Genomic DNA, 57,671 nt, shown 5'->3' on the forward strand with positions numbered 1-57,671 from the left:
GTTTTTATCCCTTCTTCTTATGTCCATTTTTTAGGAACCCTTCTTCTTATTATGTCCACTTTATGGGGTATATTTTAAGCTTCGCCTTCAACAAGGCCTACGTCTTTGCCTTCAGCGAAGCCGATGTCCTTGCCTTCAGCAATACCCTCACGCCGTTCGTCCAACAAACGAGCTTCCATAAGCATATATTCTCGCCTCACTTTCGTATCGAGTTTCAAGTAACTGATTTCGTCATCAATCTGTCTGGTGAAATCAGTGGTTACAATGTGATTGTTGACATAATCATAAAAGCTTTTAAGATCCTTAGAGATGTCGCCATGCGTACCCTTAGTGTTCAAAAGCATCGTGGTTGCTTCGTCGGGAAGCTCCAACTCCAAATTTTCCAGGCAACGCTTTTTAAAGGTATAAACGTAATTGCCTTTTTCAAAGAAATCAAAAATACAGATGAAGATGATGTAGGTCGGCGGCAACAGGTCATAAGGCTGGCCCGCTTGCAGCAAATCAAAATCAAGCAGCGCCTGATAATAGCGCGAGCGTTTGGGCAGAACGTAAGTATCCGTATCGGAATTTTTAATGTTCTTTACCTGCATCTCCAAATTATAATGCGTATTTTTGTCGTCTGCTACGATGATATCCAGGCGGATACCGTGGCTTGTGTAGTTAGGATCGATAGTTTTTTCTGCTTCAATGTAGTTGATGTCCGCAATCTCAATCTGCAGTAGCTCTTCCAGCAGATGCTTGCAGATACGCTTGCGCGACATAACCTTCTTGAAGATAAAGTCACTTTGGATTGTCAGGTTTGCAAATTTTGTTGCCAGGTCTTGCATGGTTTCTCTCCTTTCATTTTAACACAGATGTTATAAAAAATACATAAGCAGCACAAAAACAAAAAAAGAGTAGTACCCTGGCGATAAAAAAATCGTCAGTTTGTACTACTCTTAGAATGTACCAGATAATTATAAATGGCCTTGCTTAAGCTTCTGCAGAAAAGTTTAGATCTGCAGGATATACTGCTTATTTTCTTGTCCGTAGGTAAGGTAGCTGGAAGCGTAATGTTACCTGCAGTTTTGGAAGAACATGCTTTAAGTTTACTTGAAGAGGAGAGAAAAGTCAAGGGAGGAGAGTGGAGATTTCACCGTACGCCACTCCAAACTTACGGAAGCAGAGGTGCGTGAGCTGGCCTCCAAGCTGACAGCGTAATAACTTCTTCCATAATATTATAAATTTCACCCGTTCTTCACAGCAGCTCGTGCCTTGCACTTCGCTGCTGTTTTTTTATGCGCCAAAATCTGCTATAATATATAGTGTATAGTTAGCTTTAGTGCAAGGAGCATTACAGCCTGCGCGGAATAAATTCCGCCCCGGACTGCAACGCTTATTTGCTAAGCAATAAGGAGTGATACACATGGAGATAAAATCTGTCGCACTTTTGGGAGCAGGAGCCGTTGGCTCTTATATAATCTGGGGACTGAGCAAGCTCCCCGATATCAGATTCGGCATTATCGCCGAAGGCAGCCGTGCTGCGCGTTTGCGTGACGAGGGCTGCACCATCAACAACGTTACCTACCATCCGCAGGTATGGAGCCCGCAGGAAGCGAAGGGCGTAGACCTGTTGATTGTCGCTTTGAAATACGGCGCTCTGCCCGGCGCGTTGGCAAGCATTCGCGAGGCAGTAGGCCCCCATACTACTGTCATGAGCCTGATGAACGGTGTGGACAGCGAGGAGATTATTGCCGGTGCTATCGACCGCAAGCAGATTCTGCCTGCTCTGATTAAGATTGCGTCGCGTCACGAGGGCAACGGCGTGCGCTTCAACCCGGAAAAGACTATCGGTATTGTTTTCGGCGAAGCGCAGGCACCGTTTGAGAGTGAGCGTGTGCTGGCGATTGAAGCACTTATGCACAGTGCCGATATCCATATCCGTCATACGGATTGCATTAATGAAGAAATCTGGTGCAAGTTCCGCCTGAACGTCTGCAACAATCTGCCGCAGGCTGTGATTGGCGCAGGTCTTGGCTGCTACCGGGACAGCGAGCATATGCGTGCGATTAAGGAGGGCCTGCGCCGTGAGCTGGAGGCCATCGCCGCCGCTAAGGGCATTGATATGAGCAAATGTCCCGCAAGCTCCGGCCGTGGCAGCGCCGTTCCGCCATCTGTGCGCTATTCTACGCTGCAGGATTTGGACGCAGGCAGACACACTGAGATTGATATGTTCTCCGGTGCTCTGATGGCGATGGGCAAGGAGCTGGGAATTCCCACGCCCTACAACGAATATACCTATCATATTATCAAAGCGTTAGAGGAAAAGAACGATGGCCTGTTCGATTACACCGGCCAGAACAAAGAAACTACCTTCTCAAACTAAGTGCGCATAAAAGGAGGCTTTTGCAGATGAAGAATTTGCTGACGATTGCCGGCAGTGATTCCAGCGGCGGCGCAGGAATCCAGGCCGATTTAAAGACCTTTGCCGCTCATGGCACCTTCGGTATGAGCGTCATTACCGCCGTTACGGCACAAAACACCTGTGGTGTTACCGCAGTGCAGAATATTGACTGTGATATTGTCGAAGCGCAGATTGCTGCTGTTTTTGATGATATCCGTGTGGACGCGGTGAAAATAGGTATGGTATCGCAGCCGGAGATTATCCGCACGATTGCCGCCTGCCTGCGCCGTTATCAGCCGCGCATTATCGTGGTGGATCCGGTGATGATTTCCAAAAGCGGTTATCCGCTGCTGGCACCGGAGGCCTGCGAAACGCTGATTAAGGAGCTGCTGCCGTTGGCTACGCTGGTTACGCCCAACCTGCCGGAAGCAGAGGCGATTACCGGCATGCAGGTTACAGAAAAGGCGCAGATGCGTGCCGTAGCAGAAAAGATTATCTCCCTGGGCGCGAAGGCAGTGCTGGTAAAAGGCGGTCACCTGAACGATACGGCAGATGACCTGCTCTTTGATGGCAGCATGGAAACATGGTTCCCCGGCAAGCGCATTGCTACGAAGAATACCCACGGCACAGGCTGCACACTGTCGAGCAGTCTGGCGGCAAATCTGGCCAAGGGGCTGGAGCTGACGGAGGCAGTACGCGCCTCCAAGGCCTACGTTACCGAAGCCATCGAGCATGGCATCGAACTGGGCAGCGGCTGCGGTCCGACGCATCATTTTGTTGATTTATACAGAAAGGCTGGTATCTTAGACTAATGGATTTAAAAAATACTTTTGGCGAGCTGGTTGACAAGCTGCGTAAGGCAAGACCTGTCATCCACGAAATTACTAATTATGTTACGGCGGAAAGCTGTGCAGATGCTGCGCTGGCAGCAGGCGCTTCTCCGGTGATGGCCGATGAGCCGGAGGAGGTTATTGAAATTACCGCCGGTGCCGACGCACTGGTGCTGAATCTTGGTACGCTGAGCTTCAATAAGCAGATTGCTATGGAGCGTGCGGCGCAGGCTGCCAAAGCCAAGGGCATCCCCGTAGTGCTGGACCCTGTGGGTGTAATGGCTTCTACCGTACGCTTGAACTTCGCGCTGAAGCTGCTGAACGCAGGCTATATTGACATCGTGCGTGGCAACCACAGCGAATGCCAGGCGCTGCTGTTGGGTGCAACCGGCGGCCGTGGCGTAGACAACATGGAGCAGGGAACCGAAGAAGGCGAAGCACTGCGCACCGCTAAGGACGCTGCTGCCAAATTCGGCTGCGTATTTGCTGTCACCGGCCCGATTGACAACATCAGCAACGGCAAGCAGGCTGTTGTGCTGAACAACGGTCACCCGCTGCTGCAGGATATCACCGGCAGCGGCTGCATGACTACTACCTTAGTTGCCTGCTGCGCTGCTATCACCAAGGATATGCTTGTTGCGGCAGCACTGGGCGTGGTAATCATGGGCCAGAGCGCCGAGCTGGCAGCCAACTTTCTCGAGAAGAAGGATGGCCCCGGCATGTTCAAGGTGCGCCTGATTGACGCCATTTATCATGTAACTACGAAGTGGAATCTGGTGAACCTGAAGCCGGAGGAAAAGGTGTCCTGATGAAAGCACAGCCTGATTACAGTATTTATCTGGTTACGGATGATGGCTGCCTGCAGGGAAGGGCGCTTATTGACTGCGTGCGTGAGGCGCTCGAGGGCGGTGTGACACTGGTGCAGTACCGTGCCAAGACAGCATCCAGCGCGGAGATGTATAATGAAGCGCTGCAGCTGAAGGCACTGTGCGACAGCTTTAACGTGCCGCTGATTATCAACGACCGTCTGGATATCGCCATGGCGGTAGGCGCAGCAGGCGTACACCTAGGGCAGGACGACCTTCCCTGCGCTGCGGCACGCAGGATTTTAGGCGAGGAATACCTCATCGGCGTTTCTGCGCACAATCCGGCGGAGGCTAGAGCGGCGCTGCAGAGCGGTGCGGATTACCTTGGCTGCGGCGCTGTCTTCGGCACTGCTACCAAGGCAGACGTCAAAAAGCTGGGTACGGAAGGCTTAGCGGCTATCTGCAGGGAGAAGGAACGGCCTTACTCCGGACGGAATCTTCTGGCAGCTATCTGCTGGAAGAAGGGACTGCCTGTTGTCGGCATCGGCGGCGTAACTGCGGACAATTACCGCGAGGTGCGCGCGGCAGGCGCTGACGGCGCAGCCATAGTCAGCGGCATACTGGCGCAGCCAGATATTCGCACTACGGTAAGAGCGATTGCCAAGGTAAGCGAAGAGTTTGCCAAATAATAAACGTTATAATAACGTTCCTTTTCAATAAAATTATGGTCATCTTTTAGGGTGGCCATTTTTGCATTAAAGCTGATTTTCCGAATTATTTTTAGCTAAAACTGAAAAATGTTCACCAATTTACCTAGATTTATCGCTATCCATATTGGATAAAACGCCGAAGTGTGTTAAAATAGATACATAAATAGCAAGTATTCACCTCGAAAAAATTACATTGGAGGCCGTGTATATGAGTAACATTAGAAGACTTTTTGTAGAAAAGAAGGATGCCTTTGCTGTCGAAGCACATGGCTTGCTGGCAGACCTGCGCAACAACCTCGGTATGAGCAATCTTACCGGTATGCGTATCGTTAACCGCTATGACGTGATGGGCCTGAGCGATGAAGAATTCGCTATGGCTAAACAGCTGGTGCTGTCCGAGCCGCCTGTCGACAATGTCGTAGAAGAAGAGCTGCCGCTGGCTGCAGGCGAGGCTGCCTTTGCCGTAGAGCTGCTGCCCGGTCAATATGACCAGCGCGAGGATTTTGCCGAACAATGTATCCAGCTGATTACCCAGAAGGAGCGCCCGATGGTTGCTGCCGCTAAGGTATATGTGCTGGAAGGCGAGCTGACTGCGGAAGAAGTTGAAAAAATCAAGGCTTACTGCATCAACCCGATTGAAGCGCGTGAGGCTGAGCAGGCTAAGCCTGAAACCCTCATCAGCACCTGCGAGGAGCCGGAAAAGGTTAAATCCGTTACTGGTTTCCTGACCATATCCAAGGAAGAAGCGGAAGCACTGCGCCAATCCATGGGCCTGGCTATGAGCCTGGACGATCTGCTGTGGTGCCAGAAATACTTCAACGAAGAGCACCGCGAGCCGACTATTACCGAAATCCGTGTGCTGGATACCTACTGGTCCGACCACTGCCGTCATACCACCTTCATGACGCAGATTGAGGATGTAGATATCGTTCCCGGCACCTTTACCCAGCCTGTTCAAGAGGCTTATGACAAATACATGGCTGCCCGTGACGAGGTTTACGGTGAAGACACCGAGCGTCCGGTAACATTGATGGACATTGCCGTAATCGGCATGAAGAAGCTGCGCAAGGAAGGCAAGCTGGCTGACCTTGACCAGTCCGAAGAAATCAACGCCTGCTCTATCGTTGTGCCTATCGAAATCGACGGCAAAACCGAAGAGTGGCTGGTAATGTTCAAAAACGAAACCCATAACCATCCGACCGAAATCGAACCGTTCGGCGGCGCTGCAACCTGCCTCGGCGGTGCAATCCGCGATCCGCTGTCCGGCCGTTCCTATGTATATCAGGCTATGCGTGTAACCGGCAGTGCCGACCCGCGCACCCCAATCAGCGAAACCCTGCCCGGCAAGCTGCCTCAGCGCAAGATTACCATTGGTGCAGCTGCAGGCTATAGCTCCTACGGCAACCAGATTGGTCTGGCAACCGGCCATGTACAGGAATACTACCATGATAAATTTGTTGCGAAGCGTATGGAAATTGGCGGCGTAATCGGCGCTGCTCCCCGTAGCGCAGTTCGCCGTGAGCGTCCCGCTGCCGGCGATATCGTAGTGCTGCTGGGCGGCAAAACCGGTCGTGACGGCTGCGGCGGTGCAACCGGTTCCTCCAAGGAGCACACCGTTGACTCCCTCATGAGCTGTGGCGCAGAGGTACAGAAGGGCAATCCTCCGACCGAACGCAAAATCCAACGTCTGTTCCGCAACCCTGCCGTAACCGCAATGATCAAACGCTGCAACGACTTCGGTGCAGGCGGTGTATCCGTTGCTATCGGCGAGCTGACCGACGGTCTTGTTATTGACCTCGACAAGGTTCCCAAGAAATACGAAGGCCTAGACGGCACCGAGCTGGCTATCTCCGAATCTCAGGAGCGTATGGCTGTTGTTATCGCTGCCGCTGACCGCGATGCCTTCATCAAATATGCTGACGAAGAAAACCTGGAAGCAACTGTTGTTGCTGACGTTACCGAAGAACCGCGCCTGGTTATGTTCTGGCGTGGCGATAAAATTGTTGACCTGTCCCGCGCTTTCCTCGATACCAACGGCGTTGCACAGCACACCAATATCGTAGTAAGCGAAGAAGAAGAGGAGAATGTATTCGAGCAGGTTCCTGCCGAAGTAACCTCCGCTGTTGACCTGGAGGCTGCATGGCTGGCTAACCTCGGCCGTCTGAATGTCTGCAGCGAAAAGGGCCTGTCCGAGCGCTTTGACAGCACCATCGGCCGTGGCACCGTAATGATGCCGTTCGGCGGCAAAACCCAGCTCACTCCGAGCGAGGGCATGGTAGGCCGCATCCCCGTGCTGCACGGCAACACCACCGCAGCCAGCGTAATGGCCTGCGGCTACAACCCGAACGTTGCCTGCTGGAGCCCGTTCCACGGCGCTATGTACGCTGTAACCGAATCCGTAGTTCGCGCCGTAGCATTGGGTGCTGATCCCGCTAAGCTGCGCCTGACTCTGCAGGAGTACTTTCCGAAGCTGCATGATGCCAACAGCTGGGGCCAGCCGTTCAGCGCACTGCTGGGTGCCTTCACCGCACTTGATGCTCTGGACCTGCCGGCAATCGGCGGCAAGGACAGCATGAGCGGTACCTTCATGGACAAAACCGTTCCGCCGACACTCGTTTCCTTCGCTGTAGGCGTAATCGACGGCAATAAGGCTGTATCTGCCGACTTCAAGGCAGCAGGCGACAAGGTAATCTTCCTGTCCTGCCCGCGCAATAGTGCCGAAGTACTGGACTTTGCAGCCCTGAAGGAAAACCTGACCGCTGTACACAAGGCTATGGAAGCAGGCAAAATCGCTGCTGCTGCCGCTGTTAAAGAGGGTGGCGTAGCTGCACTGGTAACCACCATGAGCCTGGGCAACGAGCTTGGCTTTGAATTCATCAAACCGTTCCACGATACCGACAGCCTCTTCACTCTGCAGCCCGGTGGCATGGTTCTCGAGCTAGCAGCCGGCGTAGAACCGGAAGAGCTGTTCGAAGGTCTGGATTACATGCTGCTCGGCCACACCACTGCCGAAGCAGGCATCACCATCAACGACACCAAGATTGACGCTGCGAAAGCCTTTGCCGCATACCGCGAGCCGCTGCTGGGCATCTTCCCGGACGGCACTCCGAAGGCAGAAGAGCCTGCTGACATCGCAATGCCGCTGTACAAGAGCGAGCTGACTCTCACCGCTCCGGTGAATATCGCTAAACCGCGCGTATTCATCCCCGTATTCCCCGGCAACAACTGCGAATACGACAGCGCCCGTGCTTTTGAAGCTGCAGGTGCCGAAGCTAACACCTTCATCGTGCGCAACCTTACCGCTGCTGCTATCGAAGAATCCGTAGAAGCAATGGTTAAATATATCAACAACTCCCAGATCGTTATGATCCCCGGTGGCTTCAGCGCCGGTGACGAGCCTGACGGCAGCGGCAAATTCATCGCTACCATGTTCCGCAACCCGCGCATCAAGGAAGCAATCAGCGACCTGCTCGAAAACCGCGATGGCCTGATGCTGGGTATCTGCAACGGCTTCCAGGCATTGATTAAGCTCGGCCTCGTTCCGTACGGCGATATCCGCGACATGACCAGCGATGCACCGACACTGACCTTCAACAACATCGGCCGCCATATTTCCCAGATTGTTACCACCAGAGTTGTTTCCAACAAATCTCCGTGGTTCAGCCTGTGCGAGCCCGGCGAAGAGCATGCAGTTGCCGTATCTCACGGCGAAGGCCGCTTCTACGCTCCGGAAAGCACCATCAAAGAGCTGTTCGCTAACGGCCAGGTTGCTACCCAGTATGTAAACGCTCAGGGCGTACCGACCATGAACACTCCGTTCAACCCGAACGGCAGCCTGTATGCTATCGAAGGCATCACCAGCCCCGACGGACGTATCCTCGGCAAGATGGGCCACAGCGAGCGCTTTGCTCCGGGCCTGTTCCGCAACATTGCGGGCGACAAGGATCAGAAGATTTTCCTGTCCGGCGTAAGCTACTTCAAATAAGCTGAGGCTTAATAACGACACAATAAAACGCTCTGCTGATTGCAAGGTTGGCAGAGCGTTTCTGTATGTTTATATGTATATTTTGGCTATCCTCAGAAACCGTACAAAACTGTACAAACCGTACAAACGCAGGCAGGGCAAGGCTTTGCGTGTGTACGGTTTTTGTTATGGTGTACGGTTCAGACGATTTTCAGTTCTTTTACAAGAGCGTCCTGCAGCAGGCTGCTGAAATTAATATTGGCATCTAGAGCGCGCTTGTTGAGCCACGCAGGAATGGTCAGCGTTTTTTTAACGGATTTTGTGTTTTTGGCTAAGTCAATTTTTGACTGAATCAAGGAAGTATAGGTATTAGGTTCGGTCAATTTGATGTTTTGGGGAGCAGAAGCCTGAGGAAGCTTGTCGCCGTCCTCCAGCAGTCCCAGCAAAAAGCATTCCATAGCTTCCGCCGCATTGGCCAGCAGCTCCTCCTGCGTATCGCCTTGCGTAAAGCAGCCCGGAAGGTCGGGGAATTCCGCCCACAGGCCGTCGTCATCTACATGAATTATTGCGGGATATATAACGAGCATGATGTAGGGCCTCCTTTTATAATTTAATGCCTGTTCTTTTTAGGATAGCCATAAGCAAGCCTATTTTCATATCCTTACCATGAACAGGAATAACCTCAACCTGATTGCCTTTCTTTAAACGATGGTGACTTCCTTTTACGTTAGTCAGTTCCCAACCATTTTTCAATAAGAGGTTGAGCAGGGCTTTGTCTTTCATTGTAACCATAGAGAACCTCCCTGTACTTTAATTATAGCACGTATACACGTACTCAACAAGTTGTCTATAAACAAAAGAGACCTCTCGTACTACAACGAAAGGTCTTACCTTAGGCGACAACAATATTTAATTCGGATACAGTTTAGCATGGTAAAGAAAATAAGTCAAGTGATAAAGAAGATGAAATAATGATGCGGTATATGCAGGGAAATTTATATTCATAGCGAATAATTAAAATGTAAAGCTTATACAATAATTGTAAATGAAAAAAAGAAATATAGAGAGGAAAGTATAAGATGAAAAAGATTTTAGCTTTAGGATTAGGACTTTCTTTAATTATGTCCCTAGGCACTGCTAATGCTTCAGATGTTGCACAAAAGGGTGATACGGATATTTTCTTTAATCATTGATATCCTTGATCCCTTAACAAGCCGTAATGAGCCTGTAAAGTACCAATTCTAAGCAACTTCATAAAAATATGAAAAAAAATGCCACACATCCTTAATACTTTGTGAAGTATGGTATTTTAAAAGGACATGCACATGGAAAAATGGCAGATATATTTATATCTTTTCTTTGTAGTCGCAATATTGCACGCATTTTACGATAAACGTACCAAACTGGCAGTAGGGGCATGTGTCTTCTTCGCTATTGTTGTAGGTGCAATTAAATATGCAACATATGGTTTATATTCAGGATTACTAGCTTTTGTTTTGCTGCTTGCTCCTGCTGCTGTTGGTGCATCTATGCAAAAATCCGGGGTACTAAAGAAAGTATTAGATGAAAGTGATGATAAGACTGAGGATGCTCCACCTGTCCCTCTTGCTTCAGCGGATGAAGATTTCCAGAATACTGCACAGGAAAGCGTTAATCCGGAAAGCATGGTCAATTACCTGGATGATAATGGCCAACAGGTTGCAAATACATATAAACAATGCGAGCCAGAGGAAAAAACAGACGATGAAGCGGAAGCTGGCAAGAAAATAATAATCTGTATAGTTATGTTTTTTCTGCTTGTCCTGCAAGATGTAAGGTTGTACGCCATTTGCGTAGCATACTTTCTGTTGATTTTTAAACGCAGAAATTACTTTATGGATAAAAGGATATTATGGCCCCAAAGTCTCCATCTTGTAAAGACATTTTATTACAATATACTGCTGATATTCAGAATCTGGTTTTACAGCATGATGCTTTTGATTGCATCTATACTAGTAACAAATAAGCTTTGGTGGCAACCTGATTATACTTTTGCTTTTTATGCTTTCGCAATTGCTTTTCCGTTCTTTTTCGGGTTCTTGATTGTTGATATCTGCGATTTACATGATCTGTGGGCAGTCCGTTATCGGGCAAACACTATAAACAATAGAACTGATAAGCAGAGAAGCAACATAGATTATTACAGAAACCATCCAGATTATGAAAATTATCTGGTGCCTGCAGGATTAATTCTTCTTTTATTTTTGCTTGATTGTCCGTATTTAGCTTTAGCTATGGTATTAGTTGGTATACTTATCTTAGTGCAATATACTTTATGGACATCTTCAAAGCAGGCGAGGGAAGAATAAAATATATAACACTTAATAACGACACAATAAAACGCTCTGCTGACCGCAAAGTTGGCAGAGCGTTTCAATATTAAGCTATGAAGGGATAGTCAGCGTCTTATTATAGTCTTTTTGAATTTATTAATCCCTTATAGGTTAAGTAGCGCTGCCAATCAGGACAACTAAAAATAACTTGCTTTAAGAAAGAAAAACGCGATTCGTCTGCATTTATAATCCAATATAAAGTATCTACAGCAATGTTAGAAGACAAATCCAACGGCCAGCCATGATGTCCCGTGCCAATACATGGAATGGCTATTGTTTCACAACGATAGTATTCTGCTGCTTGTAGAATAGAGGCATAGCACTGACTAAATTTTTCTATGTTTCTATCATTCTTTATATAATACTTGGGAGTGAGAACATGAAAAATATATTTTGCCGGCAAATTAAATCCTGGTGTTGCAATACATTCACCATCAACAAGACCATCAGCGCATTCTAAATACTTATCCAATTCTGCTTCCCCGGCACTTTCATATATTGATTTACAAATGCCAGAGCCTTTAATTAAATGTTGATTAGCTGAATTGACAACAGCATCGCATTTTATCTCAGTAATATTGCTTTTGATAACCAAGTATTCCAATACGACCAACTCCTTATAAAAATATAAAAGAAAAGTTTAAAAAACTATCAAATTTATCTGTTTACAAACTCATTTTAACACGTATATACGTATATAACAAGTAATATCGCAGCAATTATGCTATAATATACATATAATAAATGAGTGGAGGCGTATACAATGCTGGGTGCAATTATCGGCGATATTGTCGGTTCACGTTTTGAATGGGATAATTATAAAGCGAAGGATTTTGAGTTTTTTACTAATGACTGCTTTTTCACAGATGACAGCGTAATGTCTTTGGCGTTATGTGAGGCGCTTTTGGAGAGCAAGCCTGATTTCAGTGATTTGCGCGAGCAGGCTGTAGCAAAAATGCGTGACTTTGGTGACGCATATCCTGATGCCGGTTATGGCAGAACTTTTTCCTGCTGGCTTTATTTTGGCGACCCACAGCCTTATAACAGCTATGGCAATGGTTCGGCAATGCGCGTTAGCGGTGTTGTCTATGCTGCGAATACCATGGAACAGGTCAAACAGCTTTCGCTGATGGTGACGGATGTAACGCACAACCATCCAGAGGGCATTAAGGGAGCGGAGGCAACTGCTGTGGCAGCCTTTATGGCCAAGCAGGGTGCAGATATGCAAGCCATCAGGGATTATATTGATGCTAACTATTATCCTATGGACTTCACGCTCGATGGCATCCGCGATTCCTATATGTTCAACGAAACCTGCCAGAATACCGTACCGCAGGCATTGATGGCCTTTTTCGAGTCAACAAGCTATGAGGATGCAATCCGTAATGCTATTTCTATCGGCGGCGACAGCGACACGCTGGCAGCAATCACCGGTGCGGTAGCAGAATGCTACTACGGCATACCGCAAAAACTACGGGAGCAGGGCATGAGCTATCTGGACGAAAGACTGCTTGGTGTATTGCGCGCTTTTGAAGAAAAGTATACGCCGAAGGTTGCGGAACTGTAAGAACATGCTGATGATTAATATATTATGGAGGTTTCCAAGCGACTGATTTTCAAAAACAAGGAATCCTATAAGCTTCTGGCAGAATGAGTATTTTCTGATAAAAGTAAAGATAATTAGTCAGAACATCAACTCTGATGCAAAATAAAACCGTACAAACGCAGGCAGGGCAAGGCTTTGCGCGTGTACGGTTTTTGTTATGTGTCGAAAAGTGTTAATTTCCCCAAAATATTCGTGTAAAAATACGTGAAAAAAAGAGCTTTTTTTACACTAAACTACACGAATAGTCAAAAACGCCTTTAAAACGCTAAAATGAGAGGCGGTTTTAGAATACACAAGAGCGTTATCATATGCTAGGAGAATTTGCCAAAACCACTCCCACAGGAGTATAATATACTTAAAAGACGAAAGAGGTGAGCCTTATGCTGCGCAAGCTATATCATGGTTCCAAAGATATTATCCAAAAGCCTGTCTATGGCTACGGTAAAAAATATAACGATTACGGCCTCGGCTTTTACTGCACCGAGGATATCAATATGGCGAAGGAATGGGCAGCAACGGCCAACCAGAACGGCTACGCCAACTGCTATGAGTTGGACTGCAGCGATTTGAAGATTCTGGATCTGAACGCAGAGCAGTTCTGCATCCTGCATTGGCTGACGATTTTGCTACAGAACAGGGAATTCGACACGCCCTCAGGTCTTGCGTATGAAGCGAAGGCTTATCTTCTGGAAAACTTTAAGGTCGATTACTCTGCCTATGACGCTATAATCGGTTATCGTGCGGATGACAGCTATTTTTCCTTTGCACAGGATTTCATCAACGGTACGATATCTTATCGCCAACTGAACAATGCCATGCATCTGGGCAAGCTGGGGCAGCAATTCGTGCTGAAGAGCCGTAAAGCCTTCTCTCTGATCAAGTTTACAGGCTACGAGTTGGCAGAGCACACAGAATGGTTCGATAAGAAGAATAAGCGTGACAAGAGCGCCCGTCGTGAGTATTTCAGCACGGAACGCAACAGGCGCCAACGTGGTGATATTTATATTACGCAGATTATGGACGAGGAGATGAAAAGCGATGATGCACGCCTACGATAAGCTATATCTTGATAAAGCGCGCACAGTTCTTGCCCGTATGCTGGATTTCGCTGTCTACGATTTGCATTATGACATCAGCGAATTCTTTGAGCTTTTTCTCGCTTCCGGTATCGCCAGACGCTTCGAGCAGGGTGATTTCACTATCCTTGCCGGCATGTCGGGTGTGGAGCTTGCCTATACAGTTTTGGAGAACGTGGGACTGGCGCAGGAGCGCATTAAGCCTGATTATCCGGTCAACCGCAGTGAGGAATACTGGACAGGCTGGGCGCTGGCTTATTACCAGTGGCAGACGGCGCTGAGCTTTGCGGAGATTAACCGTTATGTACCTATTAAAACTGTGCAGAGCCTCTACAATCCTTATCACGAGATGGATATCCGCCAGTTTACGGAGAAGATGACGGAGCTTTATAAAGAGGCGAAGAAGGATACGAACCTGAAGCTGTTGCGTGTAAAGGCAGAGCTGACGCAAAGGGAGCTGGCGGAGCTGGCAGAGGTTCCGCTGCGCACTGTTCAGCAGTATGAGCAGCGACAGAAGAATATTAACCGCGCGCAGGCAGAAACGCTTGCCAGAATAGCTAAACAGCTTTATTGTAATATCGAGGATTTGTTGGAGAAGGTCTAAAGAGCTTAATACAAAAACCGTACACACGCAGGGTTTTACACTTTGCGCATGTACGGTTTTCTTTATAATATTATATTAATCAGCTTAGTACGGCAAGCCCTTGCTACCGGAGATGGGGCGGCTCCAGCCTGGATGCGGACCGGTGACGTTGAGGATATCAACCAGAGCGGTATTTTGATTTAACACCTCAAAGTCGAATAAATCATATTTTTCATAAAGCTTTTCATCGCCAGTAGCACTGTCGACAACGATGATGGAGAGGGGTTTAGCACCGAAGCTGCCGGAAAGCTTTACCTTGACGCCTGTGCAGATGATGCCGGTATCTAAATCATGAGTGGCGATTTCCTTCCAGCCATAACCGGATTTTTCAACCGGGTGGGCCATTGCGGTAGCGTTGATGCTAAGGCTGATATAGTCGCGATTTGGCGTATATTCATCAAGTTCGTGCGTATGTGTTGCGTATACGTGATAGAAGCGATAATAATTGGGATTTTGGTTGGCATATTTTACCAGATGATTCATAATGAGCGAATCGGTAGGGGAGAATTTGTCTTTGAGGATAGCGTAATAACCCATATCAAGCACTTCAGCAGCAAAGGCAGCGACGCTGAAGCAGGCAGCAATTACGCATGAGAGCATGAGCGTGATAAGTTTTTTCATAAAATAAAATCATCCTTTCGATAAAATTCAAGAAGTATAGCAAGCCTTCCTATTTAGCATTATACTACTTTGGTTGAACAATGCAAGCAGAAAGTTTCAATTATAGTTGTATACATAGATTAAAATAGCTTAATACCGTACACCTGCAAAAAAACCGTACAGCCCCAAAGCCTTATGCAGCAAGGGGTTGTACGGTTTGTACGCTTTTGTACGGTTTTTTGTGAGCGCCTAGCCCTTATAGAAAAAATAGCTGATGACTGCTACCTGCAGGAAAAAGATGAGCGGTACGCCGAAGATGAACTTGAAGTGCAGCGTTTTGTGGCGGAAAAGCTGCATGGCGATAAATGCACCCGCGCTGCCACCGAGCGCTGCCAAAAGCAGCAGCCAGATCTCCGGCACACGCCAGCTATGCAGCCTGGCGAAGGCCTTATCCGCGCCATAGGCGGCAAATGCAACGCAGTTGATGAAAATCAGGTAATAATATAAAAAGCTGTGCATGGTTCATACCCTCACTTTCTCCAGGTTAGCTGCTGACGCTTTACTCCAGCAGCTTGGCGATATCCGGCAGGGGAGCGACGCTGCGCTTTAAAATGCCGTGCATATAGGCAATGGCGATGCCGTAGTTGGTCATGGGCACGCTCTGCGCCGCCGCGCGTTCGCTGCGGTTTTGCATTTCGCGCTCGTTGAGCATGCAGCCACCGCAATGCACTACGAGCTTATACTGTGACAGGTCAGCGGGGAACTCCGTGCCGCTGCTGAAGCAGAATTCAGGCTCCGCTTTGGTGAAGCTGCGAATCCAGCCAGGAAGCTTTACTGTGCCGATGTCCTGACATTGGCGGTGGTGGGTGCAGCCCTCGCTGATGAGTATCTTATCGCCATCCTGCACTGTATCGAGCACGCGCACAGCCTCGACAGCTGTGCTGAGCGTGCCCTTGTAACGCGCCATGAGGATGGAGAAGGAGGTGAGCGGAACGGTGGGCGGCACAATTTTGCTGACTGCGCCGAAGGCCTGACTGTCGGTTACGACGAGCTTAGGCGGGAAGGCGAGGCGTGCCAGTGCTTCCGCCAGCTCGCTTTCCTGTACGGTTACAGCAATGCCCTTGTTGTCGAGCACATTGCGCAGTACCTGCTGCTGCGGCAGGATGAGCCTGCCCTTGGGGGCGGCGCTGTCAATCGGCGTTACGAGCACTACGATGTCGCAGGGCTTGATCAGATCGCCAAGCAGCTGGCGTTCTACCTCACGTGGGCGCAGGGCGGCGATGGCCTCCTTCAGCTCGTTGATGTTACGGTTGGCAAGGGCGCTGACGAGGAAGCATTGCTTGGTGAGCTTCATGGCCTCCATAGTGAGCAGTGCCTGGCGCATTTCGTCCAGCAGCTCCACTTTGTTCAATACAAGGATAGAGGGGAGTTTTTTCGCCTGCAGCTGCTGCCACAGCGCTTTATCCGCCTCGCTGAGTCCTACGCTGGCATCTACTACGAGCAGAGCGATGTCGCACTTACCGAGCACCTGCTGTGCCTTGGCGATGCGCTGTGCACCCAGTTCGCCTTCATCGTCGAGGCCGGGGGTGTCGATAATCATTACGGGGCCGAGGGGCAAAAGCTCCATAGCCTTATATACAGGGTCGGTAGTGGTGCCCTTTTGTTCGCTGACAATGGCAAGCTCCTGACTGGTGATGGCGTTGATCAGGCTGGATTTGCCGGCGTTACGCTTACCGAAGATGCCGATGTGGATACGTTCGGCAGCGGGAGTTGTATTTAATGACATGGTGGGTTCTCCTTTACATATATAAGAAAAAATATACCATAATGAGGACTATATTTCGGAGAATACAGTGTCCTTACGGTCAGTAAAAATTACGGCCACTCATTTCGTGTGGAACCAAGACGAAGCGGCGCAAAACTCGCGCTATGCTGACAAATACTACTATACAAATCAGGCGTAGCGCTCAGACATTGCGCCCCTTCTGTGATTCCAGACACTCACTCGCTGTAATTTTTATTCCCTTCACGACACTATATTCTCTTTTAATTATACGAAATTGTTTTAAATACCACAATAAGCACTATATTTCGGAGAACACAGTGTCCTTACGGTCAGTAAAAATTACGGTCACTCATTTCGTGTGGAACCAAGACGAAGCGGCGCAAAACTCGCGCTATGCTGACAAATGCTACTATAAAAATTAGGCGTAGCGCTCAGACATTGCGCCCCTTCTGTGGTTCCAGACACTCACTCGCTGTAATTTTTATTCCTTTCACGACACTATATTCTCCTATTTTTACGTTGTAGTTCTAGCTAGATTTTTAAATAACTTTTGGTTCAACATGGTGTAAGCTTGGCTTCGGATAGCAAAAAAGGCTGCAGTACTTTCGCACTGCAACCTCATTGTTGCAAATTATTTCACAAGCTCCATTTTGGGATTAGGATTGTATTTACGGCCAGCCTTAGCGCAATCCTTACCGTCAACCTTAACGATATCCGCAGTGTAGTTGATATTGCCGTCGAAGAAGGAAGAGCCTACTGCATAGGTATCAACAGGCACGCCCATTTCCTCAAAGGCTGCTACGCGTTCAGCGTCAAAGCCGCCGGAAACGATAATCTTAACGTGGTTGAAGCCTTCGGCATCCAGCGCACGGCGAACGTTGCAAACCAGCTCCTTGCAAACACCGGTCGGCTTAAAGGTACCGATCTGAGTCCACAGGCTCTTGTCAACCATGCTGCCGGAGGTATCCAGACGCACACCTGCAAGCTTTTTGCCCAGCTTGCGGGCAACAGCCAGAGAAGTATTTACGCAGTCGTTGTCAAAGTCAACCAAAGCGATACGTGCGATAGACGGGTCAACATATTTATCGAATGCTTCAGTAGCAGCAACAGTGTCACCCTTATAGGAAGCAATGAGTGCGTGGGGGATAGTACCCAGACCCTTGCCGCCTGCTGCCAGCGCGTTAGCGTCGGTAGAGAAGCCGTGGATGCCGCCCACCAAAGCTGCATAGCCATCGGATTCCTGAGTCTGGTAAATATCATAACGTGCAGGGAAGAAAAGCACTGGCTTGCCGTTGGCAGCCTTCACTACGCGGCGAACATTGGTAGCAATGCGGCTCTGGCGTGCCAGAATACCCAGATACAGTGTTTCCAGATGCGCAAAGTCAGCATAATCGCCTTCGATAGTCATAACGGTTTCCCACTCGTCAACCTCTTCACCGTCACGCAGGGAACGAATCTCGATAGTTTCCGGATGGAAAGCGCATTGACGGATCAGAGCAATGACCTCGTCGGTACCGCAAACAACAACATGGTCACGGGCGAACACCTGCATCAGCACACGCGGATGGTAATTATCACCATTCAAAATCTCTTCGGAACGCATAAAATATGCGTCAGTATAATAACCTTGTTTAATTTTTTCTACAGGAAAGCTAAAGCTTTCAACAGGTCTTCTTGTAGTCATTTGATGAGCCTCCCAAAAATTTCTCACGAATTTTACGCTTTGCGAGAACATTAACTATTGATTGTAGTTAAAAATATGATACAATATAAAGGCTATGATAGCAAGTCTTTTCGCAAAAAAAATTCCGTTGAGCTATATTTCAGACACAATATAGATGGTGATACATATGCATGAAACACGAAAAAAATATACCGTGCTCCTGCTTTCAGCACCCATAGGCTCGGGACACAGGCTGGCAGCCGAAGCGCTGGAGCAGGCCTTCGCCGACCGTCCGGAGGTTGAGGTCATCCACGGCAATATCTTCAACTTCTTCCCACAGTTTCTGGGCAAGGCCTTTCTCGGCACCTACCTGTGGATTTTAAAATGCTGCCCCTGGCTTTATAAGCTGGCCTACAGCTGGGGCAACAAGCAGGGTGGCTCCCTGTGGCTGCGTGAGCTTTTAAACCGCCTCCTGGCACGCTTAGGCGGCAGCTACCTGCGCAGCGTACAGCCCGATGCGGTAATCGCTACGCACGCTACACCCGCAGGCATCATCGGCTATTACAAAAAGCAGCATCCCAAGCTTTGGCTTGGCGCCGTAGTGACCGACTTTACAATTCACCGCTGGTGGGTTTGCGACGGCGTGGATACCTATTTTATCGCCGACGAGCTGCTGCGCGACAAGCTCACTACTACTGCTGATATCCAGGCTACCGGCATTCCTGTGCGCCAGCAGTTTATGATTAAGCACGATAAGCAGAAATGCCGCGAGTTCTTCGGCTGGGACGAAAACGAACGCGTTTGCCTGCTGATGGGCGGGGGTGAGGGCCTGCTGCCGATGGCCGAGATAATCACGGCACTACAGCGCGCCGCTCTGAAAAACCTGCGCGTTGTTGCCGTCACCGGCCACAATGAGGCGCTGGCAGCACAGCTGCAGGCCAAATACGGTGCTACTGCCGAAATCTACGGCTTCCGCGAGGACGTGCCGCAGCTTATGGCAGGCGCTGATATGATTATCACCAAGGCCGGCGGCTTAACCTCTTCCGAGGTGCTGGCGAGCGGGTTGGACCTTTTAATCTACAAGCCGCTGCCGGGGCAGGAGGAGGGCAACGCCACCTTCCTGCAGCAGTATTGCGGCGCTCTGGTGGCACGTTCTACCGACGAGCTGGTGCAGCATATCAAAAGCAGCACGGCCAACACGCGCGAGGCTGCAGCGTGCAGCGAGCATGCACATCCTTTGGCGGCACAGCAGATTGTAGACTACGTAATGCAAAGACTGCAAAATAAAAATTAATCAACAGCGGACTCCTTCACCCGAGGGAGTCCTTTTTGCTGTGTGGCGCGGTTTTGCGCACTTTGGGCAACATCGTTCCAATAGTTTTGCTTGATAATTTCTTCTATTGTATAATTAATTTACTTGACCAATACGAATTTCATCATTATAATGTAAGAAAATCGCATATTATGAAGGCTGTGGCATGAAGTTCCGCTCTGACTGCATAATCATGTATGGAAAACAGGAGGAGTGTGACCTTATGGATACCTTATATCTTGCTGCAATCTGCGCTACTGTCCCCGGGCTGGGACGCAGCAGAATCCCTGAATTAATCAAAGCTTTGGGCAGTGCCCGCGCTGTTTTTGAGGCTGATGCTGCCACGCTTACAGCGACAGGACTTTGCACGCCGAAGGCGATTCACAATTTTCTTGGCAACCGTGATGCACGCATGCCGCAGAAGATTGATTACTTCTGCCGTCATCGTGGCGTGGAGTTACTTGCGTATACGGACGCCAGCTATCCGCAGAGCCTGCAGAACCTGAGTGACAAGCCCTTGGTGCTCTACGTCAAAGGAAGGCTGCCCGAGGCGCCCTACGCCTTGGCGATAGTCGGTTCACGTCGCTGCACGGAATACGGTGTGCGTGCTGCCGCCTACTTTGCGCAGGCGATGACGCGCGAGGGCATACCAATCATCAGCGGCGGTGCCAAGGGCATTGATACGGCGGCGCACGAGGCCTGCCTGCAGGCCGGAGGGACGACGGTAGCAGTGCTTGGCTGTGGGCTGGATATTGCCTATCCGCCGGAAAACGCCAGACTGTTCGCCCGCATTGCCGAACGCGGTGCGCTTGTGTCGGAATATCCGCCGGGAGTTCCGCCCATAGCGGCCAACTTTCCTGCGCGCAACCGCATCATCGTCGGTCTGTCGCAGGCTGTACTGGTAGCAGAGGCAGGCAAGCGCAGCGGCGCTGTAATTACGGCGAACATTGCTGCCGATGAGGGACGTGAGGTATATTGCGTGCCGGGGAATATTTTCGATGGCAGCAGCATTGGCTGTCACGAGCTTATCCGCACCGGTGCCAAGCTGGTTGATATGCCACAGGATATTTTAGACGATAAAAAGAGCTGGCAGCAGGCTATGAACCGCCGCATAACCCAGCCAAATATTTTTGACTGTGCACCGCAGGAGCCAAAGCCTGCACCCGCACCGGTCACAACCGAATTAGGAGCGAAGCTGCTGGCACTTTTGCAGGCAGGAGCGCTTTCTTTAGAAAAGCTGACGGAGCAGAGCGGAGCTGCTTTTGCTGCCGTAAGCATGGAGCTACTTGACCTGCAGGCCGCCGGACTGGTGGCTACGGACCAGGCACAGCGTTACTACCGAAAGTAGGAGGAACATAAATGGCAAAGACTCTGGTTATCGTGGAATCACCTACGAAATCCAAGACTATCGAAAAATTTTTAGGTAAAAACTATACCGTAAAGGCTTCAATGGGACATCTGCGCGACCTGCCGAAGAGCACCCTGGGTGTAACCTTTCTGCCGGACGAGGAGCATGCAAACGAATTTGAGCCGAAATATATCAATATCCGCGGCAAGGGCGATTTAATCAAATCCTTGAAGGCTGAAGCCAAAAAAGCCGATAAAGTCTTACTGGCAACTGACCCTGACCGCGAGGGTGAAGCAATCAGCTGGCATCTGGCATTTATTCTGGGCATAGACCCGACATCTGCCTGTCGCATTGAATTTCATGAGATTACCGCTGCCGCTGTCAAAGACGCTATCAAGCATCCGCGCTGCATTGACATGGATATGGTTGATGCACAGCAGGCACGCCGCATTCTGGACCGCATCGTAGGCTATCAGCTGAGCCCGCTGCTCTGGCGTAAAATCCGCAAGGGCCTCAGCGCCGGCCGCGTACAGTCCGTTGCAACCAAAATTGTTGCTGACCGCGATCGTGAAATTGAAGACTTTGTGCCGGTAGAATACTGGACATTGCGCGCCAAGCTGCGTGAAAACAGCAAAGCACCGCTGTTTGAAGTGGAAGCAGTAAAATATAAGGGCAAAAAGCTGGAGCTGCACAATGAGCAGGAAGCAAGAGCAGCGGAGGAAGCACTGTCCAAGGCCGATTACATCGTGAGCGACGCAGTGAAGAAGGAACGCAAGCGTCACCCCGTACCGCCGTTTACCACCTCAAGCATGCAGCAGGAGGCCAACAAAAAGCTCAACTTCAGCGCCAAAAAGACCATGATGCTGGCACAGCAGCTTTATGAAGGCGTATCCTTAGGCAAAACCTCCGTCGGTCTGATTACCTATATGAGAACCGACTCCGTGCGTCTGGCAGAGGTTGCTGTTGCCGAAATCCGCGACTATATCAAGCAAAACTTCGGCAGCGAATTCTGTCCGGCGAAGGAAAACCATTACAGCACCAAAAAGAACGCACAGGACGCGCATGAGGCAATTCGTCCGACCAGCGTCATGCGTACCCCGGCCGAGATGCAGGAGTACCTTACCAGCGACCAGCTGAAGCTGTATACCCTCATCTGGAACCGCGTTGTTGCCAGCCAGATGACGGACGCTGTTTATGACGTTACCACATTGACGATTGATGCTGCTGACTACCAGCTGCGCGCAACAGGCTCCGTACTGAAATTCCCGGGCTTCTTGCAGCTGCACAGCAAATATGATGATAAAGAAAAGGACGCTAAGGTTCCTTATATTGAGCCTGGCACAAAGATCGTCCTTTACAAGCTTCTGCCCGCAGAGCAGCACTTCACTGAGCCTCCTGCGCACTTTACGGAAGCAACGCTCATCAAGGAGCTGGAGGAGAAGGGCATCGGCCGCCCCAGCACTTTTGCCCCGACCATCGTTACCCTGCTTACCCGCGGTTACGTGGTAAAAGAGGCCAAAAAGCTGCTCGTTACCGAGCTTGGCATTATGACCGTGGATATGCTCACCGAATACTTCAAGGGACTCATCAACATCGGCTTCACCGCCCAGATGGAGGAAAAGCTGGATGAGGTTGCCGAAAAGAAGCACACCAAGGACGAGGTCCTCAGCGAATTCTACGGTCCCTTCAAAAAGGATCTGGACCACGCAGGCGTGGCAATTCCTATCGTCGAAATCCCGCTCGAGGTATCCGACGTACCCTGCGACAAATGCAACGACGGTACGATGATGGTTATCCGTGAGGGACGCTTCGGCAAGTTCCTGGCTTGCCCTAACTTCCCCAAATGCCGCAATACCAAGCCTATCCTGCACCCGATTGGTGTAAAATGTCCCAAGTGCGGTGCCGATATCCTCGAACGCAAGAGCAAAACCGGCAAGTTATTCTATGGCTGTGAAAAGTATCCTGAGTGCGATTACACCACCTGGGACAAGCCGCTTAACGAAACCTGCCCGGACTGCGGTGCTATGATGGTAGAGCACGTGGAACGCAACGGCAGCAAGCGCAAGTTCTGCAGCAACCCGGAATGCTCCAAGGCAAGGCCGGTATATGCCTCTAAAAACGCAGCAGCAAAGACTTCGGAAGCTAAAACAACCGCAACCAAAACCGCCGCAGCCAAGAAAACTACGGCGGCTAAAAAGACTACCGCTAAGAAAACTGCAACTACCAAAACTGCTGCGAAGAAAACCACTACCGCAAAGAAAGCTACCGCTAAAAAAGCTACTACTGCAAAGAAAACTACTACAACTAAGAAAGGCAGCAAGGAATAAATGACTATCTCTCCTGTACACGTAATCGGTGCGGGCCTGGCAGGCTGCGAAGCCGTTACCCAGCTGACGCGCCACGGTATCCATGTAATCCTGCACGAAATGCGTCCTGTAAAAAGTGACGAAGCACATAAAACCGCATATTTTGCCGAGCTTGTCTGCAGCAACTCCCTGCGCGCAGGCAACATTGAAAACGCTGTCGGCCTGCTCAAGGAGGAAATGCGCCGTTTAGGATCCCTCATCATGCAAAAGGCTGACGAGCATCAGGTGCCTGCCGGTGGTGCTCTGGCTGTTGACCGCGACGGCTTTGCCGCTGCCGTAACCGAGGCAGTTAAGGCTAATCCGCTCGTTACCGTCATCCACGAAGAGGTGACCGACCTGGAAAGCCTGGAAGGTACTGTTATCGTAGCCAGCGGTCCGCTGACCAGCGCTGCGCTTTTTGACGATATCAAAAAGCTGCTGCAGGCTGAATACCTGCACTTCTTTGACGCGGCAGCACCGATTGTTACCGCTGATTCCCTGGACTATGACAAGGTTTACCGTGCGTCCCGCTACGACAAGGGCGGCGCCGACTACCTCAACTGCCCCTTTTACACGAAGGAGGAATACGTTGCCTTCTGGGAAGCTCTCTGCAATGCGGAAAGCGCTCCCGTAAAAGATTTTGAGCATGATGTATTTGAAGCCTGCATGCCTATCGAGGAAATGGCTGCAAGAGGCGAGGACACCATGCGCTTCGGCCCGCTGAAGCCTGTAGGCCTCATTGACCCGCGCAACGGCAAGGAGGCGTATGCAGTAGTGCAGCTGCGCCAGGATAACGCTGCAGCGTCTCTCTACAACCTGGTAGGCTTCCAGACGCATCTCAAATGGCCGGAGCAAAGACGTGTTTTCGGCATGATTCCCGGTCTGGAGAACGCAGAGTTCGTGCGTTTCGGCGTAATGCACAAAAACACCTATCTGAATTCGCCGCAGCTTTTGGATAAGCACTTCAACCTGCGCAGCAATAAGCGTTTCTATTTTGCCGGACAGATGACAGGCGTAGAAGGCTACGTCGAGTCAGCAGCCTCCGGCCTGATGGCCGGTTTAGCTGCTGCGAGAGCAGTACTGGGCCTGCCTGAGGTAGAATTCCCCGAGGTAACTGCGCACGGAGCGCTGGCCAACTACATCAGCAATCCGACGATTGAAAACTTCCAGCCGATGAACATCAACTTCGGCCTCATTCCGCCGCTCACTGTACGCATCCGCAAGAAGAGAGAAAAGAACGCACAGATTGCAGCACGTGCTTTGGAAGCACTGGATGGCTTTCTGACGACGCTTAAGGACTAAACAGGTATAACAATTCGTCTGTTGTTTCTTGCAAAAAATCAGCAAAAGCCAAAAATATTTTTCAACAAAGACAATATGTGTCCTCCTGCTATGATAAAATCTGCTTATAGCCGGTGGCAAAACGTTTGCTTAAGAGAATAAACGTGCTATAATAAGCTTAAAGAGATTTTCTTACAGCAACCGCTTTGCAAAGTTCATGGCAGGGAGGAACTAATCATGACAGATTTACGTATCGCTAAGGATCGTTTGCTCTATATGTATTCGCGCCTTGTAGACGGCAAAATGCTCTACAAGAAGGAAGAGGCCCAACGCTTCGGCTGCTCCTTACGCTCAATTCAGCGCGACATAGAAGACCTGCGGTCCTTTTTGCATGAGCAGAATGAAGCTACAGGCCTGGTGCAGGACCTGGTATATAACCAAAAGCTGGGCGCTTACCAATTGGTACCGCCTTCACGCAATCTGCTGTCTAACGAGGAGGTTTTCGCCACGCTCAAAATACTGCTGGAAAGCAGGGCATTCACCAAAAAGGAGCTTTACCCGATTATCGATAAGCTGATTGACTGCTGTATCCCCAAAACGGAGCAGCAGCGTGTGAGCGAGCTGATAGGCAACGAAAAGCTGCTATACGTAGAGCCACAGCATCAGGACAAGTTCCTCAAGAAGATGTGGGAGCTGAGCGGCGCTGTACGCGAGCAGCAGGAGGTAACGATTGCCTACCGCCGTACTGATGGCGTGCAGGTGCAACGCACTGTGCAGCCTGTAGGCATCATGTTCTCCGAATTCTATTTCTATCTGATCGCCTTCATTGCCCCCAAGGACAAGAAAAAGGTGAAGTTTGAGATTGAAAACGATCCCTTCCCGACAATTTACCGCATCGACAGAATCAAAGGCTTTACGATTACGGACAAGCATTTTGCTGTACCGTATGCCCAACGCTTTGAAGAGGGCGAGTTCCGTAAGCGCATCCAGTTTATGTATGGTGGTCATCTGCAGCGACTGCGCTTTTACTTCAAAGGCAGCTGCTACGAATACATTTTAGACCGACTGCCAACCGCTAAGGTTGTGCAGGAGGATGAAAAGGGTACGCTGATTGAAGCAGAGGTTTTCGGCAAGGGCATTGATATCTGGCTCAAAAGTCAGGGCGAGCTGATTGAGGTTGTGTCCCGACAGGAGCTGGCAGTAAATTGAGCTGAAAAAAATCCCATAAAGCACCAAAAAATTTCTTATTTCATCTAGAAAACTTTTCAGGATAGTCAATCTTTGGCTATCCTATTTTTTATAATTAGCTTATGGTAAGCAAGATAAAAAATAAACACTGAGGCAGCAACACGTTTTCAGGCAACGGTTGCAGCAGCAATCCAGGCGTTACCAACCCCTTGCGATGGTAATGCCGGCGAAAGAAGGTGCAAGAAGCAGAACCCGCACCTTTTTTTCCATGAAGAACCGCCTTGAATAATGTAAGCTATAATCAGTAAGATGAAGAGGAGTGGATGATATATGTATTGCGAAAAGTATGTAGAAATGGGCAGAAAAATACGTTATTACAGAATCATGCAGGAGCTGGGGCAGGGGATGCTCGCAGAGCAGATAGGCATTACTCCGCAGTATTTGAGCAAAATCGAGCACGGCAGCGCGCGCCCGAGTATGGACCTGGTATTCCGCATTGCCGACAAGCTGCAGGTAAAGGTGTCGCACCTGCTGGAAGCTTGCTGATAACTTAATCAGGGCATGGATTTTTCTTCCTTTTTGTGGTACAATACCCATGTAATTGCTTCTGCTCGAAGCAGTTAACAGCGTGACTGCCAAAAGGCAGCATACATGTAAGGAGGAAAACTTAATATGAATGAGCAAAACACCGTTTTAAACATCATTGGCAAGGTGAGCGGATTACTGTCCAAGTATATCGCAGTCGTGATCTTGATTACCTCAGCGATAGCCTTCACACATCCGCAGGAATTCATGTGGATTCCGCAGTACACGGCCCTCTTCCTGGGTACGGCAATGTTTGGCATGGGCCTGACCATCAAGCGTGAGGACTTTCAAATCGTCTTTTCCCGACCTAAGGAGGTTATTTCCGGCTGTATCCTGCAATACACTATTATGCCCCTGGCAGCCTATCTGTTGGCTGTAGTGATGAATCTTGATACTGATATCGCTCTGGGCGTTATCCTCGTAGGCTGCTGCCCCGGCGGTACTGCCAGCAACGTTATTGCCTACATCGCTAAGGGCGACGTTCCCTTATCCGTGGGCATGACCATTACTTCGACCTTGATTGCACCGCTGGTAACACCTGTGCTGGTGTACCTGCTGGCTGGCTCCTGGGTAGAGGTAAGCTTTATGGCTATGGTGCTTTCCGTAGTAAAGATTGTGCTGCTGCCTGTGCTTGCAGGTATCATCTTAAACAGCCTTTTCCACGATACCATTGTCAAGCTGGGCGGTATTCTACCGCTGGTTTCCGTTGTAGCGATTGTAACTATTATCGACGGTATCGTTGCTGTCAACGCTGCTAAGCTGATGAGCTGCGGTCTGATCGTTATGCTGGCTGTTGTCCTGCACAATGGCATCGGTATGGCTCTGGGCCTGGGCATGGCGCGTCTGATGAAGGTATCCTACGCTAAGGAAACATCTATCGCTATTGAAGTTGCAATGCAGAACAGTGGTCTGGCGCTTGCACTGGCAACTGCAAACTTCGCCGCTAACCCGCTGGCTACGCTTCCGGGAGCAATTTTCAGCGTATGGCATAACGTTTCCGGTTCTATTTTCGCCAGCTGCCGCATCAAAGAAGTAGAGGAGAAGCAAAAGCTGGACATTAAGGAACATGCAATAGCAAAATAAGCATAAACACTAAAGGCACTACTGCAGCGCAGTAGTGCCTCTTAATTTTTGCCGTAGAGCAGGGGAGAAAGCCTGCTCCTTATTTTTTATTCTTCTCATCTAAACCGAAGAGCATTGCCATAGGCTGCTCCGGCGCTTCCTTAACAGGCGCGCCTGTGCTGAAGCCCGGCATTTCTGCCTTGGTCAGCTCAATTTTGCCGTATTGGCGCTCATAATCATCAATAACCCATTTCAAAATCTGTTCGATTTCCTTATTTACTGAACGACCATTTATCTTTGCCAAATGCTTCATCTTATTCATAATAATAGGATGAATGCGCAATGTAAAGCGTGCCTCTTCCATGAATACTCCCTCCGTATACTGATAATTCTACTAATTATTATAGGCAAGAAATGCATATTTGGCAAGGAGATAATCTTTTTTAGCAACAGCTAACTCTTTTTACAAGATTTTCAGACAATAGCTTGGCAAATATGCTATAATGAATACTATAGTGTAAATTTTAGGAGGCAACAATGACTTTAGCAATAAATGCCGTATACCACGGCTTTAAGGTTTTACAAGCACAATTTGTAGATGAAATCAGCTCCCAGGCATATATCATGGAGCATATCAAGAGCGGCGCACGCCTTTTGTACCTTGCTAACGATGACGATAACAAGGTTTTTTCTATTTCCTTCAGAACTCCGCCTGCAGATGATACAGGTGTGGCACATATTCTGGAGCATTCCTCTCTCTGCGGCTCCCGCAAATATCCCTTAAAGGAGCCCTTCGTAGACCTCGTCAAGGGTTCTCTGAACACCTTTTTGAACGCTATGACCTTCCCGGATAAGACCATGTATCCTGTTGCCAGCCGCAACGATAAGGACTTCCATAACCTGATGGACGTCTATCTGGACGCTGTGTTCTATCCTTCCTTCTACCAAAACAAATACACCCTGCGTCAGGAGGGCTGGCACTATAATCTGGACAGTCTCGACGGCGAGCTGAGCTACAACGGCGTTGTTTATAACGAAATGAAGGGCGTATATTCTTCGCCGGACGCATATCTGGAGAACGAAGCCATGAAGGCTCTGTTCCCCGATAACTGCTACCGCTTTGAATCCGGCGGCTATCCGGACGCTATTCCGCAGCTGACTCAGGAAAAATTCGAGCAGTTCCACAAAACCTATTACAGCCCGGAAAACAGCTATATCTATTTATACGGCGATATGGATATCGACGCTACTTTGGAATATCTCGACAGCGAATATCTGAGCAGCTTCGAAAAGACCGGCACTGTTGATTCCGCCATCGCAGAGCAGCAGCCCTTGCTGCGTACTGCGGATATCGAAGCATATTATCCGGTTGGGGCAGAGGAGGACTGCACCGCCAAAACATATCACGAGCTTTCTATCGTAACAGGCAAGGCAACCGACCTGCAGACCAGCATGGCGCTGAGCCTGCTGAAAAGCACCCTGCTGGACAGCGAATCCTCAGCACTGCGCCGTGCGCTGATGGACGCAGGTATAGGCCAGATTATCAACGGCAGCTATACCTCCAGCATGTATCAGCCGGTATTTTCTATTCGTGCCAGCGGCAGTGAGAAGGAGCTGCGCGATAAATTTATCAGCGTTATCTATAAAACACTGCAGGATATTACCATAAACGGCGTTGACAAAAAGCTGTTAGAGGCCAACATCAACTCCATGGAATTCAAGCTGCGTGAAGCAGATTTCGGCGGCTATCCCAAAGGACTGATTCTGGGCATCGGCGTTATGGACAACTGGCTGTATGACGGCAATCCGATTGAAGGCCTGTGCTATAACAAATATATCGCAGCACTGCGCGAGGGCCTGAAGACCAATTATTATGAAAGCATTATCGAAAACTATCTGCTGGACAACACTCATAAGGTGCTGGTAACCCTGCTGCCGCAGCCCGGCAAGGAGGAGGCAGACCAGGAGGCCGCTGCTGCCAAGATGAGCGCTATCAAGGCACAGATGAGCCAGGAGGAGCTGCAGCAGCATATCGACGAATGTGCCGAGCTGCACCGCCTGCAGGCTACTCCCGACAGCGAGGAAGCACGCGCAACCATCCCTGTACTGAAGCGCAGCGACATCAGGCAGGAGGTAGAGCAGATTGAAACGCAGGAAGAGAAGCTGGGCGCAAGCCGTCTACTGTATCTGCCGCGCAACACCAATAAAATCGCTTATACCGGCTTCTATTTTGATATCACTGATATGGAGGCAGAAAAACTGCCTCTGTGCTATCTGCTTACTGATATCATGGGCAAGTTCAACACTGAGCGCTACAGCTATCAGGAGCTGGCAACCAACGCTATCATGTATACCGGTGGCATTGCGTTCGCTGTACGCGCCTTTACCGAGGCTGAAGCCACGGACGATTACAAGATTTACTTCTCCACCAAAGGCAAATGCCTCACAGAAAACCTGCCGAAAATGCTGGATATCCTACAGGCTATTGCTTTGGAAAGCAAGCTGGACGACCTGGACCGCTTCCGCGAGCTGGTATCCGAGCTGAAAACCGATTGGGACGACAACTTCTTCAACCGCGGTCAAACGGTTGCTATCTCCAGACTGTACTCCTATTGCTCTGCCGGCGCACGCGTCAACGAGCAGGATGAGTTCAGCTATTACCAGTTCCTCAAAAAGCTGACGGACAACTTCGACGAGCTGGCACCACAGGTGCTGGAGCAACTGAGCCTGTTAATCAAACGCTTCTTCCAGAAGAGCCGCTTCCTGCTCAGCTACAGCTGTGATGTGAAGGAGCAGGCAACAGTAAAAGCGCAATGCCTGGAGTTCATCAGCAAGCTGTCTGAGGTAGAAGCAGGGGAGAAGGCTGAGCTTCTGCCTGTAGGCACCACCAACGAGGCTATTGCAACTGCCGGTAAGGTGCAATACGTCGCTGCAGGCGGCAACTTTGCTAAGCATGGTCACAAATATGTGGGCGCTATGGCTGTGCTGGAAACTATTCTGAGCTACGAATACCTTTGGACCAAGATCCGTATCCAGGGCGGCGCTTATGGCGTTACCGCACGCTTTGAGCTGAACGGTGTAGGCGTATTTGCCTCCTACCGCGACCCGCAGCTGCCAAAAACACTGGAGGCCTATAAAGGTCTGGCAGAATGGCTGAGCAACGAAGAGTTCCCCGAACGCGAGCTGAACAAGTATGTTATCGGTACCATCAGCACTATGGATAAGCCTTTGACCAACAGCATGCGTCTGGACAAGGCCACAGCGCAATACCTGAAGCACGTTTCTGTTGAACTGCGCCAGCGCGTGCGCAACGAGGTTCTGCAGGTAACTAGCGCCGACCTGCAAGCACTGGCTAAGGTAGTAGAGGACATGCTCAGCGACGGCCTGATTTGCGTAGTCGGCGGCAAGCAGCCTATTGAAGCTAATAAATCTTTGTTCAACAATATCCTCAATGCGTAAATCTGTACGCTATTAAATTTACGCTAAGGCTAATAAAAACCCGTGACATCCGAAGGGAGTCACGGGTTTTGTTATACGGAAAAACGATATTTACTTAGTCCAGCTCGCCGCTTTGCGCTTTTTTAACAAGCTCCTGATAAGCGTTATAAACGCCGCTGTTGAAGCAGGTGAGCACAACGCTCATGCCATAGTCGGCGTTGGCATTAATCCATTCGGTGCAGGTCAAAAGAGCGATACGGGCAGCCTCGTCCACAGGATAAGCATAAACACCGGTAGAAATCGCCGGGAAAGCAATGCTATGCAAATGATGCTTGCGTGCCAGGTCCAGGCAATTCTTGTAGCAGTCGGCCAGCTCCAGTCTTTGTTCAACCTTACCATTATAAATCGGGCCTACGGTATGGATAATGTAGCTTGCAGGCAGGTTATAGCCATAGGTGATCCTGGCAGCACCAGTCGGGCAGCCGCCTAAGGCTTTGCATTCCTCCAGAAGCTGCGGTCCTGCAGCGCGGTGAATAGCACCATCAACGCCACCACCGCCTAAAAGCGTACTGTTGGCAGCATTGACAATAGCGTCGCAGTCCAGCGTAGTTATATCACCACGCCAAACAGAAATAGCGTTCTGCTGCTTGTTCTTCTTGGCATCGGCCAGCAGCTCCTTCAGCATTTGGTTTTGGATATTGAAGGGAGCGGGGGAAGCAGGGTTAAAGATAATCCCGGCAATGCCGTCCATTTGCAGGATTGCTTCAAAGTAGTTGACCAAAGGGCGGCTGATAACGTTGCAAGGCGCGCCCTGCTCATAGGCTTCCTTACTGCTGAAGGCAGTCATATATTCCAGGCCGCTTTCCGTAGTCTGCGTCTGCAGCAGCAGCTGGCCCTCTGGCGCATCAGCAGCAGTAGGGATAAGCACCTCAGCACCTTCCTGTAGCACAATGCTGACTGCATGCAGCAGCTTCACCAGGTTGGCTTCGCTTTGGTCAGCAGCAAAAAAATTGCTGGGCATTCATGATAATATCAGTAGATGGATGTAACATAAGCGTCATCTCCTTATAAAAATCGTTTACACACATTCATAACTATAATATATAACAAAAAAACAGCTCTGTAAAGAGCTGTTTTTCGTATATGACGCTAAAGTGACATCATTTTACATGCATTTTACAGTCAGGTTATTACAGCATGCGGAATACAGAAATAACCTTACCAAGCACCTTAATGTTGTCAGAACCGACAATCGGCTGATACTTATCGTTTTCCGGTTGCAGGCGCACACTGCGCAGCTCGCGGAAGTAACGCTTAACGGTAGTTTCCTCGCCATCAATCAAGGCAACAACAATATCACCGTTATTAGCAAAGTTCTGCTTACGAGCAATAATGTAGTCGTGATCCAGGATACCTGCGTTGATCATGCTGTCACCGCATACGGAAAGCATGAAGACATCATCGTCGCAGCCGATCAGGTCACGAGGAATAGGATAGGTCTCTTCAATATTCTCTACAGCGAGAATAGGAACACCTGCAGTAACCTTGCCAACCAGCGGTACCGGAACAAGGAGCTTGTTTCTCCAGGCATCACTTTCGCTCATCAGCTCCAATGCACGCGGTTTGGCTGCATCACGCTGAATGAAGCCGTATTCCTGCAGCTTCTTCAGATGGTTATGCACGCTGGCACTGGAAGATAAGCCTACAGCTGCACCAATTTCACGTACAGCAGGCGGATAACCCTTATGATTAATAAAGGTACGAACGAATTTTAAAATATTACGTTGGCGTTCAGACAACATTTCTTCAGTATAGTTGCCATCAAAGTCTGGCGGGAGCGCTTTTCTTCTTCCCATTTTAGACCCTCCAATCATTTGTTTATAGATTACCTTATACAAATTATAGCAGATAAAAGTAATTTCGTCAAACAGCAGTGCGCATGGTGACTAATTAATGGTAAAACACTACAGGGGGAGAGCTGAGCGGCTCAAAAATGTAGATTTAGCATATTTTGAGTGGTATTTCAGGCATTTTTCCAGCTTGGGAAATAAGCTTGTCTGTAGAGTTGCCTTTTTTGGTGTTTTGAGCGCAAAATAATATTTTACGTCCGATAATGTATATTATGTTAAATTTTCCTTTTCTCAGACGTGAGATTTTCATGCACTGCAACTCATTGCACCTGTGTAATTAAAAGTGCCATTCGTTTACTTGCTGTTCAAGGCTTTTTTCCGTTTCAACGTCGGTTTTTTTGATAAAAAGCATCGCTGTAGCAGCTTTTTGGTTACAGCTCAGCAAAATTTTGTTGTTATAAGCAAAATCCTTCAGCAATTGGGTATCAGCATTGATGCCGATAAGAGCTTTTTCCTGGGTGAAGTCAAAATTTGTCTTATAATCCTTCAAAGCAAAGTATTCGTTGCCAAAGCCCTTCAGTCGCTGCAGACCATCATTAATAATCCTTTCCACAGCAAGCTTGTTGGCAACAGGCGTTGCTAAAAGCTCTTTAGCATCAGCGTCATTAATATTATCTACGCTGACGGTAACAAGCAGATGATTCCAATGCTCCAGAACATTGCGCATGCCGCTGGTGTAAAGATCCATGAACTTTTGCTGGTATTCAGGATCAGACGCCGGAATAGCAAATACAGAATAAATATTGTCATAATCCGTATTTGCGGCAACCTCCTGCATTTGCTTCATAGAAGAAGCCGTAGTCAGATAAAAGGTGCCTTTATCCTTATATCGCAGGTTCAGCTGGCCGTAGAACCAGTCATCCGGCAGCTGCACACTTTTGCCGACTGCAGCATCAGTAAAGCTGATGGCCTTCGGCGTGCTTGTCGGAGCAAAAGCCTTAAAGCCCTTCAGCAGATCAGTGTGTGCTTTATCAAAGCGCTGCATTGTTTCTGCAGGAATGTCGCGCAAAGTAACATTTTCTACCTGCAGAGCCTTTTCTACTGCTTCCTTTATAGAAGCTGCGTCCTGAGACTTGGTTTTTGCTGCTTTATCCTCACTGCCTGCTTCGTCAGTATCGATATCTTCAATATCATCGATATCAACATCTGTATCAGCGTCAGCAGCTTTTTCGTCCTTCTTCGGAGCGTATACATCCTGGTCACTGTTCACTGTCGACAGCAGATAAAGTCTGTCATTGGCAGAAACCATACTGGTATCAATTTTAAACAGTACATCAGATTGCTTATAGATATAAGAAATGGTAATTGCCTTTTTGCCGGCAATCTTGCCTACCTTGATTACAGGCGTAAGCTGGTCCAGCTTCTCCTTGAGCACCTTGCTTTGGATAGTTACATTACCATTGCTGTCGTGCTCTGCATATTTTTCAAGCTCCAGCAGCGGCGCAGGCACAGTTTTCGGATTGAGCTGAGAGCGCTCCAAAAGCGCCAGCTTCTCATACACGGCATCAAAATATGCGGTAGAGAATTTTTCGCCTAAAATCTGCTCCATATCCTCTGCTGTGTAATAGTTAACAATGTTAACTGCGGTATTTTTTAAATCCTCTTCGTCTTGATAGGCCTTTTTGCTGCTGATATTGGTATACGCATAAACCTTCTTCGCTTCCAGCTTATAGTAAGGCTGTCCGTCCTTAACGCTGTAGCCTGCGTAGCTGTTTTCGTAGGCAGAAGCATGCGTAGCGCACAAAACAAGCGCTGCTGCCAAGGCTGTGATTTTTTTCATATACTCACCATCCTTTTATTGGAAAAACGGTGGAATTATTTATTATAAACGATGTTAACCATCACGCCGCTGCCCAGGTTGCAGGCATTAGCTTCGTCAGTGTCGATATGAACCTCGTCAGCATGCTTTACGCCCGCACGTACCAGAACATTATGCAGTGTTACGGAACGCTCGCCCTCTGTAGTAATATCAACGATATCGCCATCCTTCAGACCGTATTTTTCAGCGGTTTCGGGGTACAGATGCACGTGGCGCGCAGCGATGATGATACCCTCCTTCAGCTCCAGCTCGCCCTTCGGACCGATGAGCTTAGCGCCAGCGCTGCCTGCGATGTCGCCGCTGTTGCGGATAGGAGCATCAAGGCCAACCTTGCGTGCGTCAGTCAGAGAAAGCTCAATCTGAGTTTCCGGACGCAGAGGACCGATGATGCGCAGCTTCATGGAATCCTTGGGAGTTACCATGGTAATCTGTTCTTCAGAAGCAAACTGACCAGGCTGGCCAATCGGCTTTTTAACGTGCAGCTCACTGCCTTCACCAAATAAAATATCCATATGCTCACGGCACAGATGTGCGTGACGTGCAGAAACACCTAAAACTATCGGAAATTGCATTGTATGTCACCTCATAAAATAATTTTTTGTTTATATACTTATTATAGCTTGAATTGTGGTAATTGTCATTAGTTATCGAAATTTTTTTCATATAATAGGATATCAGCTACAGGCAAAGCTTCTTTTTCCTACATATTTACAGAAAAAAATAGGACCAGGCTTCCCCAGTCCTATTATTACACAAGATTTTTTTAGAATTGACCGCTTACCATGAAATGGATGCGAGTTGAATCTACATCAGTATTATTGATTTCCTTAATCAAAGGCACGCCCAATGTTACCACAGCACCGATGTGCTTGGTGATGTTGCTGCGCACGCCCAAACCACAGCTTGTCAGCACATGGCTGTCAAAGGCACTGTCGCCAAAGACCTGACCATGATCCATAAAGACGAAAGCATTAGTCTTTTTGTCTTTAGTCACAGGCACGGAATATTCCAGGCCCACACTGTAGCCACTGTCGCCGCCAAGCAGGCTTTCTTTGTAGCCGCGTACGCTGTACATACCGCCAATGTAGAACTGACGGGCGGAAGGCAGATAATTGTTGAAGCCACGCTGTGCGTCCAGGCGCAGGCTCAAAAGCTGCCCATGCTGATACATTTTCTGGTACAGGCCATTAAGCTGGTACAGGGAAAAATCCTTGTCCTTATCGGCAATATTGGTATGCGTACCGGCGTTAAAGCTGTGCTTTTGGTAAATAACAGAGCTTGCGCCGTAATTAGTTACGGAATAGCCTGCCGTAACGCCTTTAATGGTATCATCGAGCCAATGCTGGCCGCTGAAATCAGTCTTGGAATTTTGCTGGCCGTAATCAAGTGTTGCCTCAGTACGAATCTTTTCCGTCACTACCAACGGCTGACTCAGGCCAACGTTCATGGCATAAGCATGACCGCGTACATTCAACGGCTCCAGCTGTCCGTCCGTAATGTGAACGCTGTTGGCGCTGTACTGCAGGTTCAGCTTGGTACCGCTATGGCCTAATGGCCTGCTGTAGCCAAGGCCGAAGGATTTGGTGCCATCGCTCAGCATCGTGTTCAGCGTCAGCGCGTCACGCACACCTGTCAGGCTTCTGTCCGTAAAGAACAGGCCGCCGCGGTATTCGCCGCTCGTATCACTGCCTGCGTTATCACTGTAAACAGTCCAGGTAATATTTTGCGGTTCATAAGCGCTGATGACGTAATCCGTAGTTCCCGGCTCACTGCCGGCCTGCAGAGAAATGCGCAGCTGCACGTCATTAGCAGCGTTAAAGCGCAGTAAATCGTCATTCAGCTTGTTGATGTTGGCAACCTCTCCCTGCTTCAGGCTCATACGCTTGCTGATGTATTTGCTTTTGGTATACTTGTTGCCCTGCACCTCAACAGCATTCGTTTTGCCTTCGATAAGCTCAATTTTTACCGTACCGTTTTTAATTGTCTGTGCCGGCAAAATTGCACGACAGGTAAAGTAACCATTATCAAGATACAGCTTGTTAATTTTATTCACCAGCTCGTACAAATCCTTGACGCCAACCTCTTTACCGATATATTCGTCCGTCAGCTTCTGCAGCTCTGCCTGCTCCAGTACGGTGGATTCATCCAGCTCCAGCTTTTCCAGCTTAAAGGTTACTGCCGCCTGCTGCTCCGCATCAGGCTTTTGGCTCCCCTGCTCTATCTTGCTGCTTGTCTTAGCCTTGTCCTCGGCAATCTGCTTAGCAACACGCTGGCGCTCCATATACTCCATAGCTCTGTTGGCTGCCACACCGGCGTTATTCAAACCGCTTTTATGGAATTCCGCTGCCTGCTGATCTGTAGGCCCTGCAAAAGCAACGGCACTGCATCCCAGCAAAAGCGTAACCAGCAGCAAGCTTGTTTTATTAGTAATCATCGTCAACACCCCTTTGATATACATAACTTTGCTGCATCCGGCAGGCTAATTTGCCTGCCAGATGAGCTGCATTATTTTTTTATATTCTTTTTCCAGATGCTTGATGATTACATCCAGCACGGTATAAATCATGTCGCCCTCCAGCCTGCCATTTTGGCAGAGCAAGCAGCTGTCCAGGTAGAGTGAACCGTCATCTGTAAGATAATATTTGAACACCTTATATTGACGGTTCACCTTGTTGATTTCCCTCAGAATGGCCACTTCGTTCGTCTCGTTGACAGCATTTGCTGCCAGCTGCACGCGAAGCATACCATAAATACTGCTGTCCAGGATGACCAGCGTCGGCAGACGCTGGCCTTCAACAACAATGTGAGAACGGAAGACCACTGTGTTCAGCTTATCCTCGCTAATCTGTTCAATGGCAAAGCAGGTAATCTTCTTATCATCCAGATATTTGATAAAAGCTTCTGCCTTTTTGTTCATCAGCGTTTCCTCCTATGCTTCTACAGTGATTTTTGCGGGTTCGCTCTTGCTATCTTCTTCATCCAGGTCATACAGGTCGTAGCGGAAGTATTGTACTACATCCGGTGCGTGATTGATGTCATATTCCTCTGCTTTGTTCTCGTTGAGCTGCTGCAGCATATGGTCTACAGCGGTAAAGCGTTGGTCATAAACATAATCGTAATTACGCAGATCAAGCAGTGCGCCGTTGCTGTGCTGAATGTTCGGCTGAGCAGTGAAGTGCAGGTACATCCATTTATTCGGGTTAGTACCCTCCTGCTGCCATTCATCCAGATTTTGCGCCGGGTTGTTCACTGCAATGTTGTTCCAGTAAGCGCTGTCGCTGCCGTCACGCTGCGGCGGTGCGCCCCATACAGCAGTCTTCATATGCTTATTGCTGAAATGCGCAACATTGTTGACTACCAGCTTATCAATATGGAACATGCCCTCGCTTACTTTGATAGAGCCGTTGTTGAGCCACAGATGCTCGAAGCGGACGCCCTTATTGGTAATTATCTCACCAATCTTCAGATTGTCAATAGGCTTATCAGGTTGTGCGCCGTCCGGAACGATGGTCAGAAGGCCATCAGCATCCAGACGCTGCTGAATCTTGTTCAGGTCAATATCGCTGCCCTGGGCAATAATCTTGGTGCCTGCGATAAGCTCGCCAACCTTAAGCTGCATACCTTCGGTCTTCAGCTGCAGAGCTACCAGATTGCCGTCGATTTTTGCCAAGGTAAGATTGCCGTTGGCAACGTCGATAAGCGCGTTGTTGGTAGCATAAATCTCATGCAGGTCAACATCTCCGGCACCCTTGATCTGCAGTTTGAAGTTGCCGCTGTTGATAGCACCCTTGTCGCCAAGAGCGGTGAATTTGTTGTCGTTGTCAGTTACATTACCGTTCTGCAGTACGTCGATGTTAATGTTGCCATGCTCGGCAGTTACATCGCCGCCAAAAGTGATGTCGCCTTGAGCTGCGTCTGTCTGCAGGTGGATGTTGCCAGCCGTGCTGTTGATAATACCTTTGGTAGTAATGCTGCCTTTGGCATTGTATTCAACATTCTGCTGAGCCTTAACTTCTCCGCTGGTTGTAATGCTGCCGCCTGCATCCAAATCTACGTTAGCGTTGGTAGAAGTGAGATTGCCGTTAGCAGTAATATCCTGCGCTGCGTCAATATCTACTGCCTGATCAGCAGTTACGTTCTGCGTCGTTACGCTGCCACCTGCGTTCAAATCTACGTTAGCATTAGTAGAAGTAACATCATCGTTGGTGTTGATATCGCCGTTAGCATTGGCAATTACGTCATCATGAGCAGTTACTGTGCCATTAGTCGTAATGCTACCGCCGTTCGCCTTCAAATCTACGTTAGCATTGGTAGAAGTGAGATTGCCGCTAGCAGTGATATTATTCGCTGCATCGATATCTACATCATTGTTAGCAGTTACGTTACCGGTATTTACATTGCCAGTGCTGGAGTTGAGCTTTGCTTTACCGTTTGCTGCAGTAACATCGCCGATGGTGTTGATATCGCCATTAGCATTGGCAATTACGTTGTTAAGCGCATTTACTGTGCCTTGGGTTGTAATGCTGCCACTGCGTGCATCCAGAGTAATTTCACCATTGTTAGAAGTGAGATTGCCGTTAGCAGTAATATCTTGCTGTGCGTCGATATCTACTGCCTGACCAGCAGTTACTTTCTTCGTAGTTACGCTACCTGCGCTAGAGTTGAGAACTGCATTACCGTTTGTTGCAGTAACGTCGCCATTGGTGTTGATATTGCCGTTAGCATTCGCAATTACGTTGTTATGAGCATTTACTGTGCCATTAGTCGTAATGCTGCCACCTTTAGCCTTCAAATCTACGTTAGCGTTGGTAGAGGTGAGATTGCCGCTAGCAGTGATACTATTCGCTGCATCGATATCTACTTCGGTTTTGGCAGTTACGTTCTGAGTATTTACGTTGCCTGCGATAGAGTTGAGAACTGCTTTACCATTATCTGCGGTAACATCGCCGTTAGTGTTGATATTACCGTTAGCGTTGGCAATTACGTTGTTAAGCGCATTTACTGTACCTTGAGTTGTAATGCTACCGCCTGCATCCAGAGTAATTTCACCATTGTTAGAGATGAGATTTCCGCCTGCAGTGATACTATTCGCTGCGTCGATATCTACATCATTATTGGCAGTTACGTTACCGCCAGTTGCAACAGATCCCTTCTTAGAATTGATGCTTACCTTATCAGCTGCATTCAAAGCAACTCCTTCTGCCGTAGTAATATCGCCATCGGTCGTAACCGTAATATTACCGGTATGCTCATCATTATACTTAGAGGTATCAATAGTGGAATTAATGGTAATTTTGCCGGTATCTGCCTGGTAGTTTTCAATCAGGACATCGCCCTTGATATGAGAATCAGCAACAGTAACCAGCAGATTATCCGTCGTACCATTAAACCTGGTTACGCCATCAACCATCAGGCTGCTGCCTGCGTTCTTACCCTTAATCGTCAGGCTCTTCACCTTATTGCCCTTGCTGAGCAGCTGCTGCGTCTTGCCGGATTCAACTGTCAGATTGTCTGCAGTGATTCCCTTAGCCGCTGCATCCTGCATTACGCTGCCGTTAGCATCCAGCGTCAGGCCGTTGTTAGCACCGTTCACTGTAATGCTGCCGTTGCCAAGTGCGATATTACCATTAGTAGCGGTAATTACGCTATCAGCGCCAGCTACCAACGTGCTGCTGTTCAGGTTAACGTCATTGCCTGCAGTGATGTTGCCTGCGCCAATAGAGGTAATGCTGCCGGTTGTTACTTTCACATCATTACCTGCGTTAATATCGCTTACACCACCTGCAGTAACAGTACCTGCGTTCAGGTTAACGTCGTTGCCTGCAGTAATGTTGCCTGCGCCGCCAGAAGTAATGCTACCGGTTGTTACATTTACGTCTCCGCCTGCAGTGATATTGCTTGCGCCGCCTGCAGTAACAGTACCTGCGTTCAGGTTAACATTGTTACCGTTAACAGTTACATCTCCGCCTGCGCTAATGCTGCCGTTACCTGTATCGTTACCGAAGTTTACGTCGCCGTCCAGGTTGAGCTTAGCATTTCCTTTAGCAGTAATGCTGTCAACTACCAGGCCCGTATCTCTCTCGCCTGCGCCCTGCAGGTAAATAGAACCATTGTCTGCCTTAGCGTTAATTACAGCGCCATTTTCCAGAATACGGATACCATCATCAGCTTTGCCGATATCGCCGTTGGCTGCCTGCAGGTTAATGCTGTTGGCGTTCAGATAACCGGTATTCTTGCCTGCTTCCGTAGTCATCTGCATACCGTTATCTGCCTTGAGCACCAGCGTACCTGTTGCCGCATCCTGAATTGTCAGCACCTGCGCCGGCTTGTTGCCTACAGCCGTCTGATGCAGATATACGCCGTGGCCAGTGTCGGTATTTGCTTCCAGATTGCCGCTGATATTAGTCGTGATGAAGGCATTCTCGCTGCCTACATCGCCCTTGCCACCCTGGATAATAAGGTTATCGGCAACAATGCTGCCATCGCTCATGCGAATGCCCTTATCACTGAGCAGCTTAACATCCTGCGTCGTATTAATCGTACCGGAAATATCCAGCATAGTATCCTTAACGCCTGCCAGATAAACATTACCGGTATTGGCAGTATTACTGGTGTTAGCCTGCAGATTCAGCTTGCCGCCATCTGCCAGCTGTACCGTAATCTGACGCTGCTGACGAACTTCAATTCTGTTGTCAGTATCATTCCAGGTAAGGTCACCGGCTTTAGCCTGTGCCAAAAGCTTAAGGTTATCCAGCTTGCCCATCTCGCTGTAGGCAATGTTGGTTGCTTCGCCGTCGATACCGATGTTCTTGCCTGCGCTCAGGCTGATGTTCTTGCCCTGAACGTTGGCCTTATCTACTGTAAGTACCTGGCCGGGGGCTGCATTCAGCACGCTGTCCTGAATAGCATACAGCAGCTCATTTTTGCTCCAGCCGTAGGCAGTGCTGTTATCAACCTCTGCGTAGTTGATAATCCACTGCAGCTCAGCATCGCTATAGCCTTTGCCAGCAAATACACTGTCATTTTGCAAAGCCTGCATATAAGCATCGCGAGCATTAGTAAGTGCTTGTTTCTGTGCCTTTTCATCTGTAAGCTTCGCTGCTTCCGCACTAGCTTTAATGTAAGCATCCTTCGCTTGGTTGAGAGTTTCGCTGCCGGCAAGCTTATCATTATACTCTTTAGCTGCTGCTTTATAATTGTCAACCTTAGCTGCATTCAAACGTTGTGCCTGTTTTTCCAGTGCCTGCACACGCTCGCTCTTGGCTGCCGCTGCAGATGCCGTGCTTTCTTCTGCGCTGTCATTGCTGTTAATCAGTCCCAGCTCCTGCCACTTTTGCAGCTTGCTTTCGCTGTCGGACAAGGTGCTGTCGCCTACTGCGTCGATAAAGCTGCCGCTGGTTGTGAGGTTCACATTACCAGTCTGGCTGGCAATATGACCGATACGCATATCGCCGTTGTTGTTGGTCAGCGTAATATCGCCATACGCGTTGGCATTCACGCTTGCAGACATGGTATCACTGCTGGTCAGCGCCTGACCGGGAGCAATTGCTGCGTTGATTGCACCAAGGCTGGTGAAATCAATGCGGTTGCCGTTCAAAACAGTGCCATCTGCTGTAGTAATGTCACCTGCTGCGTTGATTACCAGGTTACCGCTCAACGCGCCCTTATTGCCGCCGACAAATTGCAGCTTGCCACGGTCGGAATTGATGCTTACGTCACCAGTTGTTGCTTCAATATTCAGCTTCGCCATGTTGCCCAATGCGCTGTGATTAATGCTGATGCCTTTGGCTGCTTTAGCAGTCAGGTCGTCTGCGTCAACGCGTGCACTGCCAACAGAGCTGATAGCACCGCCGATGCTGTTTAAGGTAACCTTGCCGATTGCGCTGCCGTCAGCCTTAGTCGCATTGCTGATGTTGCCTGCAAGATACATATCCTTGGCACTGGTAACGCTGATGTCACCGCTGCCGCCGGTCATGAAGCCAATGTTAATCGGCTTATCACCCTTAATCGTATAAGTACTGCTGGTGGAATGCATCTGGGTTTCAGTCCAGGTGTAGGTGCAATGGCCATAGCCGAAGATTTTGCCCCATGTGCCGGAATATTTTTTATTCTGGACAACAGGAGTGTAAGTCGATTCATTAGGATTATTATAGTCCTTAGTCGTTACACCATATTCCTTGGCGTTAGTGTTCACCTTGATAACAGTACCCTGTCCCAACGGATCGGCGCCAGTGATACTGGAGGAAGAAACCTCTGTCATACCCTTCTTAACTTCCTCGTTCTCGATAAAGTCTTTAGTAGTGCCGTATTTGATCAGGCCCCAGGCAATGAAGTCCTTCTCATACTGCCACTTGATAATCTTCTTATCACCGGAGGTGCCACCTGTCCAGTTAATCGTCATGCCGTTAGCCGGTTTATAAGTGGTAGCAGAACCATTAACCTGCGTTTTGCTGGTAGAGATTGCATTACCCTTACTGTTAAGCGTCGTTGTCTTAACGGACATCTTCTGGCCATCAGTGGTGTACTCAGTCAAGGTATTCTTCTGCGTATCCTTAATGCTGATGAGGCCGGTGATATCCTTATTAGTGATTTTGTTCACCCGCAAATTGCGGTCTGCGTTCGTAGTATTAATCGCAATGTTGGCAGTACCGTCCATTGCCAGCAGCTTGCCACTGCCAGTGCTCGACAGTGCGCCGGTAATATAAATCTTACCGCCGTTAGGCTCAATTGCTTCCGTCAGCAGCTCCTTAGTAGCGGGGTTGTAGTAAACCTTAACAGTATAGTCATAAGCGCCGGTTGTTGAGTTATAAACTGCGCCGGCCTTTGTGCTTACGCAATACTTATCGTTGGACATAACATATTGATCGGTAAGTGCAGTCTGGTTACGCGCATAGTCCCTATCCAGATTGCCGATTTTGTTGTTGGCTGCATTATCAAGTGTAACCTTGAAATTCTTGTAGCCACTCTGTACCAGGCCGTCCAGGTTAACATTCAGGCCGCTGATATAAACGTTATTGCCTGCAACAATACCGCTGGATTTATTGACGCTGTAATTCCTGATCTCATTAACCTCTGCATCAGTAAGGCCAAGAGCGTCCTTATGCGCAATCAGAGCGTCCTTATACGCCTGATAGCTGCCGATATTGCTCAGCCAGTCAATAGTAGTCTTGCCATTAACACCCTGATTGGAAACATAGCTTTGAATCTTTTTAGCAATAGCATCGCTGAACTGGTACTTGGTTACCGGGTCACCACCAACAAGCAGCAGCCCCTTGCTGTTCTGCGTTACCGAACCCTTATCAGCCTTCAGCTCGATGTTGCGGGCGCTGATATTGGCATTGCCGTCTACGTTGATATTGTAATTGCTGTTTTGGATTAAAACGTCACCGGTGCTGTTCTGCACAGTACCAAAGATACCGATATCAGCCTTAGTCAAACCGTTGTTAGATATGCCAGTGCTCTTGACAGTAATCTTCGGATCTGCGTTAGTACCTGCAGCAGTATTCATTGTACCATTGAAGCCATCAACCTTGCTCACCTCAGCATCGTTGTAGCGGATTACGCCGCCCTTATCCTTGATAGCCAGGTCGTTAATCTTCAGGTACAGGTCACTGCTGTTATTAATCGTCAGGTTCTTGGCACCCTGCGCCGTCAGGTTGCCGCTGCCCTGCAGCTTGTCAGCCTCGATATTGATGTTGCCGCCGGAAACAACGATATCCTTGACATCAACTGCCGGCAAAGAAATTTTATCGAAAATGCTCTTGTAGGTTTTGCCATTCTCTACGCTGGTCTTGACAAAGCCATTCTCCTCCATCTGGGTGATGATGCGGTTTCTTTCACTGTTCAAAATGCTGTATTCGTCAGAACCAGAAGCATATTGGCCCAGAAGCTCATTAATTTCCTGCAGACGGGCGTAAAGACCATTTTCCAGATCAACCACATCTGCAACAATATTCTGCTTGGTATCGAACCAATCCTGACCTGCACCGGTGGTAACCTTGATGCCGCTGAAGTCTATGCTGCCTTCTTTAACAACCTTGCCGTTTTCAACCTTAGGATTAGTAACCTTAGTGCTGCCGCTGATGGTAAGCTCCAGATTATTATGGATGCCTGCGCGTACATTTTTACCGCTGGCAATATCCACATAGTTGGCAACCGTTTCGCCCGGAGTTACCTCGCCCAAGGCGGTGGAGGTAACGGAACCGCTGCCGCTGGTACCCTTATAGATGTTGTATTCGCGGGCGGAGGTCGATACGGTAGTCATGCCCTTGCCAGCCTTGAAGTTGACATGGCGTACACTGTCGATATCTCCGTTGATGCTTACCTGATTTTCCTGCGTCATCGTGTTCTTGGCTTTCGGAGCAGTAGCCAGAGGAACTGCCGTCTTGTTATATGCATCCGCCAGCACGTTGTAGGTCAGCGAGGAGGTGATGCCGTCCAAGTTTGCGCCTGCGTAAATATTTACGTCATTGGTGCTGAGTATCTTACCATTAGTAACGGTAATCTTGTTGCTGCGCTTCAGGGTGTTATCTGTTTTGGCAGAAGCTGCACCCACAGCACCGCCCTGGGTATCAGCAGTAGTATCAAAGGTTGCGGTGGTTTCATCGGTTGCTGCGAGGGTGATATCCTGATCAGCCTTCGCCGTCGACAGATTACTGCCATTAACCTTGATGCTGTTGTCATAGGTGATAACATTCTTGCTTGCTGCGATAGTAACAGGAACAACGCCGGCAGATTTAAGCGTATTACTGTAATTCATCTTGCCGTCGGTATAAGCCAGCGCTTCAATCGAGCCTGCGCTGCCGGTACCGCTCAAGTTTGCATTGTCGATATTCACGCCTGCAGTATATTTCAGCACGTTGTCCATATCATTAACATTAACACTGCCGCCGCCATAACCGCTGCCCTTCAGGTCAACGTCATGGTTCAGCGTGTTGTTGGCAATGTAGGACTGCTTGCCGCTGGTTGTGATATCGCCTGTTACGTTGATATTAGCGTTATGCTCAACATTGTTTTTAATTTCTGTGCCGCTGGCACCGACAACGGCCGCCGTCAGGGAGTCCGCCAGAATATCCAGCTTATCCGCATTGTTGGCTGCAACGCTCAGGGAGCCTACATTCTGCCATTTGCCGCTCACATCAGCAGTAGTATTGGTGGTAATCTCATTCTGCGACCTTGCGGCAACAGGGTTGAAGCCTACGATACCGCCGCCATAGCCATTGGCATCATTATTTACTGCACTGTAGCCGGAGCTGCTGATGTTTACAGCGCCCAGCCTGTTGTATACATTCTCTTTAACGCCTGCAGCCTTCACGCTGGTCGTCAGGTTCGTCTTGGTATCGGACCAGTTGCTGCCGCTGGCAATATAACCGCCCACCGTTACGCCCAGGGTATCTGCCGAAATAACCGAAGCATTATCAGCCTTAAGCTTCAAAGCGTTAACACTATACTGCTCTTTGCCCACATCAACGCTGACAGTCATATCATTTTCTGCATAAGCAGTGTTGAAGCCTGCAGCGTATTGACCGGAGGCAGTAGCACCAATTGTTTTGGCACTTACGTTATCTACAGCATATTCGTTATTATTATCATCCTTGGCAGTCTGGGTGGTTACGTTTGCCGTAATCTCCACATTATCAGCTGCAAAGCTGCTGCCGTCCGCAACCTTTGTTTCTACCGTACCGCTGGCCTTAGCCTTGGATACAGCCACACCTGCTACCGCCAGCAGGCCGCCGGTATAAGCCTGTGCCTCTGCGCGTACTGCAGGCTTATTGGTTGCGTTCAGGCTTACGCTGTCGCCAAGGAAGTCGGAAGCACCGGTTACGTTAACCTTGCTGCTGCCTGCATCCGTAGCGAGTGCAACAATGCCCTGTGCCGCAGCAATGCCAACCATGCCACCGTAGGTTTCTGCAGTAATGCTGTTGGCTTTGACAGAAGCAACATCAACCGTGCCGATATTGTTGTAGCCAATCACCTTATCGTAATCCGTCTCGTAATAACCTGGTTTACCATCTTTGGAAGGCACGTAGGTTTTTTCATATACATCTTTACCGGCAATAAGCTTGCTGCTGCCGATAGTTACAGTATTATTGCTATTATTCGTAGCATTGGTTACCAGCACACCGCCTGCTACAGCGCCTGCAGTTGCGCCGATAGTGCGTACTGCTGCACTGCTGGTATCCTCCGCTTTAACGGTCAGCGTACCTTTGGAGCTGTTATCGCCTGTAGCCTGAACTGTGCTGCTATTGATAGTAATAGCGTTAGCGCCATGCAGGCTGTTCTGCGCGTAGGCAGCACTGCCTGCGAAAGCAGCTCCTGCTGCTACCTGATAAGCATCAATCTTGGACGTGCCGTCCTGCGCACTGCCAAGCGTTACATTCTTGCCAATAAGCTTGCTGTTATTGTTGATGGTTACGCCAGTCTTGCGTTCTACATCAAGAACCGCAACAGAAGCGGCAATGCCGTTGCCTGCGATACCTGCTGCCACCTGCGCCGATGTCAGCTTAGCATCAACAGTGCGCTTAGCGTTAACCTTCGTATCGCCTGTTGCCTGCAGCGTAGAATTGCTTACCTTCGCCTGCACGCCCTCAGCCTTGCTGCTGCCCTTGCTGGCTTTAGTACCAGGACCAGCACTCAGGTTCTGGCCGTTGCTGCCGGTATATTTATTAAAGGTCATGCCTGCAGCGTTAGCACTGTTGTTACCATTTTCATCAGTAACAGTGCCGACAGTTCCCTGTCCTGCAATTGCAGCATTCGCTTTATCAAGGATATCATTAGTATTAAAGGTTGCCTTTTTATCACTATCCGTAGTTTCGCTGTCGCCATACTGGTCTGCAGCTGCTGCGCCAATCGTAGTTACGCTGACGTTCGCACTGTAGCCATGTCCACCGAGAGCAGCGTTTTCCACCACCTGCTTAACGTCCAGCCTTTCGGTTGCTGCTACGTCGATAGCAGCGGCAGTAATCTTGCTGCCGCTAATTTCGGTGATAACGCCTGTATCAATCGTGTTCACGCCTACGCCGACGGCAACGCCTGCAGCGCCCACTGCATCAGCACCATTGACAAAGCTTGTTTTCACAATGTTATCTGCCTTCGCTGCGAAGTTGCCCTGTGCTTGCAGGTTGCTGTTATCCTTCACCAGCGTGGAAACAGTGTTATCCAAATTATTTACAGCTACGTTCAGACCACCTGCAACCATGCTGGCAGCTACGCCAAAGACTGCTGTTGTCACATCAGTCTTGTTGGCAGCGTTGACAGTAATATTACCTGTTTCAGCCGTTACATTGCTGCCGCTCAGCTCAGCAACAGTCTTGCTGTCATCATCCACTACGCCAATGCCTGCACCACCGGCAGCGCTAACGAGCGCGCCGGAAGCTGCGGCAGCAGCACTGCGCAACGTAATATCGTTAACGTGGTCGGCATTAATAGCCAAGCCTTTATTTGTGCCTTGAATATTCTTAACTGCAGCAGTAGTTTCTGCGTCCAGCTTAGCAACCGAAACAGTTCCTGCGCCGGCTCCGGCACCATAAGCACCACCAGCTGCGGCAATACCATAGGAGTTGGTAGACATTTTCGCTTTATTCAATGCACTGACGTCAATTTTATTGCCGTTGACAAGCTTCTTCGCACTGCCACCGTCAATCATTGCCGTTACATTTCTGCTGACAACACCTGTATCAGATGCCAGACCGACACCTGCACCACCGTCAGCGCCACCGCCTACACCAAGAGAACCTACATGGCTTTCGCTCTTGGTAGCATCGTTTGCTGCTACATAAACGTCTGCCTTGCTGCGGTCGGTCAATGCTGCATTAATGCTACTATCCGTTACCTTGGCATTGGTTGCGCCCAAAATACGGTTAACAGTAACCGTGCCTGCGACGCCCACGCCAACGTCAGCACTTACTGCCACACCGCCGCTGACTGCTACATTCGTCAGGTTGTGCTCCGCATCAGCCGCGATGATAACGCCGGTGCGCTTTTTATCGCTGACTACATTATCATTATCCTTATTGCGTTCGTTGACAGCCACGCCTGCATCATTGCCTGCTGCCGTCAGCTCTGCATTATTAACTACGCTTTCAGTAGTACCGCTGATTTCATTGTAGGCTACGCCCATGCCAACGCCGGCCTGACCGCCTGCAGCCACACCAAAGGCACCTGCAAAATTCTGCAGGGTATCCTTACTCTTGGCAATTACGGCCAGCGTGCCGTCTGCATTAATCTTGGCACCGTCAATCGCAGCCTTGGTATCGTTCGCCAGCAGGTTTACGCCGATATTACCGGCAATACCTGCAGTTTTGGCAACACCGCCAGCTACGCCGACAGAAAGAATGCTGCTGTCGGATTTAGCTTCGGCTGTGAAGCCCTTAACCTTATATTCACCCTTGGTAACAGTAGTATTGGTATCAGCATCAAGCTGGTTAACCGCAATACCTGCACCAATCGCAGCGTCTTTAGCACCTGCAGCAACAACGGCAACGGTAGTAATCTTGCCCTTGCTGTCAGCAGTAGCCTGCACAGTCGCTGCATTATTCTTATCCTTATTGATATTGGTATTAACAAGCTCTGTATCCGTATCCTTCTTGATCATAGCAGCAGAGCCTGCACCGCTGAAGGCCACATTACCGGTAGTAATGGAGGTACCTACGGAAATAGTCGTCAGCGTTGCCTTGTCAATAGCATTAACGCTAATCTGTCCATCGTCAGTAGTGGTAATATCAGCATTATTGATAGCAGCCTTGTTGGTTTGCTTTTTCTCGCCAGCACTGCCGGTGATATTGCCGATTTCGTTGTAGGCTACGCTGCCGCCGGCCGCAAATTTGGCATTGCTGCCTGCGCTGACGCTTACCGCACCTACTACCGCCAGCTGGTTGCTGTCATCCGAAGACTTCACTGCCACCTTGCTCATGTTGTTGAGCTTCGTGCGACCGTCGGTGGTCTTCTTATCACTAGTGCCATCATATTTGTCAATAGCAGCTTCTACATCGTTACGACCGCGGTTAACAACAACCACGCCGTTCAAAGCGTTGGCTGTACCTGCAGTAACTGCTGCACCGACGCTGTACACGTTACCCTTATTGGCTGCGTCTACTGTCAGAGCGCTGCTTGCACTATTCACGCCGCTGATTTCGCTGCCTTTGACATAAGCGCCGGTAGTATTGTTCAAGGAATTGTAAGCAACAGCCAAGCCTGCGCCCAGCTTGGATTGGGAACCGGTAGTAACACCAATCTGTCCTGCAACATTCACTGCCAAAGCACCGCTTTCGGCCTTTACATCAGTTTTAGGCGTAATAAGCTTGCTGTTTTCAACAGTTGCCGTAATATCGTTATTCAGCGACTGCCAGTTAGCACTGCCGCCTACACCGAAGCTACCTGCGGTTCCGGCAACACCGGCCGCAAAGCCTGCCAGAACAGTATGGCTTGCCGCATTAACGTTCGTGCCGACTAATTTATCACCGTTGGCTTTGCCGGTAGTCGTAATAGTGCTGTCCTTAATCTTAGCATTATAATCATTGTCAATATCGCTGACAGTTACAGATGCAGCTGCGCTGCCGCCGTCGTTACCGGTGGTAACGCCTACGCTTACCGCGCCGGTAACAATCACATTGCCGCCACGGGTAATATCAACATTGGTAGGCTTATCGCTGTCGCCGCTTTCATCTGCTGCTTGCTTAACCTGCTCCAAATATGCAGAGCCGTCAGCATCGAGGCCGCGATTTTTGAGATACTCAGCCTGCGTGTTAGCAGATTCATCGGTATCATAGGCTGCAACATTCAGGCTTTCGCCGGTCAGTGTTACGCCCTCAACCGTTGCATTGGCATAGTTATCCAATTTATTGTAGGCGGAATTGCCGGAGAAGGAATAGGAGGTATCGGCGCCGCCTGCTACACTCACGTTGGCAGCTACGCCAACCTGCGTCATGTTGGTAGTTGCTCTAACATCAGCAGTGGTGATTTTGTCATAGGTGCCGCCTAAAATTGCCGCCTGCACGTCATTCTTCAGCGAACCATAGGCCACAGTCGCACCGCCGACAAAGGCGTTATTGCCACCAACAGAAATGCTGGTGTTCACGCCGCCGGTTATCTGGATATCGTTATCAAAAGCTGTATTGGTAATAGAGGTTTTATCTTCACCGCTGACATTTTTGGTGTTTACCTTATTATTCTGCAGCAGTGCATAAGCAGTATTATCTGCAATATTTACCGACGCATTGACGGTAGCAGCAATATTCGTGCCACCATTGCCACCGGCAGAATTCTTCGCCAGCGCCAGGCCCAGGCCTGCAGCTGCCAGCGAGCCGGATTTTTGCGCGTTGTTGATAATCGCAGCAGCGTTTTCAATTTCGCTGTTGCTGATTACCGCCAAGGTCTGCGAATCAATATCATTCACAGCAACGGTACCGCCAAAGGCCGCATTATTGCTGTTCGCATTATTGTCCTTAGTCAGATTCTTCCAGGAGATACCTGCAGCACCACCGGCAGCCACCATCATAGCAGTGTCCTTGGCAGTTACAGTGATATTCTTATTCTCAGTAGTATCCTTGGCAATGTTGATTTTAACATTGTCTACAAGCGCACCGGTATCGCCATCCAACAGATTGATTGCTGCGCTGCCTGCACCGGCAATAGTTACAGAGGACTGCTGCCCGGACGGAGTAGCGGTAGGCTTCTGGTCGGTAGGCAGTACCTTCTGCGCTTCGGTCTGACGGTCCATCAGGCCATTAATCTTGCCTGCTACCTTATGGTCAAGTGCATGGAGCTTATTTTGAAGTGCATTACTCTTGTTGCTTACGAAATTGCCCAGCTTGTCAAAAATACCAGCTTCACCACTGTCATCGCCAGTAGATACGCCGCCGGCAACAGCTACGTTGATAATTTTGCCGCCGGTTTCAGCATTAACCTTAAAAGAGCCTGCATTGATAGAGCCTTTAGTGCCATCAGCAGTCTTGGAGCCGAAGAAAGCTTCCTGCTCGTTATTATCCGTATCTTGACGCAGACCGGAAGCATTCTGCACCAGCTGCTGCAGCGTTGCACGTTTTTCAGCAGCAGTATTCGCCAGCTTTTGGGCTTCCTTGCTGCGGTCCGCATTTGCGTCCTCGTACAGTTTATTGCCGCTATCACTGCCGCTTTCGCCCTGCTCAGTCGTTGCCTGCGGAGGAGCAGTATAGCCATTATCACCAATTGCTGCATATGTATAGCGGTCAAAATTGGTAATCGTTGCTGCCACACCAATGCCTGCAGTTTCGCCAATACCCACAGCACCGGCTGCACTATAAACATTGGTATCATTCTTAGCATTGAGGTTGACTGCGCCCGTGCCCGCGTCGATAACTGCTTCGTCATCTACGGAAACAAGGCTGTTGCTTGCACCCTCAAGGTAGCCCACCATGCCGCTGACGCCGCTGGTTGCACCTTTGCCTGCGCCAAGCGACAGCTGAACATGGTCAATTTTATTTTCTGTGCCTATGTCTATAGAGCCTGCAGTTGCATTCAGCTTCGCTCCCTGTGCTACCGCAACAAGGCTGTTGGCATCAGCCAGACCAACGGCAAAGGTTCCGCCAGCTGCGTTTTCACCGCCGCCGTTTAAGCCAAGCTTACCTGCCAACGATACGTCAAACTGCTTCGATGCAGCTTTCATTGCCAACTCGTCTTTTGCAGTAATCTTGGCGTTCTTACCGATTAATACGCGCGCATTGTTGCCGATATCCGTTGCTACTGCACTGCCTGCCAGCGCAATTTTAGCAGGCTTTTCGCCTTGGCCAGGGCCGCTCTTGCCACCGTTAGCACTGCCTGCCGAAAAGTTAAGATAGCTATTGGGATTAGCAAAGGCTGCTGCCGCGCTCACTACGTTAAGCGGGCCTACAGCGATATTCTTAGCATCATCACCCAAAGCACTAGTCAAAGCGCTGCAAGCAGTAGTAAATTCCTTAAATTTTTGTCCGCCAAACAGGTCCATGAAATCTACCTGCTCTCCGCCGTTGGAAGAGAAGCAGTTATCTTTGGCATAATTAAAGAATTCATCTGCTGCAGTGCTCAAAGCATCTGCCTTAGCTTTTATATCAGCATGAGTTTCGCCTTCATAAGCAGCCTTAACCTTGGCGCAGGCATCCTTAACCTCCTGCACCATGCGGTTGATACGATTATATTCAAAGCTGCTGTTAGCCGCAACATTTACCTTGCCACCGGTAAGCGTAACGTTGGTAGCAGGGGTAGAGCCTTTTGCTTCCTCGCCACCGGCAACAGTGACAGTTGCAGTATTATCCAGCTTGCTGTAAAGCACGGACGCATTGACGAGCGCCTTGTTGTCTACATCCTTGTCATAGTTATTGCTCATGCCGGTAATCTGCATCTGGGTATCTTCAATACGACTTTGGGCAGTAATATTAAGATTTTCTTTGGCAGTGAGCGCAACGCCCTGCCCGATTTTTACATCAGCAGTATTGCTTTCCACTGCAACACCCACGCTGACGCCGGTGCTCATGAAATTAGCCAGCTTGTCCCACGGTTTAGGCTGATCCGGCGTAGAAGGCGCATTAAGCTTATCCTTCAGCTTTTGCGGCGTATACTTGGCGTTAGCCAGCCAGTTTGTAATACCGCCCAAGACTCCACCTTCACCGGTAATTGTATCTACTGTCTGGCTGCCTTTGATATTGGTAACAATCTTCTTCATAAATGCCGAAGAACCCATGGCATTATTGGCGCTGACAGTATTATCCGTCAAAACATTTTCTGCATTAACAGACAGGCTTCCATCCTTACTGCTTACGTTGCCGTTGATATTGACATTTGCCTTGCTGTCATAATCGGTTACGTTGATGGCGGTAGCAACAACAGCCTTTTCACCTGTGCTTACCTCTGCCTTGGTAATCACACTGTTTACAGATTTCGCTTCAATGTTGACGTCCTTTTGCAGGTCAGTCATCTTCGCAGTCTTGCCAATGGTAACACTGCTCTTATTGTCACCTGTAGTAATATTCAACGCAACATTAAGCGTGTTGGGGTTATCAGAAACATCAATGGTGGTGTCTTTGGCTTCGCTGTTCACCTTGCTGTCGGCAAAGGCAGTAACAGACGTGCCGTCATGGGATTTCAATTCGCCATCAATCTTAACTGCTGCCTCATTATGTGTTTCACTGTAGGTTACAGCAGCCGCCGGGATGATGTTGGTGCCTGCCACATTCATAGCCTTCAGCAAAGCAGTGCTGGCGCCTGCGCCAGCTTCTACGCTGCTGTTCGCTTTGATATTCAGCGCTGGCTTTACAACCTTACCCTCGCTGACAGTATCGCTACCTGTAGCGTTGATAACAGCTTTTTGGCCTACGTTGACCTCGGCCTTGCTGTTCAAAACTGCATAGGAAGCATCAAGATTAGCTGTTAATGCGCCAACGATATTAGAAGTAATGTTGTGCATAAGCTTGCTGCTTTCCGCGCTCACATAACGGTTCACTGCATCGGCAGTAATATCAACCTGGTTTGCTTCTACCTTGCCATCAACATTTACAGTAGCATTAGTAGTAACAATCTGCCCATAAAGATGGGAATTGGTAGTAGTGGAGGGAGTATAATTTTCTTTATATTGGTCGGATTCTTCAACTACAACATTATTCAGTGCCTTTGCGCTCAGCTTGGCCTTGCCTGCAGCCTTTACTTCAGCACCCTCAGCAACGCTAAGCTCGGCATTAACGCTTTCCCCAGCAATGTTGGTAAAGTCATTCGAAACACTGTAGTTATCATTATAATTGTTATAGGCTGCGAGAACGATATTGCCGCTGCCATCTTTAGTAGCCTTGAGCGCCTTGTCTGTCAAACCGGATTTAACTTTACCAATGTTAACAATATCCTTAAAATCAACAACTCCAGTATGAATAGACGCACCCGTTGCCGTTGCGCCTGCAGCTACATCACCGATATCATCTTTACTTACATTTTTGCCCACGCCAATCTTGGCAGCACGCAGATTAACAGCGTTAACAGCATTAACCTGGCCTAAAACGCTGATGGTGCCGCTGGCATTGATGGGAATCTGGGCAAAGCCTTCATCCTTGATTATGGTATCAAACTTATCTTGAGCAGCGAATTGCTTATATTCATCAAATTTAGTCCTCGTCGGCGTAGCAACGTAAAGCGCACCGGCATTAATCACACCGGTTTTGCCCACGGCCATACCATCGGAGCTGAAGAAGAAAAGGTTACCGCCAACCTTTTTGTTCTGAATCGCATTAACTGTACCGTTGATATCAATGCGTGAATCAACAAAGTTAACCAGATTGGCAGCACTGTTGCTTTCTTTGGTCGTGCCAAAGTACATATTGGCAATATTATTAGCGTCCAGCTTGAACTCTTTAAACTGGTTAATTGCTACATTTTTATTGACTACCTGACTGGCAAAAATGTCAGCAACACCGTTATTATTAAAATTAACAGCGGGACCACCATCGGTTCTGGTGATAGTGCTCGCCAGTGCAGCTACAGGCTGCAGCACGAAGCCAATGGCCGTAACAGCGCTGACAACCCTTTGTGCAGCGGAATCTTTCGCAATAGCGCTCAAGCTAAGCCTTTCCGCGCTACGCAAGAACTTACGATTGACCTTCATCTTAGTTTCCCTCCTTATTAATGCCTATCCGATATGCATAAAAACGCAATAATTTTCTGAATTAATCTTAGAGCATCCTCTGCGAAACAGCAATTAACTAAAGGTTATGACCACCTGCTCGCAGTAAGATATATTCTATTAATTTATCGGAACAAAACATATAGTTAAGCATAAGATTATACTTAACCTTATATTTTAATTATAAAGCCATCTTGCCTTAACGTCAATAATTTAATAAGTTTTTTTATCATATGAGTGATTAGGCCGTTGATTAGCTAATTAAATCATCTAAAACTCAATAGTAAATTGATTTTAAGATAATTTATTGTCTCATCATGCATCCTGTGCTATAATTAGAACAATAAAATTAGCCAATGCTAGAAACGGAGGAACAACATGACTGACTGGAACAAGTGGCTTAAAAAGAGAGAGCTTTGTGCGGATAATATTCTCTATGTCTATCGACGTGACCGCAAAACCATCATCCATCGGGAGGATGGCAAGGAATTTGAGCTGTTCGCTCCCGTATATACACTTCTAGCGCTCTTCCCAGAGGATGCCTTTCTGAACATCAACAAGGGAATTGCTGTGAACAAAGCACGAATCGTAGATATCAGCAGCGAAGGCGTCTATACCATATCTGACGGGCAAACCTTTCAGGGACGCAAACGCAACCTCAGCGCCCACCGCCAGCTGCGCAAGCAAATGGGTATCAATGCTCTGCCGGATGCACAGACGCAGGCAGCACCCATGAGCTTTTTGGAAAAATGCACCCTGCTTGATGAAATGCCTCTGGCATATTGCATCATCGAGCTTGTTTTTGATGCCAATGGCCATGGTGTAGACTTTGTCTTCCGTTACTGCAATAAGGAAATGGCACATATTGAGGGAGTTCCCGTAGAAGAAATGCTAAACCGTTCTTTCTATGAGGTTTTTCGCAACGGTGACAAAAAATGGCTGGTAACCTACGCTGATGTGGCCCTCAACGGAACAAAGCATCTTATCCACGATTACAGTCCGGAGATAGGCCAACAGCTCAACATTTACTGCTATCAGCCGGAGCAGGGTTTTTGTGCCTGTATCCTGCAGGTTGCTGATAATATTGATCATGAATAACAAAGGAAGTAAGCAATAATGAACGGACAGGAATATTTACAGCAATTGGAGCAGCGTCTTGCTCACTATTACGATAAGAAGCCTTTACCGAAGGCTCCGGCGTTCGTCCTGGCGGCAGAGCTGAACGCTGCGGATGAAGGCTATTTCATCGTACCAAATTTAAAGACCTACAGCGTGCAGCACAACGAATATCTTTATGCAGCACGCTTTGACAAGCAGCTCACTGCCGAAATGGCTGCGCCCTATCTGCAGTTCACCAAAGACGCTATGGCAGCACTCAAAACTACTACCGAGCACATGAGCAGCATCTATGCCCTCGTGCTCATCTGCGAAGAAGGTATTGAGGAAAAATCCCTGGCAGACCTGCAGATGCTCAGGCAGCACAAGGACTACTGCTTCACCCTGAAGGGCTGGTCTGACCTGGCTTTGTACCTCATAGACATCCCGGCGCAGAGGCTTTATTGCAACAAAGCAGGCGCTAAGGAAAAGGCGCTCTTTGAGTTTGCCAAAGCTTGATGTTTGTCGCTTCACACTAGACAAGTTTTTCCTCCAAGGAAAAAATAAATCGTATACGGCTGTTAAGCATTTGCACATTCTGTACAAATCTTAACAGCTTTTTCTTTTTTTCAAGTTAATAAATAATTCTGTGACAATTCGTTGACAATAGAAGCAAATGTGTTATACTATTTCTATGTTGCACACGAGATATAGAGTGCACTAGTAGTTATTATTTTCTAAATTATTTATTTTGCAATGATGCAAAAGGGAAAGAAAGGATGTTATTTATGAGTGGTTTATTGTTGCTTGTAGGCTCAATGGTTATCTTCTTTGTTGCCTACGTAACCTATGGTTCCTGGCTGTGTAAAAAGTGGGGTGTTGACCCTACCCGTAAGACTCCGGCTGAGAGATTGTGCGATAACGTCGACTATATGCCGACCAAGCCTGCTGTATTGATGGGCCATCACTTCTCCTCCATCGCCGGTGCCGGTCCTATCGTTGGTCCTATCACCGCTGCTGTATTCGGTTGGGTTCCTGTAATGCTGTGGATTTTGATCGGCAGTATCTTCTTCGGTGGCGTGCACGACTTCGGTGCTCTGTACTCCTCCATCCGTTTTGACGGCAAAACCATCGGCCAGATTATCGATGCAACTCTGGGCAAGAGCGGCAAGTTCCTCTTCTCCATTTTCGCATATGTAACTCTGCTGGTTGTTATCGCTGCTTTCGCTAACATC

36 protein-coding genes and 1 pseudogene (1 of these 37 running past the window's edge) are annotated in these 57,671 nt (G+C 48.8%); 20 read left to right on the plus strand and 17 right to left on the minus strand.

The window, feature by feature from the left end:
* Window positions 1-74: 74 nt before the first annotated feature.
* On the minus strand, window positions 75-827 hold the full coding sequence (locus tag Q0G26_RS06700) for an Rpn family recombination-promoting nuclease/putative transposase (protein WP_293829273.1): 753 nt from the start codon (window positions 825-827) through the stop codon (window positions 75-77).
* A gap of 578 nt (window positions 828-1,405) precedes the next feature.
* Here Q0G26_RS06700 and Q0G26_RS06705 point away from each other — a divergent pair.
* The 5 genes from Q0G26_RS06705 to Q0G26_RS06725 all read left to right on the plus strand — a co-directional run bounded on the left by Q0G26_RS06705 (window position 1,406) and on the right by Q0G26_RS06725 (window position 8,714).
* Window positions 1,406-2,365: a 2-dehydropantoate 2-reductase gene (locus Q0G26_RS06705; RefSeq protein ID WP_293829274.1), complete on the plus strand. Its 960-nt coding sequence runs from the start codon at window positions 1,406-1,408 to the stop codon at window positions 2,363-2,365.
* A gap of 26 nt (window positions 2,366-2,391) precedes the next feature.
* Window positions 2,392-3,195 carry a bifunctional hydroxymethylpyrimidine kinase/phosphomethylpyrimidine kinase gene (thiD, locus tag Q0G26_RS06710; protein ID WP_293829275.1) on the plus strand — a complete coding sequence of 268 codons (804 nt, stop codon included), beginning with the start codon at window positions 2,392-2,394 and terminating at the stop codon, window positions 3,193-3,195.
* A complete protein-coding gene (gene thiM / locus Q0G26_RS06715) occupies window positions 3,195-4,022 on the plus strand; it encodes a hydroxyethylthiazole kinase (RefSeq protein ID WP_293829276.1) in 828 nt (275 codons plus the stop codon). The genes thiD and thiM overlap by 1 nt, the downstream gene beginning before the upstream one ends.
* The gene (thiE, locus tag Q0G26_RS06720; protein ID WP_293829277.1) at window positions 4,022-4,708 is read left to right on the plus strand and encodes a thiamine phosphate synthase; all 687 of its coding nucleotides are present in this window, start codon (window positions 4,022-4,024) and stop codon (window positions 4,706-4,708) included. The genes thiM and thiE overlap by 1 nt, the downstream gene beginning before the upstream one ends.
* A 229-nt stretch (window positions 4,709-4,937) precedes the next feature.
* A complete protein-coding gene (locus tag Q0G26_RS06725; protein WP_293829278.1) occupies window positions 4,938-8,714 on the plus strand; it encodes a phosphoribosylformylglycinamidine synthase in 3,777 nt (1,258 codons plus the stop codon).
* A 179-nt stretch (window positions 8,715-8,893) separates the two neighbouring features.
* Here Q0G26_RS06725 and Q0G26_RS06730 read toward each other — a convergent pair whose 3' ends face one another.
* Together Q0G26_RS06730 and Q0G26_RS06735 are read right to left on the minus strand one after the other, a co-directional pair.
* Window positions 8,894-9,280 (minus strand): type II toxin-antitoxin system HicB family antitoxin, encoded by a 387-nt coding sequence (locus Q0G26_RS06730; protein WP_293829279.1) that lies wholly within the window; start codon window positions 9,278-9,280, stop codon window positions 8,894-8,896.
* Window positions 9,281-9,296: 16 nt separating this feature from the next.
* The gene (locus Q0G26_RS06735) at window positions 9,297-9,485 is read right to left on the minus strand and encodes a type II toxin-antitoxin system HicA family toxin (protein ID WP_293829280.1); all 189 of its coding nucleotides are present in this window, start codon (window positions 9,483-9,485) and stop codon (window positions 9,297-9,299) included.
* Window positions 9,486-10,018: 533 nt separating this feature from the next.
* Here Q0G26_RS06735 and Q0G26_RS06740 point away from each other — a divergent pair.
* Window positions 10,019-11,041, plus strand: coding sequence for a hypothetical protein (locus Q0G26_RS06740; RefSeq protein WP_293829281.1), 1,023 nt, complete (start codon window positions 10,019-10,021; stop codon window positions 11,039-11,041).
* Window positions 11,042-11,141: 100 nt separating this feature from the next.
* Here Q0G26_RS06740 and Q0G26_RS06745 read toward each other — a convergent pair whose 3' ends face one another.
* On the minus strand, window positions 11,142-11,669 hold the full coding sequence (locus Q0G26_RS06745) for a macro domain-containing protein (RefSeq protein WP_293829282.1): 528 nt from the start codon (window positions 11,667-11,669) through the stop codon (window positions 11,142-11,144).
* A gap of 159 nt (window positions 11,670-11,828) precedes the next feature.
* Between Q0G26_RS06745 and Q0G26_RS06750 the strand changes: the two genes are divergently transcribed.
* From Q0G26_RS06750 to Q0G26_RS06760, 3 genes are all read left to right on the plus strand, one after another.
* Window positions 11,829-12,632 carry an ADP-ribosylglycohydrolase family protein gene (locus tag Q0G26_RS06750; protein WP_293829283.1) on the plus strand — a complete coding sequence of 268 codons (804 nt, stop codon included), beginning with the start codon at window positions 11,829-11,831 and terminating at the stop codon, window positions 12,630-12,632.
* A 419-nt stretch (window positions 12,633-13,051) separates the two neighbouring features.
* Entirely contained in the window at window positions 13,052-13,729 is a 678-nt protein-coding gene (locus Q0G26_RS06755; RefSeq protein ID WP_293829284.1) for a DUF3990 domain-containing protein, read from the plus strand.
* Window positions 13,710-14,351: a helix-turn-helix transcriptional regulator gene (locus Q0G26_RS06760; RefSeq protein WP_293829286.1), complete on the plus strand. Its 642-nt coding sequence runs from the start codon at window positions 13,710-13,712 to the stop codon at window positions 14,349-14,351. The genes Q0G26_RS06755 and Q0G26_RS06760 overlap by 20 nt, the downstream gene beginning before the upstream one ends.
* An 84-nt stretch (window positions 14,352-14,435) precedes the next feature.
* On the opposite strand, the gene Q0G26_RS06765 is transcribed toward Q0G26_RS06760, so the two are convergent.
* The 4 genes from Q0G26_RS06765 to Q0G26_RS06780 all read right to left on the minus strand — a co-directional run bounded on the left by Q0G26_RS06765 (window position 14,436) and on the right by Q0G26_RS06780 (window position 18,460).
* On the minus strand, window positions 14,436-15,011 hold the full coding sequence (locus Q0G26_RS06765; protein WP_293829288.1) for a hypothetical protein: 576 nt from the start codon (window positions 15,009-15,011) through the stop codon (window positions 14,436-14,438).
* Window positions 15,012-15,239: 228 nt separating this feature from the next.
* Entirely contained in the window at window positions 15,240-15,509 is a 270-nt protein-coding gene (locus Q0G26_RS06770) for a DUF1294 domain-containing protein (RefSeq protein WP_293829289.1), read from the minus strand.
* Between the two features lie 40 nt (window positions 15,510-15,549).
* Window positions 15,550-16,776: a [FeFe] hydrogenase H-cluster maturation GTPase HydF gene (hydF, locus tag Q0G26_RS06775; RefSeq protein WP_293829290.1), complete on the minus strand. Its 1,227-nt coding sequence runs from the start codon at window positions 16,774-16,776 to the stop codon at window positions 15,550-15,552.
* A gap of 631 nt (window positions 16,777-17,407) precedes the next feature.
* Window positions 17,408-18,460, minus strand: a complete 1,053-nt coding sequence (locus tag Q0G26_RS06780) for a nicotinate phosphoribosyltransferase (protein WP_293829291.1) — start codon at window positions 18,458-18,460, stop codon at window positions 17,408-17,410.
* A gap of 166 nt (window positions 18,461-18,626) precedes the next feature.
* Between Q0G26_RS06780 and Q0G26_RS06785 the strand changes: the two genes are divergently transcribed.
* The 7 genes from Q0G26_RS06785 to Q0G26_RS06815 all read left to right on the plus strand — a co-directional run bounded on the left by Q0G26_RS06785 (window position 18,627) and on the right by Q0G26_RS06815 (window position 27,581).
* Window positions 18,627-19,733: a glycosyltransferase gene (locus Q0G26_RS06785; protein WP_293829293.1), complete on the plus strand. Its 1,107-nt coding sequence runs from the start codon at window positions 18,627-18,629 to the stop codon at window positions 19,731-19,733.
* 241 nt (window positions 19,734-19,974) lie between these two features.
* The gene (gene dprA, locus Q0G26_RS06790; protein ID WP_293829295.1) at window positions 19,975-21,099 is read left to right on the plus strand and encodes a DNA-processing protein DprA; all 1,125 of its coding nucleotides are present in this window, start codon (window positions 19,975-19,977) and stop codon (window positions 21,097-21,099) included.
* An 11-nt stretch (window positions 21,100-21,110) separates the two neighbouring features.
* On the plus strand, window positions 21,111-23,426 hold the full coding sequence (gene topA, locus Q0G26_RS06795; RefSeq protein ID WP_293829297.1) for a type I DNA topoisomerase: 2,316 nt from the start codon (window positions 21,111-21,113) through the stop codon (window positions 23,424-23,426).
* Window positions 23,427-24,746 carry a methylenetetrahydrofolate--tRNA-(uracil(54)-C(5))-methyltransferase (FADH(2)-oxidizing) TrmFO gene (gene trmFO / locus Q0G26_RS06800; protein WP_293829298.1) on the plus strand — a complete coding sequence of 440 codons (1,320 nt, stop codon included), beginning with the start codon at window positions 23,427-23,429 and terminating at the stop codon, window positions 24,744-24,746.
* A 216-nt stretch (window positions 24,747-24,962) separates the two neighbouring features.
* Complete coding sequence (locus tag Q0G26_RS06805; RefSeq protein WP_293829299.1) at window positions 24,963-25,934, plus strand: WYL domain-containing protein; 972 nt, start codon at window positions 24,963-24,965, stop codon at window positions 25,932-25,934.
* A 309-nt stretch (window positions 25,935-26,243) separates the two neighbouring features.
* The gene (locus Q0G26_RS06810) at window positions 26,244-26,459 is read left to right on the plus strand and encodes a helix-turn-helix transcriptional regulator (RefSeq protein WP_210684417.1); all 216 of its coding nucleotides are present in this window, start codon (window positions 26,244-26,246) and stop codon (window positions 26,457-26,459) included.
* 126 nt (window positions 26,460-26,585) lie between these two features.
* Window positions 26,586-27,581: a bile acid:sodium symporter family protein gene (locus tag Q0G26_RS06815; protein WP_293829300.1), complete on the plus strand. Its 996-nt coding sequence runs from the start codon at window positions 26,586-26,588 to the stop codon at window positions 27,579-27,581.
* 79 nt (window positions 27,582-27,660) lie between these two features.
* Here Q0G26_RS06815 and Q0G26_RS06820 read toward each other — a convergent pair whose 3' ends face one another.
* On the minus strand, window positions 27,661-27,924 hold the full coding sequence (locus tag Q0G26_RS06820; RefSeq protein WP_293829302.1) for an Arc family DNA-binding protein: 264 nt from the start codon (window positions 27,922-27,924) through the stop codon (window positions 27,661-27,663).
* Window positions 27,925-28,097: 173 nt separating this feature from the next.
* Between Q0G26_RS06820 and Q0G26_RS06825 the strand changes: the two genes are divergently transcribed.
* On the plus strand, window positions 28,098-31,019 hold the full coding sequence (locus Q0G26_RS06825; RefSeq protein WP_293829303.1) for an insulinase family protein: 2,922 nt from the start codon (window positions 28,098-28,100) through the stop codon (window positions 31,017-31,019).
* A 94-nt stretch (window positions 31,020-31,113) separates the two neighbouring features.
* Here Q0G26_RS06825 and Q0G26_RS11470 read toward each other — a convergent pair whose 3' ends face one another.
* From Q0G26_RS11470 to Q0G26_RS06860, 8 genes and pseudogenes are all read right to left on the minus strand, one after another.
* Entirely contained in the window at window positions 31,114-31,683 is a 570-nt protein-coding gene (locus Q0G26_RS11470; protein WP_366517752.1) for an O-acetyl-ADP-ribose deacetylase, read from the minus strand.
* 3 nt (window positions 31,684-31,686) lie between these two features.
* Window positions 31,687-32,019 (minus strand): annotated as a pseudogene (locus Q0G26_RS11475) (SseB family protein); the annotation flags it as partial.
* A 169-nt stretch (window positions 32,020-32,188) separates the two neighbouring features.
* Window positions 32,189-32,854 (minus strand): transcriptional repressor LexA, encoded by a 666-nt coding sequence (gene lexA, locus Q0G26_RS06835; protein WP_366517751.1) that lies wholly within the window; start codon window positions 32,852-32,854, stop codon window positions 32,189-32,191.
* A 331-nt stretch (window positions 32,855-33,185) separates the two neighbouring features.
* Window positions 33,186-34,688 carry a hypothetical protein gene (locus tag Q0G26_RS06840; protein WP_293829306.1) on the minus strand — a complete coding sequence of 501 codons (1,503 nt, stop codon included), beginning with the start codon at window positions 34,686-34,688 and terminating at the stop codon, window positions 33,186-33,188.
* A gap of 35 nt (window positions 34,689-34,723) precedes the next feature.
* The gene (gene pduL / locus Q0G26_RS06845) at window positions 34,724-35,299 is read right to left on the minus strand and encodes a phosphate propanoyltransferase (RefSeq protein ID WP_276764825.1); all 576 of its coding nucleotides are present in this window, start codon (window positions 35,297-35,299) and stop codon (window positions 34,724-34,726) included.
* Between the two features lie 191 nt (window positions 35,300-35,490).
* The gene (locus tag Q0G26_RS06850; protein WP_293829308.1) at window positions 35,491-37,161 is read right to left on the minus strand and encodes a ShlB/FhaC/HecB family hemolysin secretion/activation protein; all 1,671 of its coding nucleotides are present in this window, start codon (window positions 37,159-37,161) and stop codon (window positions 35,491-35,493) included.
* Window positions 37,162-37,206: 45 nt separating this feature from the next.
* Window positions 37,207-37,644: a YbjN domain-containing protein gene (locus tag Q0G26_RS06855; RefSeq protein ID WP_021720812.1), complete on the minus strand. Its 438-nt coding sequence runs from the start codon at window positions 37,642-37,644 to the stop codon at window positions 37,207-37,209.
* Window positions 37,645-37,656: 12 nt separating this feature from the next.
* Complete coding sequence (locus Q0G26_RS06860; protein ID WP_293829311.1) at window positions 37,657-55,323, minus strand: hypothetical protein; 17,667 nt, start codon at window positions 55,321-55,323, stop codon at window positions 37,657-37,659.
* Between the two features lie 396 nt (window positions 55,324-55,719).
* Between Q0G26_RS06860 and Q0G26_RS06865 the strand changes: the two genes are divergently transcribed.
* The 3 genes from Q0G26_RS06865 to Q0G26_RS06875 all read left to right on the plus strand — a co-directional run.
* On the plus strand, window positions 55,720-56,439 hold the full coding sequence (locus Q0G26_RS06865; protein ID WP_293829313.1) for a LytTR family transcriptional regulator DNA-binding domain-containing protein: 720 nt from the start codon (window positions 55,720-55,722) through the stop codon (window positions 56,437-56,439).
* A gap of 18 nt (window positions 56,440-56,457) precedes the next feature.
* Entirely contained in the window at window positions 56,458-56,955 is a 498-nt protein-coding gene (locus Q0G26_RS06870) for a hypothetical protein (RefSeq protein ID WP_293829315.1), read from the plus strand.
* A gap of 269 nt (window positions 56,956-57,224) precedes the next feature.
* Window positions 57,225-57,671, plus strand: partial view of a carbon starvation protein A gene (locus Q0G26_RS06875; protein WP_293829316.1) — the beginning only. The gene runs 1,170 nt beyond the window's last position; the window shows 447 of its 1,617 coding nt (coding positions 1-447); its start codon is at window positions 57,225-57,227; its stop codon lies beyond the right edge, outside the window.

It is taken from the genome of uncultured Phascolarctobacterium sp., from assembly GCF_934190775.1.
Lineage (GTDB): Bacteria > Bacillota > Negativicutes > Acidaminococcales > Acidaminococcaceae > Phascolarctobacterium_A.

Excerpts from the sequence above, each read along its gene's own strand:
- Q0G26_RS06700 (WP_293829273.1), bottom strand. The coding sequence starts at position 827 with ATGCAAGACCTGGCAACAAAATTTGCAAACCTGACAATCCAAAGTGAC.
- Q0G26_RS06705 (WP_293829274.1), top strand. The coding sequence starts at position 1,406 with ATGGAGATAAAATCTGTCGCACTTTTGGGAGCAGGAGCCGTTGGCTCT.
- thiD (WP_293829275.1), top strand. The coding sequence starts at position 2,392 with ATGAAGAATTTGCTGACGATTGCCGGCAGTGATTCCAGCGGCGGCGCA.
- thiM (WP_293829276.1), top strand. The coding sequence starts at position 3,195 with ATGGATTTAAAAAATACTTTTGGCGAGCTGGTTGACAAGCTGCGTAAG.
- thiE (WP_293829277.1), top strand. The coding sequence starts at position 4,022 with ATGAAAGCACAGCCTGATTACAGTATTTATCTGGTTACGGATGATGGC.
- Q0G26_RS06725 (WP_293829278.1), top strand. The coding sequence starts at position 4,938 with ATGAGTAACATTAGAAGACTTTTTGTAGAAAAGAAGGATGCCTTTGCT.
- Q0G26_RS06730 (WP_293829279.1), bottom strand. The coding sequence starts at position 9,280 with ATGCTCGTTATATATCCCGCAATAATTCATGTAGATGACGACGGCCTG.
- Q0G26_RS06735 (WP_293829280.1), bottom strand. The coding sequence starts at position 9,485 with ATGGTTACAATGAAAGACAAAGCCCTGCTCAACCTCTTATTGAAAAAT.
- Q0G26_RS06740 (WP_293829281.1), top strand. The coding sequence starts at position 10,019 with ATGGAAAAATGGCAGATATATTTATATCTTTTCTTTGTAGTCGCAATA.
- Q0G26_RS06750 (WP_293829283.1), top strand. The coding sequence starts at position 11,829 with ATGCTGGGTGCAATTATCGGCGATATTGTCGGTTCACGTTTTGAATGG.
- Q0G26_RS06755 (WP_293829284.1), top strand. The coding sequence starts at position 13,052 with ATGCTGCGCAAGCTATATCATGGTTCCAAAGATATTATCCAAAAGCCT.
- Q0G26_RS06760 (WP_293829286.1), top strand. The coding sequence starts at position 13,710 with ATGATGCACGCCTACGATAAGCTATATCTTGATAAAGCGCGCACAGTT.
- Q0G26_RS06765 (WP_293829288.1), bottom strand. The coding sequence starts at position 15,011 with ATGAAAAAACTTATCACGCTCATGCTCTCATGCGTAATTGCTGCCTGC.
- Q0G26_RS06770 (WP_293829289.1), bottom strand. The coding sequence starts at position 15,509 with ATGCACAGCTTTTTATATTATTACCTGATTTTCATCAACTGCGTTGCA.
- hydF (WP_293829290.1), bottom strand. The coding sequence starts at position 16,776 with ATGTCATTAAATACAACTCCCGCTGCCGAACGTATCCACATCGGCATC.
- Q0G26_RS06780 (WP_293829291.1), bottom strand. The coding sequence starts at position 18,460 with ATGACTACAAGAAGACCTGTTGAAAGCTTTAGCTTTCCTGTAGAAAAA.
- Q0G26_RS06785 (WP_293829293.1), top strand. The coding sequence starts at position 18,627 with ATGCATGAAACACGAAAAAAATATACCGTGCTCCTGCTTTCAGCACCC.
- dprA (WP_293829295.1), top strand. The coding sequence starts at position 19,975 with ATGGATACCTTATATCTTGCTGCAATCTGCGCTACTGTCCCCGGGCTG.
- topA (WP_293829297.1), top strand. The coding sequence starts at position 21,111 with ATGGCAAAGACTCTGGTTATCGTGGAATCACCTACGAAATCCAAGACT.
- trmFO (WP_293829298.1), top strand. The coding sequence starts at position 23,427 with ATGACTATCTCTCCTGTACACGTAATCGGTGCGGGCCTGGCAGGCTGC.
- Q0G26_RS06805 (WP_293829299.1), top strand. The coding sequence starts at position 24,963 with ATGACAGATTTACGTATCGCTAAGGATCGTTTGCTCTATATGTATTCG.
- Q0G26_RS06810 (WP_210684417.1), top strand. The coding sequence starts at position 26,244 with ATGTATTGCGAAAAGTATGTAGAAATGGGCAGAAAAATACGTTATTAC.
- Q0G26_RS06815 (WP_293829300.1), top strand. The coding sequence starts at position 26,586 with ATGAATGAGCAAAACACCGTTTTAAACATCATTGGCAAGGTGAGCGGA.
- Q0G26_RS06820 (WP_293829302.1), bottom strand. The coding sequence starts at position 27,924 with ATGGAAGAGGCACGCTTTACATTGCGCATTCATCCTATTATTATGAAT.
- Q0G26_RS06825 (WP_293829303.1), top strand. The coding sequence starts at position 28,098 with ATGACTTTAGCAATAAATGCCGTATACCACGGCTTTAAGGTTTTACAA.
- Q0G26_RS11470 (WP_366517752.1), bottom strand. The coding sequence starts at position 31,683 with ATGCTGAAGGAGCTGCTGGCCGATGCCAAGAAGAACAAGCAGCAGAAC.
- lexA (WP_366517751.1), bottom strand. The coding sequence starts at position 32,854 with ATGGGAAGAAGAAAAGCGCTCCCGCCAGACTTTGATGGCAACTATACT.
- Q0G26_RS06840 (WP_293829306.1), bottom strand. The coding sequence starts at position 34,688 with ATGAAAAAAATCACAGCCTTGGCAGCAGCGCTTGTTTTGTGCGCTACG.
- pduL (WP_276764825.1), bottom strand. The coding sequence starts at position 35,299 with ATGCAATTTCCGATAGTTTTAGGTGTTTCTGCACGTCACGCACATCTG.
- Q0G26_RS06850 (WP_293829308.1), bottom strand. The coding sequence starts at position 37,161 with ATGATTACTAATAAAACAAGCTTGCTGCTGGTTACGCTTTTGCTGGGA.
- Q0G26_RS06855 (WP_021720812.1), bottom strand. The coding sequence starts at position 37,644 with ATGAACAAAAAGGCAGAAGCTTTTATCAAATATCTGGATGATAAGAAG.
- Q0G26_RS06860 (WP_293829311.1), bottom strand. The coding sequence starts at position 55,323 with ATGAAGGTCAATCGTAAGTTCTTGCGTAGCGCGGAAAGGCTTAGCTTG.
- Q0G26_RS06865 (WP_293829313.1), top strand. The coding sequence starts at position 55,720 with ATGACTGACTGGAACAAGTGGCTTAAAAAGAGAGAGCTTTGTGCGGAT.
- Q0G26_RS06870 (WP_293829315.1), top strand. The coding sequence starts at position 56,458 with ATGAACGGACAGGAATATTTACAGCAATTGGAGCAGCGTCTTGCTCAC.